The organism is Devosia riboflavina (assembly GCF_000743575.1).
Taxonomy (GTDB): Bacteria; Pseudomonadota; Alphaproteobacteria; order Rhizobiales; family Devosiaceae; genus Devosia; species Devosia riboflavina.
This window is the reverse complement of record NZ_JQGC01000035.1, coordinates 1-56,328: the sequence shown is the minus strand read 5'-3', so window position 1 is coordinate 56,328 and position 56,328 is coordinate 1. Positions and strand designations below refer to the sequence as shown.

The 56,328-nt window shown below is 61.8% G+C and carries 53 protein-coding genes (1 of these 53 only partly in view); 29 read left to right on the top strand and 24 right to left on the bottom strand.

All coding sequences use genetic code 11. The annotated features are described in order from the left end of the window. Positions 1 to 444 carry the 3' portion of a flagellar type III secretion system pore protein FliP gene (fliP, locus tag JP75_RS23855; RefSeq protein WP_051961313.1) on the top strand. It extends 240 nt beyond the left edge of the window, so only the last 444 of its 684 coding nucleotides appear in the window; its start codon lies beyond the left edge, outside the window; it ends in the stop codon at positions 442 to 444. A gap of 131 nt (positions 445 to 575) precedes the next feature. Here the strand turns inward: fliP and JP75_RS23850 are convergent, their stop codons facing one another. Further along, positions 576 to 824, bottom strand: coding sequence for a hypothetical protein (locus JP75_RS23850; RefSeq protein WP_035087511.1), 249 nt, complete (start codon positions 822 to 824; stop codon positions 576 to 578). A gap of 343 nt (positions 825 to 1,167) precedes the next feature. Between JP75_RS23850 and JP75_RS23845 the strand changes: the two genes are divergently transcribed. From JP75_RS23845 to JP75_RS26705, 3 genes are all read left to right on the top strand, one after another. Next, on the top strand, positions 1,168 to 1,422 hold the full coding sequence (locus JP75_RS23845; RefSeq protein ID WP_035087510.1) for a hypothetical protein: 255 nt from the start codon (positions 1,168 to 1,170) through the stop codon (positions 1,420 to 1,422). A 147-nt stretch (positions 1,423 to 1,569) separates the two neighbouring features. Further along, positions 1,570 to 1,836, top strand: a complete 267-nt coding sequence (locus JP75_RS23840; RefSeq protein ID WP_035087509.1) for a hypothetical protein — start codon at positions 1,570 to 1,572, stop codon at positions 1,834 to 1,836. 186 nt (positions 1,837 to 2,022) lie between these two features. After that, positions 2,023 to 2,160 (top strand): hypothetical protein, encoded by a 138-nt coding sequence (locus JP75_RS26705; RefSeq protein WP_160194777.1) that lies wholly within the window; start codon positions 2,023 to 2,025, stop codon positions 2,158 to 2,160. A 32-nt stretch (positions 2,161 to 2,192) separates the two neighbouring features. Here the strand turns inward: JP75_RS26705 and JP75_RS23835 are convergent, their stop codons facing one another. From JP75_RS23835 to JP75_RS23815, 5 genes are all read right to left on the bottom strand, one after another. Next, positions 2,193 to 5,540: a tetratricopeptide repeat protein gene (locus JP75_RS23835; RefSeq protein ID WP_035087508.1), complete on the bottom strand. Its 3,348-nt coding sequence runs from the start codon at positions 5,538 to 5,540 to the stop codon at positions 2,193 to 2,195. Between the two features lie 206 nt (positions 5,541 to 5,746). Beyond that, positions 5,747 to 6,799, bottom strand: a complete 1,053-nt coding sequence (locus JP75_RS25630; RefSeq protein WP_051961309.1) for a MotE family protein — start codon at positions 6,797 to 6,799, stop codon at positions 5,747 to 5,749. Further along, entirely contained in the window at positions 6,796 to 7,245 is a 450-nt protein-coding gene (locus tag JP75_RS23825) for a DUF6468 domain-containing protein (protein ID WP_152565972.1), read from the bottom strand. Before JP75_RS23825 ends, JP75_RS25630 begins: the two co-directional genes overlap by 4 nt. Before the next feature lie 14 nt (positions 7,246 to 7,259). After that, positions 7,260 to 8,426 carry a flagellar motor switch protein FliM gene (gene fliM, locus JP75_RS23820; protein ID WP_035087507.1) on the bottom strand — a complete coding sequence of 389 codons (1,167 nt, stop codon included), beginning with the start codon at positions 8,424 to 8,426 and terminating at the stop codon, positions 7,260 to 7,262. Beyond that, the gene (locus JP75_RS23815; RefSeq protein ID WP_035087506.1) at positions 8,426 to 8,947 is read right to left on the bottom strand and encodes a flagellar basal body-associated FliL family protein; all 522 of its coding nucleotides are present in this window, start codon (positions 8,945 to 8,947) and stop codon (positions 8,426 to 8,428) included. The genes fliM and JP75_RS23815 overlap by 1 nt, the downstream gene beginning before the upstream one ends. Before the next feature lie 287 nt (positions 8,948 to 9,234). On the opposite strand from JP75_RS23815, the gene flgF reads away from it, so the two are divergent. From flgF to JP75_RS23765, 10 genes are all read left to right on the top strand, one after another. After that, positions 9,235 to 9,975 (top strand): flagellar basal-body rod protein FlgF, encoded by a 741-nt coding sequence (gene flgF, locus JP75_RS23810; RefSeq protein WP_425277304.1) that lies wholly within the window; start codon positions 9,235 to 9,237, stop codon positions 9,973 to 9,975. 14 nt (positions 9,976 to 9,989) lie between these two features. Next, entirely contained in the window at positions 9,990 to 10,775 is a 786-nt protein-coding gene (gene flgG, locus JP75_RS23805) for a flagellar basal-body rod protein FlgG (RefSeq protein ID WP_035087503.1), read from the top strand. A gap of 12 nt (positions 10,776 to 10,787) precedes the next feature. After that, positions 10,788 to 11,735, top strand: coding sequence for a flagellar basal body P-ring formation chaperone FlgA (gene flgA, locus JP75_RS23800; RefSeq protein ID WP_035087501.1), 948 nt, complete (start codon positions 10,788 to 10,790; stop codon positions 11,733 to 11,735). Between the two features lie 15 nt (positions 11,736 to 11,750). Beyond that, positions 11,751 to 12,488: a flagellar basal body L-ring protein FlgH gene (gene flgH / locus JP75_RS23795; protein ID WP_051961304.1), complete on the top strand. Its 738-nt coding sequence runs from the start codon at positions 11,751 to 11,753 to the stop codon at positions 12,486 to 12,488. Positions 12,489 to 12,693: 205 nt separating this feature from the next. Continuing rightward, entirely contained in the window at positions 12,694 to 12,837 is a 144-nt protein-coding gene (locus JP75_RS26700) for a glycine zipper domain-containing protein (RefSeq protein WP_482764180.1), read from the top strand. A 325-nt stretch (positions 12,838 to 13,162) separates the two neighbouring features. Beyond that, positions 13,163 to 14,662: a carboxypeptidase M32 gene (locus tag JP75_RS23785; RefSeq protein WP_035087500.1), complete on the top strand. Its 1,500-nt coding sequence runs from the start codon at positions 13,163 to 13,165 to the stop codon at positions 14,660 to 14,662. Between the two features lie 322 nt (positions 14,663 to 14,984). Beyond that, a complete protein-coding gene (locus JP75_RS23780; RefSeq protein WP_035087498.1) occupies positions 14,985 to 15,419 on the top strand; it encodes a curlin in 435 nt (144 codons plus the stop codon). A 55-nt stretch (positions 15,420 to 15,474) separates the two neighbouring features. Then, positions 15,475 to 15,852 (top strand): curli-like amyloid fiber formation chaperone CsgH, encoded by a 378-nt coding sequence (gene csgH, locus JP75_RS23775; protein WP_035087496.1) that lies wholly within the window; start codon positions 15,475 to 15,477, stop codon positions 15,850 to 15,852. A gap of 228 nt (positions 15,853 to 16,080) precedes the next feature. Beyond that, positions 16,081 to 16,488: a hypothetical protein gene (locus JP75_RS23770; protein WP_035087494.1), complete on the top strand. Its 408-nt coding sequence runs from the start codon at positions 16,081 to 16,083 to the stop codon at positions 16,486 to 16,488. Positions 16,489 to 16,632: 144 nt separating this feature from the next. Next, entirely contained in the window at positions 16,633 to 17,052 is a 420-nt protein-coding gene (locus JP75_RS23765) for a YciI family protein (protein ID WP_035087493.1), read from the top strand. A gap of 45 nt (positions 17,053 to 17,097) precedes the next feature. On the opposite strand, the gene dksA is transcribed toward JP75_RS23765, so the two are convergent. Next, positions 17,098 to 17,514, bottom strand: a complete 417-nt coding sequence (gene dksA, locus JP75_RS23760) for an RNA polymerase-binding protein DksA (protein WP_035087491.1) — start codon at positions 17,512 to 17,514, stop codon at positions 17,098 to 17,100. 231 nt (positions 17,515 to 17,745) lie between these two features. Further along, positions 17,746 to 18,165: a flagellar assembly protein FliX gene (locus tag JP75_RS23755; protein ID WP_160194773.1), complete on the bottom strand. Its 420-nt coding sequence runs from the start codon at positions 18,163 to 18,165 to the stop codon at positions 17,746 to 17,748. Between the two features lie 246 nt (positions 18,166 to 18,411). Between JP75_RS23755 and JP75_RS23750 the strand changes: the two genes are divergently transcribed. The 4 genes from JP75_RS23750 (at position 18,412) to JP75_RS23735 (ending at position 20,905) form a co-directional block, all read left to right on the top strand. Continuing rightward, positions 18,412 to 19,536, top strand: coding sequence for a flagellar basal body P-ring protein FlgI (locus JP75_RS23750; RefSeq protein WP_051961299.1), 1,125 nt, complete (start codon positions 18,412 to 18,414; stop codon positions 19,534 to 19,536). Further along, a complete protein-coding gene (locus tag JP75_RS23745; RefSeq protein ID WP_051961297.1) occupies positions 19,536 to 19,862 on the top strand; it encodes a rod-binding protein in 327 nt (108 codons plus the stop codon). Before JP75_RS23750 ends, JP75_RS23745 begins: the two co-directional genes overlap by 1 nt. After that, positions 19,862 to 20,332: a flagellar protein FlgN gene (locus JP75_RS23740; RefSeq protein WP_035087489.1), complete on the top strand. Its 471-nt coding sequence runs from the start codon at positions 19,862 to 19,864 to the stop codon at positions 20,330 to 20,332. The genes JP75_RS23745 and JP75_RS23740 overlap by 1 nt, the downstream gene beginning before the upstream one ends. Positions 20,333 to 20,581: 249 nt before the next feature. Further along, on the top strand, positions 20,582 to 20,905 hold the full coding sequence (locus JP75_RS23735; protein WP_035087488.1) for a hypothetical protein: 324 nt from the start codon (positions 20,582 to 20,584) through the stop codon (positions 20,903 to 20,905). 122 nt (positions 20,906 to 21,027) lie between these two features. On the opposite strand, the gene JP75_RS23730 is transcribed toward JP75_RS23735, so the two are convergent. After that, positions 21,028 to 21,828 (bottom strand): flagellin, encoded by an 801-nt coding sequence (locus JP75_RS23730; RefSeq protein ID WP_035087486.1) that lies wholly within the window; start codon positions 21,826 to 21,828, stop codon positions 21,028 to 21,030. A gap of 241 nt (positions 21,829 to 22,069) precedes the next feature. Then, on the bottom strand, positions 22,070 to 22,870 hold the full coding sequence (locus tag JP75_RS23725; protein ID WP_084587903.1) for a flagellin: 801 nt from the start codon (positions 22,868 to 22,870) through the stop codon (positions 22,070 to 22,072). Positions 22,871 to 23,383: 513 nt separating this feature from the next. Between JP75_RS23725 and JP75_RS23720 the strand changes: the two genes are divergently transcribed. From JP75_RS23720 to flaF, 3 genes are all read left to right on the top strand, one after another. Beyond that, complete coding sequence (locus JP75_RS23720; RefSeq protein ID WP_035087483.1) at positions 23,384 to 26,140, top strand: flagellin N-terminal helical domain-containing protein; 2,757 nt, start codon at positions 23,384 to 23,386, stop codon at positions 26,138 to 26,140. 193 nt (positions 26,141 to 26,333) lie between these two features. Continuing rightward, complete coding sequence (gene flbT / locus JP75_RS23715) at positions 26,334 to 26,771, top strand: flagellar biosynthesis repressor FlbT (protein WP_035087480.1); 438 nt, start codon at positions 26,334 to 26,336, stop codon at positions 26,769 to 26,771. Next, entirely contained in the window at positions 26,743 to 27,084 is a 342-nt protein-coding gene (gene flaF / locus JP75_RS23710; RefSeq protein ID WP_244446395.1) for a flagellar biosynthesis regulator FlaF, read from the top strand. The genes flbT and flaF overlap by 29 nt, the downstream gene beginning before the upstream one ends. A 441-nt stretch (positions 27,085 to 27,525) precedes the next feature. Here the strand turns inward: flaF and JP75_RS23700 are convergent, their stop codons facing one another. The 3 genes from JP75_RS23700 to JP75_RS23690 form a co-directional block, all read right to left on the bottom strand. After that, positions 27,526 to 29,742 carry a hypothetical protein gene (locus tag JP75_RS23700; protein WP_035087471.1) on the bottom strand — a complete coding sequence of 739 codons (2,217 nt, stop codon included), beginning with the start codon at positions 29,740 to 29,742 and terminating at the stop codon, positions 27,526 to 27,528. Between the two features lie 11 nt (positions 29,743 to 29,753). Then, complete coding sequence (gene flgK / locus JP75_RS23695) at positions 29,754 to 31,616, bottom strand: flagellar hook-associated protein FlgK (RefSeq protein WP_035087469.1); 1,863 nt, start codon at positions 31,614 to 31,616, stop codon at positions 29,754 to 29,756. 215 nt (positions 31,617 to 31,831) lie between these two features. Then, positions 31,832 to 33,958 carry a flagellar hook-basal body complex protein gene (locus JP75_RS23690; RefSeq protein WP_035087468.1) on the bottom strand — a complete coding sequence of 709 codons (2,127 nt, stop codon included), beginning with the start codon at positions 33,956 to 33,958 and terminating at the stop codon, positions 31,832 to 31,834. Positions 33,959 to 34,361: 403 nt separating this feature from the next. Here JP75_RS23690 and JP75_RS23685 point away from each other — a divergent pair, with 403 nt between their 5' ends. The 4 genes from JP75_RS23685 to JP75_RS23670 all read left to right on the top strand — a co-directional run bounded on the left by JP75_RS23685 (position 34,362) and on the right by JP75_RS23670 (position 38,761). After that, positions 34,362 to 35,228: a hypothetical protein gene (locus JP75_RS23685; protein WP_035087467.1), complete on the top strand. Its 867-nt coding sequence runs from the start codon at positions 34,362 to 34,364 to the stop codon at positions 35,226 to 35,228. Between the two features lie 67 nt (positions 35,229 to 35,295). After that, positions 35,296 to 36,204, top strand: coding sequence for a homoserine O-succinyltransferase (locus JP75_RS23680; protein ID WP_035087465.1), 909 nt, complete (start codon positions 35,296 to 35,298; stop codon positions 36,202 to 36,204). Positions 36,205 to 36,296: 92 nt separating this feature from the next. Then, a complete protein-coding gene (locus JP75_RS23675; RefSeq protein WP_035087464.1) occupies positions 36,297 to 37,748 on the top strand; it encodes a YcjX family GTP-binding protein in 1,452 nt (483 codons plus the stop codon). Next, positions 37,745 to 38,761 (top strand): YcjF family protein, encoded by a 1,017-nt coding sequence (locus JP75_RS23670; protein WP_051961295.1) that lies wholly within the window; start codon positions 37,745 to 37,747, stop codon positions 38,759 to 38,761. Before JP75_RS23675 ends, JP75_RS23670 begins: the two co-directional genes overlap by 4 nt. 5 nt (positions 38,762 to 38,766) lie before the next feature. On the opposite strand, the gene JP75_RS23665 is transcribed toward JP75_RS23670, so the two are convergent. Then, the gene (locus JP75_RS23665; RefSeq protein ID WP_035087463.1) at positions 38,767 to 39,192 is read right to left on the bottom strand and encodes a winged helix-turn-helix transcriptional regulator; all 426 of its coding nucleotides are present in this window, start codon (positions 39,190 to 39,192) and stop codon (positions 38,767 to 38,769) included. 95 nt (positions 39,193 to 39,287) lie between these two features. On the opposite strand from JP75_RS23665, the gene JP75_RS23660 reads away from it, so the two are divergent. Continuing rightward, positions 39,288 to 39,863 (top strand): NADPH-dependent FMN reductase, encoded by a 576-nt coding sequence (locus tag JP75_RS23660; RefSeq protein WP_035087536.1) that lies wholly within the window; start codon positions 39,288 to 39,290, stop codon positions 39,861 to 39,863. Between the two features lie 29 nt (positions 39,864 to 39,892). Here JP75_RS23660 and JP75_RS23655 read toward each other — a convergent pair whose 3' ends face one another. From JP75_RS23655 to cysG, 6 genes are all read right to left on the bottom strand, one after another. Further along, positions 39,893 to 40,216 carry a 2Fe-2S iron-sulfur cluster-binding protein gene (locus JP75_RS23655; RefSeq protein WP_035087462.1) on the bottom strand — a complete coding sequence of 108 codons (324 nt, stop codon included), beginning with the start codon at positions 40,214 to 40,216 and terminating at the stop codon, positions 39,893 to 39,895. A 171-nt stretch (positions 40,217 to 40,387) separates the two neighbouring features. Beyond that, positions 40,388 to 41,413, bottom strand: a complete 1,026-nt coding sequence (locus tag JP75_RS23650) for an NAD(P)/FAD-dependent oxidoreductase (RefSeq protein ID WP_035087461.1) — start codon at positions 41,411 to 41,413, stop codon at positions 40,388 to 40,390. A gap of 151 nt (positions 41,414 to 41,564) precedes the next feature. Continuing rightward, positions 41,565 to 42,839, bottom strand: coding sequence for a phosphoadenylyl-sulfate reductase (locus JP75_RS26070; RefSeq protein ID WP_084587902.1), 1,275 nt, complete (start codon positions 42,837 to 42,839; stop codon positions 41,565 to 41,567). Then, complete coding sequence (locus tag JP75_RS23640; protein WP_035087460.1) at positions 42,826 to 44,484, bottom strand: nitrite/sulfite reductase; 1,659 nt, start codon at positions 44,482 to 44,484, stop codon at positions 42,826 to 42,828. Before JP75_RS23640 ends, JP75_RS26070 begins: the two co-directional genes overlap by 14 nt. Then, positions 44,471 to 44,800, bottom strand: a complete 330-nt coding sequence (locus tag JP75_RS23635) for a DUF2849 domain-containing protein (protein ID WP_051961293.1) — start codon at positions 44,798 to 44,800, stop codon at positions 44,471 to 44,473. Before JP75_RS23635 ends, JP75_RS23640 begins: the two co-directional genes overlap by 14 nt. Continuing rightward, the gene (gene cysG, locus JP75_RS23630) at positions 44,797 to 46,191 is read right to left on the bottom strand and encodes a siroheme synthase CysG (RefSeq protein ID WP_035087459.1); all 1,395 of its coding nucleotides are present in this window, start codon (positions 46,189 to 46,191) and stop codon (positions 44,797 to 44,799) included. The genes JP75_RS23635 and cysG overlap by 4 nt, the downstream gene beginning before the upstream one ends. A gap of 244 nt (positions 46,192 to 46,435) precedes the next feature. Between cysG and JP75_RS23625 the strand changes: the two genes are divergently transcribed. Further along, positions 46,436 to 46,870 carry a hypothetical protein gene (locus JP75_RS23625; RefSeq protein ID WP_152565971.1) on the top strand — a complete coding sequence of 145 codons (435 nt, stop codon included), beginning with the start codon at positions 46,436 to 46,438 and terminating at the stop codon, positions 46,868 to 46,870. Here JP75_RS23625 and JP75_RS23620 read toward each other — a convergent pair. Further along, entirely contained in the window at positions 46,867 to 47,187 is a 321-nt protein-coding gene (locus JP75_RS23620) for a 2Fe-2S iron-sulfur cluster-binding protein (protein ID WP_035087455.1), read from the bottom strand. The two genes, JP75_RS23625 and JP75_RS23620, sit on opposite strands and share 4 nt — an antisense overlap. Positions 47,188 to 47,316: 129 nt before the next feature. Here JP75_RS23620 and JP75_RS23615 point away from each other — a divergent pair, with 129 nt between their 5' ends. Beyond that, the gene (locus JP75_RS23615) at positions 47,317 to 47,706 is read left to right on the top strand and encodes a hypothetical protein (protein ID WP_051961311.1); all 390 of its coding nucleotides are present in this window, start codon (positions 47,317 to 47,319) and stop codon (positions 47,704 to 47,706) included. Here the strand turns inward: JP75_RS23615 and JP75_RS23610 are convergent. The 3 genes from JP75_RS23610 to JP75_RS23600 form a co-directional block, all read right to left on the bottom strand. Continuing rightward, positions 47,703 to 48,875 (bottom strand): class I SAM-dependent methyltransferase, encoded by a 1,173-nt coding sequence (locus tag JP75_RS23610; protein WP_035087454.1) that lies wholly within the window; start codon positions 48,873 to 48,875, stop codon positions 47,703 to 47,705. The two genes, JP75_RS23615 and JP75_RS23610, sit on opposite strands and share 4 nt — an antisense overlap. Beyond that, a complete protein-coding gene (locus tag JP75_RS23605; protein ID WP_051961290.1) occupies positions 48,872 to 50,473 on the bottom strand; it encodes a peptide chain release factor 3 in 1,602 nt (533 codons plus the stop codon). Before JP75_RS23605 ends, JP75_RS23610 begins: the two co-directional genes overlap by 4 nt. A 139-nt stretch (positions 50,474 to 50,612) precedes the next feature. Continuing rightward, a complete protein-coding gene (locus JP75_RS23600; RefSeq protein WP_051961287.1) occupies positions 50,613 to 51,008 on the bottom strand; it encodes an Hpt domain-containing protein in 396 nt (131 codons plus the stop codon). Between the two features lie 353 nt (positions 51,009 to 51,361). On the opposite strand from JP75_RS23600, the gene JP75_RS23595 reads away from it, so the two are divergent. After that, positions 51,362 to 56,328 (top strand): apolipoprotein A-IV repeat region-like domain-containing protein (locus JP75_RS23595; RefSeq protein ID WP_035087452.1); only part of this gene is annotated, 4,967 nt, incomplete at its 3' end.

Below are 56,328 nucleotides of genomic sequence, written 5' to 3'. Positions count from 1 at the left end.
TTCATCATGCAGCCGACGCTGGAGCAGAGCTACAACAACGGCATTGCGCCGCTGCTCGCCGGGGAAATCGAGATTTCCGAGGCCTTTGAGCCGACCGTGGCGCCGCTCCATGCCTTCATGCGCGCCAATGTGCGCGAGCAGGACCTGTCGCTGTTCTACGACCTGACCGAGGCGGAAATCCCGGCCGAACCGGAAGCCATTCCGCTGCAGCTTCTTGTTCCGGCCTTCCTGATCTCCGAACTGCGCCGCGCCTTCGAAATCGGATTTTTGTTATTTTTGCCGTTTGTCATCATCGACATGGTCGTCGCGTCGGTGCTCATGAGCATGGGTATGATGATGCTGCCGCCGGTGGTGATCTCCCTGCCCTTCAAGCTGATCTTCTTCGTGCTCGTGGACGGCTGGTATCTGGTCGTCGGCTCGCTGGTGCGAAGTTTTTCGAGCTAGAGCATGTCTCCCGAAAGTGGTCGCCGGTTTCGGGACAAAGACATGCGTAAAAACAAGGAACTAAAGCGCACGGAGCGAATCCGAAGGATCGCGACGCGCTTTAGGGCGACGAGGCGCGCTTGCAGAAACGCTCAGCTTCGCAGCCCCGACCGTGCGACCCGGACGTCATGGCCCGTCAGCCACTCCTCAACTTCCGCATCGGCGTCCGCAGGGGATAGACTCGTTCTCGCATGAACAATGGCGGCGAGTTGCTTCACCGTGTTGACCTCTCTCAGGTCGCGTTCGCTGAGAAATGGCCAACGCGCGCGCGCCAGCCGCCGCTCCTGCGCGAAATGAGCGATATTGTCCAAAGGATCATTGGCATTTCGATCGCCAAACATGAAATCACCTCGTCAGAGTTGCGGCATTCGAGACTGAGCATCGGACGACCCGCTGACCACCTCACTCATGCAAATGGCGCTTCCCGGACCGACAAAAAAAGGCAGGGCCATTGTCCTATGGCTGGAATGTCGCCCATGCGGCTCGATAAACGCTGCTGCTGCCTTGAATAGGGCGCATTAGAGGCCGTAGAGTGGACGGTACGTTTTCGGCGTCCAATGCTACCTGATCAATCCGGCGTAGCCGGTTGCTTGGCGATCCACTGAATTTTGCGAACGTTCCGACCCGGCCCCGAGCGCTGGGCGATGACCGCTATTCAATGCAATCAAATCGGAAGGCCGCACGATGACCAATGGGTTCGACTATTCTGCCGCCGCGGAGCTTTTCCCGAGCCGGGGCTACCGCGGTTCCGTGACCGTTGGCTATAGACGCTTCGGCAACGCCGCCGAGGCCGTGCGCTTCGCCATCGAAGACATGCCGTCGACGTTGCTGAAAGGTGCCATGCTGGAAGTGAACGAGCAACGCTTCAACGGCGGCGAAATTCTTGAACTCTATCAAGCGGAGAGCTATCCGCTCGGCCGCCCGGAGGCGGCGCTTTGATGGGTACCTTGCTCCCCTTCATACGACATGGCCGCGTGATTCTGGTGACATCGGCATCGAGCGAAGCGACATATCCGCGCTTTGCCCGCGAAGCCGCGCGACCAAGCCTGCCACTTCGGCCAACATTGCATGGCACGGAGACCGGCAATGATCACCCAGCCCGCTAAACGATTGGTGACGTATCGGTTTCCCTTCCAGTTGCCGGGCATGGACGAACCACATGCTCCCGGCACCTTCGAGGTGATGGTCGAGGAAGAGCAGATCGATGTGGTATGGGCGGCCAGCCGATCATCGCTGACCATCCTGCTGACCTATCCTGGGCGGATTGAAGCAATGCCGGTTAGCGCCGGAGCATTGGAAGCGTCCATCCTGCAGGATCGGCATAGCGCCGCCCGGGCGGACTCGCCCTTCTAGTCCGGCCCGGAACGGCTGACGCAAGTCATTCGCCGCGACAGGAATGCCAGTGTTGAATGGGCTCATCGAGGGTATGTCGTGATCGAGAACTACCCTGCAAATGCCTTCTGGGTCCATGCCTCACGCGGAGGCGGACGAGCAACGCTGCATCATCGGGACTGCATCTACTGCAATGGCGGAACCGGAATGAAGCGCAAACCCGCCGTTGCCGGTGGCGAAGCCGTCTGGTCCTCCTTCGGCACGATCATTGAGGCCCAGGCATTCCTGCTTCGGCTTCCTCAACTCGACAAGGCAAGCTGCAAGGTTTGCCTGCCGGCGGGCTGAAGCGGTTCGTGCGATCTTGGCGACGCCTTGCCCTATTCGCTGAGCGAAGCAACCGACCCGCCGTCTTCTTCGGTCGCCGAAATCGGCGTCAAGGCGCCCTGGCTTTCGTAGACGTCGCGATAGGCGGCGAGGAAGGTTTCGAGGCCATCGACGGCGGCGATCTGTTGGGCGACCTGGCGGAACTGGGTGCTGGTGACTTCGATCGGGCCGGTGACATAGTCGAACATCGGCCATTCAGGCGAATTGACCATGGCGTCGGAATATTTGGAGCGGAGGCGCGCCAGGCCCGCTGCGTCGTTGGACAGAGCGTAGCCGACGCCGGCTTGCAGGATGCCCATGCGGGCGGCCTTGGTGAGCGGCACGCCGGCCGGCGTTGCGCCATAAAGCTCTTCGATGAACTGGCCAGCCTGGGCGTAGCGCTTGGCCTGCCAATGGGCGTCGATGCGCATGAGCTCGACATCCTGGCCGGTGAGCTCGCGCACGAGGTCGAGCGCGAGCTGGTCGCGGCCACCGTCGAGGAGAGCCCGGGCTTCGAGAATACGGCGCTGGCGGGCGAGCGTGCCCGACAGATCAGGCAGGCGCGTGTCGTTGAGCACGCGCATGGCTTCGGCCGGCTTGTGCTCGGCAAGGTAGATGACCGCAAGGTCGGAGGCGACTTCGGTGCGGGCAACGCCGCGCAGGCGGTTGTCGAGCTGGTATTGCAAGAGTTCGGCCGCTTGCGGCAGCAGGTCGACGCGCACGAGGCGCCGCGCCAGGTTGCGGATCATTTCGTCGCCGCGAGCACCGGGCGGGGTCAACTGACGGAAATCGTAATAGATGCCGAGCGCGGCGATCGGATCGATGGAATCGGCGAGACCATTGAGGAAGAGATCGTTGAACATGCGCTGGGCGTGATCGCTCAGGGCCTGCACGTCGCGGCTTTCCGGATCGCTGGCGACGGCGGCCATGACCGATTCGAAACCCTGGCGATATTCGCCGGTGCGGAAATAGAGGTCGGCCAGCATGCCCTGCATATCGGCGCCGAGGGCGTCGCCGCGCCACAGCAGCGCTTCGGCGGCAAGGGTCTGGGCGCCGCGTACCACATCGAGCCGCTTCTGCTTATCGAGAATGCCGAGGGTGCGGTAGACCGCCTCGGCGCGGGCCGGACGGACTTCGGTGGCGATGGCCTGGCCATACATATCGATGGCGGCATCGAGACGGCCCTGCTCCTCGGCAATGCGGCCGGAGAGCAGGCTGAATTCGGCAACCTGATCGGGATTGAGCGCGGCAAAGACGACGTCGCCGATCATTTCCTGGGCCTGATCGGCATAGTGCTCCTCGACGGCCGCGCGGGTGGCGGCCAGCAGGAACTTTTCACGCGCCCAGGACGGGTAGCTGTCGATGATGGAATAGGCCTGGGTGGCGTCGGCGCGGGCGCCGGCATAGTCGCCATTCTGCGAGCGGGCAATGGCGCGCCAGAACATCGCGTCGATGTCCTGGTCCATGTCGGACCCATTAAGGCGCATCAGCGCATCCTTGGGGCGGCCGGCCATGATATTGGCGACGGCTTCGCTCATCTGGACCTTGTTGAGCACTTCTTCATTGCGCTGGGTTTCCCCGATCACCCGAAGAATACCGAGCGCTTCGTGGGAAAGACCGTTGGCGATGAAGAAATTGGCAAGGTCTAGGCGTGCCGTATCGCGGGCGCGGCCATCGCTGGCCGCGGCGGTCGCTTCCAGCTCGTCGCGCTGCTTGGCAAAGAGCGCGAAATCGGGCTGCTGCAAGGGATCGAAATCGATGAAGCTGGCGCGCTGGCTGGGGGCAGAGGACGGCAGGTCCTGTCGGAGCGTGTCGGTGGACGACACTTCCAGCCCCTCGTCCGCCGTGATGACGGCGAGGGCGTTTTCGAGAGCGACTTCGAGATTGTCGGCTTTGGGACGGATAACGAGACCGTGGACGCTCTGCAGGGCGGAGAAATCCACATAGTCGAGCGAACGGGTAATGCCGCGGGCCGGCGGATAGGCGGTGATGACGCTGAGATGGTCGCCGACCAGCGGATCCTGGAAATCATGGACGCGGCCGGGACGGACCATATTCGCGGTCATCTCGAAATCGCCGCGCATATCGCGGCGGCGGGTCAGTTCCATGGGTTCGGTCGGCGCCATCATGACGTCACCGAGCGAAAGAACCCAAGCCTGGCCTTCCGAACCGATGGTGGCGAGCCGATCCTGCGAGAGATCGATGCGGACGACCTGCGCATCGTCAATGGTGGTGACGACGAATTCGCTCGAAATGTCGGAGAGCTTTTCGAGCTCTTCGGGGAGCTGGATGGCGCTGTGCGTGTCAAAGACCAGCCAGACCGAGTCGCCGCGCCGGAAAATCGCCGAGGGCGTTTCCTGCACGAAGGGGAAGACGACGCGGACGGTGCTGCCCAGCGTCGTAACGAACGGGGTGATCTTTTCGGGATCGGTGGTGGTCAGATCGCTGCCTGCAACCACGACGCCCGGCTGCTGGCCTTCGGCGGCAGGGGCGCTGGCCGGTGCTTCGGACGCCAGTGCGGCGGCGGAAAATTCAGGGAGCCCCTCGCCCGCTATGTCGATATCGAGGACATATTGGTTGGGACCGGTCGAATAGAATCGCGGCACGACGCCGCGGCCGAACTTCATTTCGACGGCGCTGCCATCAAGGGTGACCGAATTTTTCGCCGAGACGATTTCGGACGGCAGATCGGTCAGCAATTCGCGCAGGTCGATATTGACTGGCCATTCGAAATCGATGCGTCCTTGCTCGCCAGAGAAGTCGAAGGTGCCGCCCGTTGGAATGGTCCAGTCGAACTGCAGGCGCATGAAGGTCGGATTGCGGCCGATGCGGAGGCTGGCGATCGGGTTCTGTTCGGCCACGACCTGCGCCTTGCGCCGCTGGTCGTCACGCAGCGCGATACGCTGGGCCTTCTCGGCCATTTCATCGAGCACGTCCTGCGGCAGCGGCGGCGGCGAACCCTGCCAATCGGGCGGCAGGAGATCGATGAAGAGTTTGGTGCCCGCTTCGGTGCGGTTGAAATTGAGCGTGGTGCGGAGGCCGATGCGGAGGCCGGTGCCGGCCGGATCGAGCCGCGCCACGGACAGATATTCGGGCATGATCGAGGCGACGTCAGGCAGGACGAGCGAGATCGGCTCCTGGAATTCGAGCGAGAGCACGCCATTGCTCATGCGCATGGCATAGGCAGGCATGGTGTCGCGATCCGGAAAACTGACGACGAGACGGCCGTAGCCTTCTTCCTGGGTGGCGAAGAACTGCGCCTGCTCCTGGGCCATGGCGAGCGAAACAGACATCAGGCTGACCGACAGCAAGGCCGCAGCAAGAATATTGCGTGGCCGTAGCCAACCCGGTTTGCTGGTCATTTTCACGACTTCCACCTGCCCGACGCAGTGCTGGCAACCCCGCGCACGCGGAAAAGACCAACGACATAAAGACTAGGCACAAACCTAATCGGGCATGCTTAACGTCCGATTACGCGGAGGGGGTGGAAGAGCCTCCGCGGCGACGAAAATTTGGCGTCAGGCAGGAAAAAAGCCCGCAATTTCAAGGTTGCGGGCTTCAGGGTTGCTTACTGGCCGACGATCTGCGGCAAGGCTGCGAGATCGGCCGCCTGCATCTCTTCGGGATTCTCCGAAGTCTCGGAGGCGAGTCGCACCGTCAGTTCCTGGGCCCGGACCGTGTCCATGGCGGCGAGAATCGGCGCCATCTTGCGCGGCGACATCATCTTGGCGACGCGCACCAGGATATCGATCTCGAGCTGGTTGAAGATGCCGGCCGCGTCCTTGGGCTTCATCGTCTGATACATGGAGACGATGGCGGTGAACTGCTCTTCTTCGAGCTTCTTGCGCTCTTCGACCAGGGTCGCGATCTGCGCTTCAAGGGCTTCCAGCGTCGCGGTGCGTTCATTGGCGCGCTTTTCAGCCGCATCGATGAGCGAGGCACGCAGGGCAAGTTCCTGCTCATAGGTTTCGAGCTCGGTGCGGCGTGCGGCGAGGCGATCGAGCAGAACCTGCTCGGTGAGCGTCGGGTCGGAGCCGCCGATATCGACATTGCCGGTGGGCGTCGACAATTGCGGCACGGCATCGGCCTGCGGCGGGCAATCGCCCGGCACGACCGTGAGCTGGCCACCTTCGACTTCACCGACGGGACGCGGTGCGCAGGCGTTGAAGTCGGCAACGCTATTGCTGCCGCCATGCTCGCCGCCGGCGGGAACGCCCTCGACATTGGCTTCGGCAACCTGCACCGTTTCGCCTTCGGTGGCCGGGGCGGCAGCATGCTCGCCTTCGGGCGCGGGAGGCGCCCCGTGACCCGCTTCGGCAGCGGGCGGAGCGCCGTGACCGCCAGCCTCGGCTGCGGCCTGCTCGCCGAGCGTGGGAGCGGTGTCACCCATGGTTGGAGCGGCATCCGAAAGCGTCGGTTGCTGCAGCGTTGTGATCGCGGCGGGCGCCGCGGCGCCGCCACCATGGCCGCCCGCAGCTTCGCCACCACCACCGCCGGCCGCCATGGCCGGCGTGACGCCCGAGAGAGCGTAGTGTCCCTGGGTGACCAGGCCCACCGTCTTGAGGACGAGCAGGGCTGCCACCATCAGGATAACGACAGGAAGCAGGCGGATCCGGTTCACGCGGCAACTCCACGATTACTGACGCGCGTCGTAAGCTGTTCGAGCGCGGCACGGACCTTGTTGGGCTGCTTGCCATCCATGCGGTCGGCCTGTTCGGCGGCCTGGGTGGGCGTTGCCAGCACGGGATGCTGGCGGGCAACATTGGTGAGGCGCACGATGCGCTGCATCATGGCAGCGCCGGCATTGACGTGGTTTGCCAGTTCGATGCCGAAACGCTCAGCTTCTTCGAGGCGCGAACTCAGGGTCATGTCCGCTTCGACGGCGGTGGCCTTGAGCTCCTTGATGGCCTGGTTGGCAAGGTTTGTCGCCGTCACCAGATCGCCGACCATCAGCTTGAGCGCCTCCCGGTCGGCATGCAGGTGTGCCAGGCGGCGGTTGAGAATAACGCAATAGCCCAGGGTAAGCGCCATGAGCACCGCAACCGCAGCTTCAATGAACAATCCCATCGACAAGCCCAACATCATCGACCTTCCATAGATTCATCAATCGCCTCGAATGCCGCCATTGTGACCTTGGGCGGATTGAGGGGGCGGGTGACCCGCACTGAAACGTAATTTCCGATATGGCCCATGACGGCCTCGGTCAGCTCGACATCGCCGCAGCGCAGCAGCACCGGATCGCTCGGCGAACGCTCGAACATCACAGTGTCACCGACATTGAGCGCCAGAAGGCGCGACAGCGGCAGTTCCTGTTCATGCAGGACCGCGTCGATCTCGACGTCGGCCTGGTAGATTTCCGTCGCCAGGTGCCCTTCCCAGATCGGGTCGCGGCCGAACTTTTCACCCATGAACATCTGCAGGAGCTGTTCGCGGATGGGTTCGATGGTGGCGTAGGGCAGAAGGATTTCGACCTTGCCGCCGCGATCGTCCATTTCGATGCGAAGTTCGATCAGGATCGCGGCATTGTTCGGCCGGGAGATGGCTGCGAAGCGCGGATTGGTTTCCATGCGCTCGAGCTTGAAATTGATCTGGGTGACCGGCTCGAAGGCACGCTTAGTGTCTTCGAGGATCACTTCGATGAGACGCTGGGCCAGCGCCTGCTCGATGGTCGTATAGGGACGGCCCTCGATGCGCACGGTAACGCCGCTGCGGCGACCACCCAGAAGCACGTCGATCATCGAATAGATGAGGTTGGAGTCGACGGTGAGGAGGCCGTAATTCTCCCATTCCTCGGCCTTGATGACCGAAAGAATGGCCGGCAGCGGGATGGAATTGAGATAGTCGCCGAAGCGCACCGACGAGATGGAGTCGAGCGAGACTTCCACGTTGTCGGAGGTAAAGTTGCGCAGCGAAGTCGTCGCCAGACGCACGAGGCGGTCGAAGACGATTTCGAGCATCGGCAGACGCTCGTAGCTGACGAGCGCATTGTTGATGAGCGCCTGGACGCCGCTCAGCTCGACATTGCTTGCCGTGGCCGCATCGAAGCCGAGGAGATTGTCGATCTCGTCCTGATTGAGCACACGATCCACGCCGCCATCGGCAGCAGCATCCTGGCTGGCCTTGAGCATGGCGGCCCAGTCTTCTTCGCCGCCATCCTCGCCCGGGATATCGAAGGAAGAGCTCGCGGCGTCGATGGTATCGAGGCCCCAGTCTTCCGAGAGTTTGTCTTGATCGGAAGGACCAGCCATCACTGCACCAGGATTTCCTTGAAGAGAATGCTTTCGATGCGCGCCGGGTAGACCGCGAGATTGACGCGGCGCAGCAGTTCTTCCTTGAGACGATAGACGCCGGCCGAGCCCTCGAGGTCGGACTTGCGCAATTCGCGCATATAGACCTGGAAGGCGTCGATGACCTTGGCAAGCCGCGGCTGGATCTCGGTCATCATGGCCTCATCGGCCACTTCGAGCGCCACCGTGAGCTTCATGTAGTTCTGGACGCCGTCGACGCTCTGCAGATTCACCATCATCGGTTCGAGATTGAAGATGAAGGTATCGGGAGCCCCTGCCCCGTGCTCGCCGGCTGCGCCGGCCTCGGCAGTCGCGCCATGCCCCTCCGTAGCCGCCGGAGCAGAGCTACCCGAGGACATGAAGAAGAATAGGCCGGCACCGGCCAAGAGGACTACGACAACCGCAGCACCAATGATGATGAAGAGCTTGTTTATGCCCTTCTTGGCTGGCGCTTCACCGCCAACTTCCGCTTCCGTCGCCATAATGCCCCCGCAAAGGATAGTCGTGAGACCAGACGATTCCGGCCGCACGTCCACCTAATGCCATCTTGGTTAATGACTGGTTACTTTTGGCTCCAACCCGGCAAGTTCTGCCGAGCAGTTATTGCCGCCAGCCCCAAAGCGTCCCCGGCAGAATTAACCCAGACCCCAAGATAAGATGTTGAAATTACACGTCTTGTTGATCTGGCATGGTTTCTGCAATTCGAGAAGCGAGGCGGCAGGCTTGGGGAAGCAGGCCATCTCGGGGACTTACGAAACCGGGGATCGAGATGATCGAGAACGCACAACTCATAAGCCTGTCGCGCCAGATGGCGCTGCAGCGCCACATGGACATGGTGGCGAACAATATCGCCAACGTTAACACGACGGGCTTCAAGGCCGAACAACTGCTGTTCGAAGAATACAAGATGCCAGTCGCGGCCCATGGCGACTTCTCGGGCGACGATCGTACTCTTTCCTATGTCCAGGACTGGGCAACCATCCAGGACTTCTCCGATGGCGCCATGGTTCAGACCGATGCGCCCCTCGACCTTGCCATCAGCGGCGAAGGCTTCTTCACGGTGCAGACGGCAGCGGGAGAACGCTGGACGCGCGGTGGCGCCTTCCAGATCAACAATGAAGGCACGCTGGTCGACCTTTCCGGCAATCCGGTCTTGGGCGATGGCGGCCAGATCCAGTTCGGCCCCGAAGAAACCGACATCCGCGTCGGTGCCGACGGCTCGATCTCTTCCAGCGCCGGCGCCAAGGGGCGCCTCCGCATCGTCGAATTCGAAGAAGTCCAGGCGCTGACCCGCGAGGGCAATAACCTGATGTCCGGTGGCACGCCGATCCCGGCCACCAATTCACGCGTGCTGCAGGGCTTTACCGAAAAGTCCAACGTCTCGGGCGTGGCGGAAATGGCGGAAATGATCCGCGTGACCCGCGCCTACGAATCCATCGCCTCGCTGGGCCAGAAGCAAGACGACATGCGTCGCGATGCCATCAAGCGCCTCGGCTCCGTTTCCGCCTGACATTAGGACCCGCCATGAAAGCTCTCTACATCGCATCGACCGGCATGAGCGCGCAGGAACGCAATGTCGAAGTCATTTCCAACAATATCGCCAACATGCGCACGCCGGGCTTCAAGCGCCAGCGCGCCGAGTTTGAAGACCTGCTCTACCAGCAGATTTCCCGCGCCGGGTCGCAGACCTCGGACCAGGGCACGTTGGTGCCGGCGGGCCTTGAAATCGGCTCGGGTGTGCGCACTGTCGCAACGCCGCGCGTGATGAGCCAGGGCAGCGTCAACCCGACCGAGCGCGAACTCGACGTCGCGGTGCGCGGCGAAGGCTTCTTCATGGTCGACCTGCCCGACGGCCGCACCGCCTATACCCGTGACGGCTCCTTCGAGCGCAATCAGGACGGCACGCTGGTCAATTCGAGCGGCTACGAAATCTCGGGCGGCATCACCATTCCGGGCGATGCAACCGGCGTTTCGATCTCGCCCGACGGCACCGTGGAAGCCTTTGTGGGCACGGGCGGCGATGCCGTCCAGCTCGGCCAGCTTCAGGTGGCCCGCTTCGTGAACAAGTCGGGCCTGGAATCGATGGGCGACAACCTGTTCCTCGAAACCGGCGCCAGCGGCCCGGCCCAGATCGGCCTGCCCAACGCCGATGGCAATGGCAGCCTGCTGCAGAACTATCTGGAAATGGCCAACGTCAATTCGGTGACCGAAATCGCCGACCTGATCGCCGCGCAGCGCGCTTACGAGATGAACGCTCGCGTCATCTCCGGCGCCGACCAGATGATGCAGGCCACGAGCCAGCTCCGGTAATAGGAGGCAGGATTGAGCCACTTTTCCAAACTGGCCCTGGTGAGCATGCTTTCGCTCACTGCCGCCACCGCCGAGGCAGCGCCCGCGCTGCGCGGCGACATTACGGTGACTACCCAGGTCGTCACCGTGGCCGACATGTTCGATGATGCCGGCCCGCTGGCCGAGACGGCGATCTTCAGCGCCCCGGCTCCGGGCACGACGGGCAAGGTGGATATTTCAGCCATCCGCGCCGCTGCCGCCCGTATCGGCATCAACAGCTTCGAGGCCAATGGCCTTTCGGCAGTGAATGTGACGCGTGCCGGCATGATCGTGGATGAAGCCCAGCTCAAGGACCTGGTGATGGCGGACCTTTCGGCCCGCGGCCTGCTGGGTCCCGGCGTCAACACCACGGTGCAGTTTTCGCGCTTCATCGACCCCATCCAGGTTTCGACCGGCGGTGTCGCCGTGCGGCTCGATGGCCTGCGCTATACCGCGGGCGGCCGGGAATTTTCGGCCCGCTTCCTGCTTGCGGACAATAGCCGCGTGCTCGACCTGACCGGCACGATCGACATGACGGTGGAAATGCCGCATCTGGCGGCCAATCTGCCGGCCGGCACGATCCTCCTGCCTGAGCACATCGTCATGAGCCCGGTGCCGGCAGGACAGGCCAATGCCTATGCTTTCGCTCCCATCGAGCAGCTTGTCGGCATGGCGCTCAACCGCCAGAGCCGCGAGGGCATGCTGCTGCGTCTTTCCGATGTCAGCGCGCCCCTCGCCGTCGCCAAGAACGACCTCGTGACCATCATGTATCGGCGTGGCCCCCTGACCCTGACGGTCAAAGGCCAGGCCATCACCGGCGCCAGCCGCGGCTCCAGCCTGCAGGTGCTCAATCTCATGTCCAAGCGCGTGATCAGCGCGACGGCCGTTGCGCCGGGTACGGTCGAAGTGACCGGTGCACCCGTGACGCTCGCCGGCCTCTAATCGGGATCGAAAGCTATGAAGACCTTCAAGATCGCCACTCTTCTTACCCTGACGGTAGCGCTGGCCGGCTGCAACACCATGGACCGCCTCGCCAATGTCGGGAACGCTCCGCCGCTGACGCAGATTCAGGACCCGACGACGCTCGCCGGCTACCAGCCGGTCCGCATGCCGATGCCGGAACCGATGGCCGACACTTATCAGTCGAACTCGCTCTACCGCACCTCTGCCCGCGGCTTCTTCAAGGACGAGCGCGCCCATCGCGTCGGCGACATCCTGACCGTCAAGGTCCTGGTCGACGACAGCGCCAAGATCAGCAACACGACCAACCGTAACCGGTCTTCGACCAATTCGGCCGGCATGGGCGGCATCTTCGGGGCGGCCGTGGACAACCTTTCGGGCGGCACCATCGACCCGTCGGCGGCCATCGACCTGACCTCGGGCATCAACGATGCCGGCGCCGGCTCGGTGAACCGCTCCGAAGCACTCGAAACCTCGATTGCCGCGGTGATCACCCAGGTTTTGCCCAACGGCAACCTCGTGATTGAAGGCCGGCAGGAAGTGCGCGTGAATTTTGAGGTTCGCGACCTGATCGTCTCGGGCATCGTGCGCCCGTCGGACATCCAGGCGAATAACACCATCGCCTCGACCAAGATCGCCGAAGCCCGCATTTCCTACGGCGGCCGCGGCCAGATCACCGACGTGCAGCAGCCGCGCTACGGCCAGCAGGTCCTCGACGCGATCCTGCCCTTCTAAGAATTACAGAATTCGGCGGCGCGTCGTCCCCATTGCGTGCCGCCGTTCCCCCGGGCCGATCCAGAAGGGTCGCCCGGCCGATCGGCAGAAGCCATACGGCCTATACGAGGCGCAGCTCCCCGGCTGCGCCTCTGCCCTTTTTGGGGAACCGCATGTGATCCAAGGGGTTCGGCTTTTGGGGACCAGCAAGGATAGCGACATGAGCATGGCTATGGGCATTGCAATCGGGGTGGGCATCGGCGCTGCGATTGGCGCGGCAATCGACAATCTGGCACTGGGGGTTGGAATCGGGATTGCGATTGGTGCGGGGATGGGCGCGGCGTTTGGAAAGCGGGACGAGGAGAAGTAGTTCCCCTTTTGGACGATTTGCCCTCACGCGCCGGCCCCAACCGAATTCGCCATAGCGAATTCGGTGGCACCTCCCCCTTGACGGGGGAGGTTGGGAGGGGGTGCGGGAGCCACAAAAGTCGAATGCGTGAACACCCCTCCCCAACCCTCCCCGTCAAGGGGAGGGTGTCCATCGAGTGCTTGGCAGCTTCGTTCCCTGTCGGCTCACCGTGTCAATTCTACGAAAACCGGAAGCTCTGTTTTCGTCGGAATGAGATCGAGCGCAGCAACCTTGATCCCCTGCCCCGCCTATGGAAAACATCTCCCGACCTTTAGGAGACTGATCCATGTCCTTCCAGAAACTCGATTCCCTCGGCCGCAAGCTGGAGGCGCTCGAGCACGCGCTGTCCATTCTCGGGGCCGACGAGGCGACGCATATGGCGGTGGGGGGTGGCGACAAGCGCGCCGAGGCCATGGCGAATCTGGCCGGCATGTACCACGCACAGGCAACGGCGCCTGAGATCGGCGAGTGGATTGCCAAGGCCAAGAGCGAAGATCTCGATGCGGACCAGAAACTGGCCGTGGGCGAGTTCGAGCGCAGCTATATCAATGCGACGTGCCTGCCCACTGAGTTCGTCGAGCGGCGGACGGCGGCGACCATGCGTTCGGAGCAGCTCTGGCGTGACCTGCGGGCCAAGGGCGATTGGGACACGTTTCTGCCGGCGCTCGAAGGGGTCGTGGCGCTGGTGCGCGAAGAGGCACAGTTGCGGGCCGATGTGCTCAAGCTAGAACCCTATGATGCCCTTATGGATCAATATGATCCGGGCAATCGCGTAACCGGGATCGATCCGATTTTTGCGGATTTGAAGAGCTTCTTGAAGGATTTTGTGCCCGAGGCTTTGGCGGTGCAGGAGGAGCGGTTGGCCAAGCGCCCTCGCAAGGCGTTGAACGGCCCCTACCCGATCGAAAAGCAGCGCGAACTCGGGCTCGCCGCCATGCGGGCGGTGGGCTTTGATTTCACTCATGGCTCGCTGGCCGTATCGCATCACCCCTTCTGTGGCGGCGTGCCGACCGACGTGCGCATGACCACGCGCTATCGGACGGACGAATTTTTGTCCTCGCTGATGGGCGTGCTGCATGAGACCGGTCATGCGCTTTATGAGCAGGGCCTGCCCAAGGACTGGTCGCACTGGCCGCTGGGCAAGGCGCGCGGCATGGGCATGCATGAAAGCCAGAGCCTGTTCGTGGAAATGCAGCTCTCGCGTAGCCCCGAATTCTGGGAATACCTGCTGCCACTGGTCGGTCAGCATCTTGGCGAGGATGCGATTCCCGGCTGGGAGATCGCTGACATTCTTAATGAGGTGAACCATGTCGAGCGCGGCTATATTCGCGTCGACGCCGACGAGGTCACCTATCCGCTACACGTTATCCTGCGCTACGAGCTGGAACAGGAGCTGGTGTCGGGCAAGCTGGAAGCGAGCCAGATTCCGGAGGCCTGGGACGCCAAGATGACGGAATATCTCGGGATTTCGACCGTCAACGATCCCAAGGACGGGCCGATGCAGGATGTGCATTGGCCGGGTGGCGCCTTTGGATATTTCCCGAGCTATACGCTGGGCGCCATGATCGCGGCGCAGCAATGGGCGGCGATGGAAAAGGCCGTGCCCGATGCGCGGGCGCAGATGCGCCAGGGCGAGTTTGGGGCGATCAATCAGTGGCGCTCGGACAATATCTGGCAGGCCGCATCGCGCTATTCGACGCCGGACCTGATTACGCGGGCGACGGGCGAGCCGCTCAATGCCGATTTCTTCAAGGCGCATTTGAAGCGCCGGTATGGTCGGGTTTGAGGTTTCTTAATTCTTGCCACACCCACCGGATCGGCACCTCCCCCTTGACGGGGGAGGATGGGAGGGGGTGCGGGAGCCACGATTTCTGAGCGTGTGAACACCCCTCCCCAGCCCTCCCCGTCAAGGGGGAGGGTGTCGCACCGAGCTATCTAAAACCTCGTGCGAACAACCACTTAGACCCGTCCTCAGAATCATTTCCGCATTTTCCAGACGATGAACGAATTCTGAATCCCGGCTTCAGATGCCGTTCCGGATCGCTCCCCTAAAACAGTCTCCATCAACGACGCGGTCGGAGGGACCGCAGCAAACCAGGAGACTTCAAATGATCCGTAAGTTCATCATCACCGCCGTTGCTGCCACCGTTATCGCCGCTTCGGCAGCCCCCGCCATGGCCGGCGGCATCTTTATCGACCAGACCGGTTTCGGTAACTCGGTCGGCGGCGGCCAGTCCGGCTGGAACAACACTTTTGGCGCCAAGCAGACCGGCTGGTGGAACAGCGCCGTGAGCCAGCAGTATGGCGGCAACAATGTCTCGGCCATCGGCCAGCAGGGCAATAACAACTACGGCGACGTCTATCAGAACGGCTGGAACAACCAGGGTGGCGTCGGCCAGTTCGGCAACAACCACACCGCGGTCGTCACCCAGGACGGCAATGGCAATGTCGCCGCCGGCGTACAGGTCGGCAACAATTGCAACGCCAATGTCACCCAGCATGGCTCGGGCAATGTGACGGCCTTCGTGCAGGCCTGCCCGTAACCTCTGCGAAGCGGGGCCGGCGCCGCCGGCCCCTTCCATTCATCAGGAGGACGACATGCTTCACCCATTCATCCAGACCACGATCGCGGCCGCCGCGGCCATTGCTGCCGTCGGTTTTGCCGCCAATGCCAATGCAGCAGGCGGCGATTTTGCCTGTGGCGTCATCAGCAAGACCCAGGGCGGCATGCTCGCCCTTGAGGGAACACTGGTGAGCCCCACTGCCCTGACGGGCGAATATCGCTTTGCGCTCAAGAGCGCCGGCGGTGGCGGTTCGACCAATATCAGCCAGGGCGGCCAGTTTTCCGCCGCGCCCAATGCCGAAATCTCGCTCGGCCAGGTGATGATCAACGCCAATTCCAATGTGAGCGTGGATTTCACCGTGACCGCCAATGGCAAGACGTTCGACTGCTCGCAGACCGCGACGCGGACGTGAGCGCATTCCAGTTCGTTGCGTGCCCCGCGACGAAGCGGGTCGGGATGACCTTCCCCTGACCCAAGACCTGCCCCGGCTTCGGCCGGGGCTCTTTTTTTGCCGCTCAGGATTGCGTGAACGAAGTCTGAATGCGCCGCTCCGGATGGGTTCAGTCGAGGCTGGCTAATCTCGTTTCATGAGCTGGAAGACCAGCACCGGGAACGCACAAACGCTTTGGAGAATTTTGAAATGACCGCCACCTTCACCAAGACTGTCGCCGCCGCCGTCACCGCCCTCATCATCGGCATTTCGCCCGCCATGGCCGGCGGCCAGATTTCGATCGGCTTTTCGCCCACCGACCCCGACCAGGCCCAGGCGCTTGGTCTTGGCCTGCGCATGTTCTCCGTTGTCCAGGGCATGTCGGCCAATGGCGGCAATGCCTTCCAGAACGGCAATTTCAACTCTGCCGGCTTCAACCAGAACGGTTCGAACAATTCTGGCGTGATTTTCCAGGACGGCAATGGCCATAACGGCACCATCAGCCAGAACGGCAACGACAATACCTGCGGCCTCTTCCAGTTCGGCGAGGCAACCAATGCCCAGTGCCAGCAGAACGGCAATGGCCAGAGCGGCATCACCACCGTCTTCGGCTTCTGAGCCAGACAATTTCATCTCATGCTGACGGGGCCGGAAGGCCCCGTTGTCATTTTTGCATTTTCGTCTCTGAATTGTCGAAGCGGCAAAGTTAGGATCGTCGCCAAGGCAAGCAGGCAATTGAGCGCTGCCGACAAGGAGAGACAAATGCGTGTCGTCGTTTTTGTGAAAGCCACGGGCGATAGCGAAGCTGAAATCATGCCCGAAGCCCAGATGCTGGAGGAAATGGGCCGCTACAACGAGCAACTGGTCGATGCCGGGATCATGCTCGGCGGCGACGGGCTGAAGCCCAGCAAATATGGCAAGCGCGTCGCGTTCAGCGGCGTCGGCCGGTCCGTGATCGACGGTCCCTTCGCCGAAACCAAGGAACTGGTCGCCGGCTACTGGATCTGGGAAGTGCGCGACATGGAGGAAGCCGTCGAATGGGTGAAGCGCTGCCCCAATCCCATGCTGGGCGATAGCGAGATCGAAATCCGCCCGGTCTATGAAATGGCAGATTTTGCCGAGCAGATGTCACCGGAAGCCGAGGTCATCCACGAACGGACGCGGCAGAAGCTCGAGGGCTGAAACACCGAGGCAACAAAAAAGCCCGCTTCGCAGCGGGCTTTTAATTTATTCGTCGCGATAAACCTTTTCGCGCCGCTCGTGCAATTCCTGCGCCTCAAGGCTGAGCGTGGCGGTCGGGCGGGCATCGAGCCGGGCGACACCGATGGGATCGCCGGTTTCTTCGCAATAGCCGTAAGTGCCGTCGTCGATGCGCTTGAGCGCCGAGTCGATCTTGCCGATCAACTTGCGCTGGCGATCGCGCGTCCTCAACTCCAGTGCCCTGTCGCTTTCCGAGCTCGCCCGGTCGGCCATATCAGGATGGTTCTGGCTTTCTTCCTGGAGGTTTTCCAGAGTTCCGCGACTTTCGCGCAGGATCTCGTCCTTCCAGGCCAGAAGCTTGTTTCGGAAATAGTCCCGCATGCGCGGGTTCATGAACGGCTCGTCTTCACTCGGCCGGTAGTCCATAACTTCAACCGAAGACATCAGCAGACTCAACTCCAATGCACCCCACGGCGGCCTATATATGCCGCAGGTCAACCCCGGGCAAGCGAAGTTCTTAAAGAGCCTTAACTATGAAAAGGCTCTTCGGATCAACCGCATAGCGCGAGTCTGACAACATTTTGATGAAGGCGGGAGCCGTCTTTGTCCACAATTTGAGGGCGAGCACGGTCTTTTCGGAAAAATGGCACGCGTTTTTCCGGATCGTGCCTCGGCTCAAAAGTCGGGGAAACGCCCCTGTTTTGCGAGCTCGACACGGACGCGCAATTCGATGTCATCGAGGACGGCATCGAGGCCCGGCTCGGTGCGGTCGCGGTAGACACTGAGCTCTTCGATGAGGGCGTCCATACGCTCGGGCGTGATGATCCCGACCAGTAGATCGGCCTTGATGCCATCGAGAATGTCGAGCAGGTTCGTGCCGCGCTTGACCGCCTTGCGCTTGCCGCCCATGGCATCGCCCACGGACTGGATGGCGAGGATGGCATCGAGCGGGGCAACCTGTGCGACGGGAGCCGCCCGCGCCACCCGGGCCGGAGCAGAAACGTCGGACATGGTGAAAGACTGGCCCGGCGCGTATTTCCCGACGGAAGCGCGCGACGCTACACTGCTCGTCCGATTGGCGGATTCTATACGCACTGAGTGACTCGCCCCCGAGATTCCTGTTGCAGGCAAAATCTGCCCTACATGGTTAATGACGACTTAATGACCCCGGCAAGATTTGCATACCGGCGCATTTAGCCGCCTGCCTCGCCTCAATGCCGAGGCACATTATCTCTTCATATCAGACACTTACGCAGATTTTCGCGATTTGGCACGCTTCTCGCATTACCGAAAGCGACCGCGGCGCCATGGGGATGGTGCAGCTTCGTACCGGGGATAGACATGCCGAACAAATTCTTCCGCATAGGCCTTGCTGCAGCGCTCAGCGCAGCACTGTCTTTAGCGCCTCTGGCCCAGGTTGCCGCCGCTCCTGCCCGCATCAAGGACATCGTCGATGTCGAAGGCGTGCGCGAGAATCAGCTTGTGGGCTACGGTCTCGTCGTCGGTCTCAACGGTACGGGCGACAGCCTCAACAATTCGCCCTTCACCAAGCAGTCGCTGCAATCCATGCTCGAACGGCTCGGGGTGAATACCCAGGGCGAGAACGTGCGTACGGCCAATGTGGCGGCGGTGATGGTGACGGCAAGCCTGCCGCCCTTCGCCGCGCAGGGTTCGCGCATGGACGTTTCCATCGCCTCGCTCGGCAATGCCAAGAGCCTTCAGGGCGGCACGCTGCTGGTGACCCCGCTGCTCGGCGCTGATGGCGAAGTCTACGCCATCGCGCAGGGCCCGGTCGCCATCAACGGTTTCAGGGCCGAAGGCGAATCCGCCAGTATCGTTTCGGGCGTACCGACCACTGGCCGCATCTCCTCGGGCGCCCTGATCGAACGCGAAATCGACTTTGAACTCGGCTCCCAGCACTCGCTGCGCCTGACCCTGCGCAATTCCGACCTGACCACGGCCCGTCGTATCGCCATGGCGATCAACGATTTCATCGGCGCTCCGACCGCGGTCCCGGAAGACCCGGCCACCGTGCGCCTGACCCTGCCGGTCAATTTCAACGGCAATATCGTCGATCTCCTCACCGATATCGAACAGCTCATCATCCAGACCGACCAGTCGGCAAAGATCGTCATCGACGAGAACAGCGGCATCATCGTCATGGGCAAGGATGTGCGCGTGTCGAGCGTGGCCGTGGCGCAATCGAACCTGACGGTTAGCATCGCGGAAAATCCGGAAGTGGTGCAGCCCCTCCCCTTCAGCCAGGGCCAGACCGCGGTTGAACCCAATACCGATCTCAACGTGACCCAGACCGACACGGCGCTGCAGGTGATCAAGGAATCCGTGACGCTGCAGGAACTGGTCGATGGACTCAATGCGCTGGGGATTTCGCCCCGCGACCTCATCGCCATCCTTCAGGCCATAAAGGCGACCGGCGCCCTCCAGGCCGAGATCGAGGTGCTGTGATGGAAACCATCGTCAACGGCGTCAAAACCCAGACCAGCCTCAACAATCACCAGCTCGACAAACTCAAGAAGCAGGCGGAGGACCTCGAAGGCGTGTTCCTCAATCTGCTCACCAAGGAAATGTTCGCCACGGCCAAATCGGAAAACGGGTTTGGCGGCGGCTTTGGTGAAGAGACCTGGCGATCCATGCAGTCCGAACAGCTCGCCAATACCATGGCGCAGAATGGCGGCCTCGGCATCGCCGACCAGATCCTGGGCGACATGATCGCCCTGCAGGAAGCCAACCAAAACAACAATAGTTCGCGTATATCGGGAGTGTATCGTTAATGTCCGCAGCAGCAGATCGTATTGCGTTGCTCGACAGCCTGCCGGCTGAAGAGCTCTGTGCCCAGGCAGAATCCGCCCTTCAGGCCCTCGTCACCATGATGAACGAGGAAACCACCCTGCTCCGCGCCGGCCGTTTCCGCGATGCGGCAGGCCTGACCGCCCAGAAAACCCAGCTCGCGCAGGATTATGTGGTGTTCGCTCGCGCGGTGCAGCGCCAGACCGAACGCCTCGTGGCCGAAGCGCCGACCTCGCTCGACCGCCTGCACAAGAACCACGACGCCCTCGCCACTCAGATGGCCGAGAATCTGCGCGTCATCGCCACGGCGAAGAACCTTGCCGAAGACCTGATCGGCGATGTCGCCGACACGGTGGGTGCCAAGGACCACACCCGCACCTATGACCGCAGCGGCGAAGTGAAGATTCCGCGCGCTGCCTCGGCCCGTGGCATCACGGTCAACCGCGCGCTCTAGCCGCAGAAATCGCCGCAGCGCTCCGCCCGATCCAAAGTAAGGGCGAGCTCTCCAGAAGGGGCGCTGGCATCGCTACCGGCCACAGGGTCTCCGCAGAAGCGGAGGCCCTTTTTGTTTGCGATCGCGCATGGTTACCCAATCCCTCCGAATTGGTGACGTGTGTCTTAAAATCGTCCCGTCCGGGAAAAGGGAGAGATAGGAAAGGGTTCATAGCCTGCCCTTGGCCAATTGTGGCTCCAGGACAGGAACATGAGCGCCAGAATCGCGCCGAGGGCGAATACCATGGGTATCGCCTTCTCGCCGCATCTTCCGAGGTTCCTTCGCCAAGACAAGCGCGAGGACCAGAGTGGCTCGAACAAGGGCCGAAAAAACGAAGCCGAACCGCAGGCGCTGCCCGCGGGATCTGGCGGCGTTGCCGAGGGCAGTCTGCCGCCCCAGACGATTTTCGAAGCAGCCCTTCTGGGCAATCAACAGGCGATCGATCCACCCAACCTGTATGAAGTGGCGCGGCGCCTGCGCAACGAATGGTCGCCGCCGACCTACGGCTTTCATTTGACTGACAAGATTATCTGAACCCCAAGAAAAACGTGACCCGGGCCGATCCTCTCGACCCGGGTCTTTCTTTGCGCCGGCTGACGTTCCAAACGAAAAGGCCCGCCACGAGGGCGGGCCAAAATTCGCAGTGAAGCTTGCGATTAGCGGAGCAGACGCAGAGCGGTCGACTCGGTGGACTGCATGATCGAGAGGGCGGTGGACGCCATCTGCTGGCGGGTCTGGAGCGCCATCAGGTTGGCGGCTTCCGCATCCATGTCGGCGGCGGTCAGTTCCGAGGCACCGGTCTTGAGAATGTTCGACAGCGCGCTGTTGAAATCCTTGCGGACACTGATCAGGGCCTGGCTGGTGCCGAACGAGGTCGCCGAAGCTTCAAGAGCGGTGCTGAAGGTGTTCAGCGCATCGACTGATGCCTTGATGTCCGCTTCCGCCGCCCAGTCGTTTGCCGTAGCAGCGATGGTACCGACAGTGACACCGGCGATCGTGGTCTTGCTGGTGCCGTCTTCATTCAGCGTCACGGTGATGCTCTCGTTATTGAGAAGGTTCGTGCCGTTGATCTTGGAGTCGGTGACGACCTTGGCGATTTCCGCGGTCAGCGTTTCAAACTGGGTCGACAGTGCCAGGCGGCTGGCGGTATCGGAGGTGGCAAGAGCCTGGCCAGTCAGGGCGCGGGCCTGCTTGACGATGCCCTGGATACCCTTGATGCCTTCGCTTGCAGCCTTCAGCGAGGTCTGCGCATTGTTGACGCTGTCAAGAAGCGTGTCGATCGAGGCGGCGCGGCCGTCCATCTTGGACGCAGTAAAAAACTTCGAAACGTTATCGAGAGCGGTATTCACGGCCTTGCCGGTGGCCAGACGCTTCTGAGAGACTTCCATCTGCTCTGCAACGTTGCGGAGAGCGGTAAGACCGAAGCGGGTGGAGGAGGCGAGATTTACTGCGGACATTGTTTGGACTTCCTGTGCCAGATTTTGTTTTCTTCCGGCGTTTCTTGCCGGCGAAATCAGGTTTAGTGTCCAAAAGCTGCGGGCCTCTCTCGGCAAAACGCGCAATTTAGTTCAAGTTTTATCTAATTTCCGCGGGGCTTAATGAGCCCCTGTCCTGCACCCATTTTTGACGAGAACTGCGAGCTGAAAACGAAAAGGGCCCGCCATAAGGCGGGCCAAGTTCTTGCAGTAAGGCTTGAGATTAGCGGAGCAGGCGCAGAGCGGTGCTTTCCGTGGACTGCATGATCGAGAGGGCGGTAGACGCCATCTGCTGGCGGGTCTGGAGCGCCATGAGGTTGGCCGCTTCAGCATCCATGTCGGCGGCGGTCAGCTCCGATGCGCCGGTCTTGAGAATGTTCGACAGCGCGCTGTTGAAGTCCTTGCGGACGCTGATCAGGGCCTGGCTGGTACCGAAGGAGGACGCCCCCGTTTCAAGAGTGGTGCTGAAGGTGTTCAGGGCATCGACCGACGTCTTGATATTCGCTTCCGTCGCCCAAGTACCGGCCGGCGCAGCGATGGTACCAACAGTGATACCGGCGATCGTGGTCTTGCTGGTACCGTCCTCGTTGAGGGTCACGGTGATGCTCTCGTTGTTGAGAAGGTTCGTGCCGTTGATCTTGGAGTCAGTGACGACCTTGGCGATTTCGTCGGTCAACGCGGTAAACTGGGTCGCCAGTGCGGCGCGGGTGGCAGTGTCGGACGTGGCGAGAGCCTGGCCAGTCAGGGCACGGGCCTGCTTGACGATGCCCTGGATACCCTTGATGCCTTCGCTGGCGGCCTTCAGCGAGGTCTGCGCATTGTTGACGCTGTCAAGAAGCGTGTCGATGGAGGCAGCACGCCCATCCATCTTGGACGCAGTAAAAAACTTCGAGACGTTATCCAGAGCGGTATTCACGGCCTTGCCGGTGGCCAGACGCTTCTGAGATACTTCCATCTGCTCTGCAACGTTACGGAGAGCGGTAAGACCGAAGCGGGTGGACGATGCGAGATTTACTGCGGACATTGTTTGGACTTCCTGTACCAGATTTTGTTTTCTTCCGGCGTTTCTTGCCGGCGAGATCAGGTTTAGTGTCCAAAAGCTGCGGGCCTCTCTCGGCAAAACGCGCAATTTAGTTCAAATTTTATCTAGTTTCCGCGGGGTCCGATTTGGTCCCTCAGCGGGCCCTTCCCGTGATGTGTCGAATCGCGCGCGTACATGTGAGCGCGCATTGGCCAGTGTTTTTGGCAGCCGAGGGGCGAATCCGGAGGAGTCGCCCTTTTGGAGGGCTCTTGCTCGACCATCCTTCCCTAACGGACGCGGTTAACCCGAACTTTCGATGCCGAAAATTTAGTCCGGCACGCCGCGGCGGGATTCACGAAAAGCCCAGCAAAACCGGGAAAAACCGTGGTGAAATAAGCCTTTACGGGAAACGTAAAGATGTTCCGAATTTAAGAAGTTTTTAGCAAGTGAGGGCCATTCTGATCACGTCTCAAGGATTGAGGCGTAAGCACCACACGTCCAGAAGGAAAACCTAGTATGGGTTCCGATGTTTCTCTCTCAAAGGCCGTTCGCGCGAACCTTTTGAGCCTCCAGAATACCGCCACCATGATGGACAAGACGCAGAACCGTCTTGCCACTGGTAACAAGGTGAATTCTGCCCTCGACAATCCGTCGAACTTTTTCACGGCATCGGCTCTGAACAGCCGCGCCGCTGACATGAGCAACCTGCTCGACTCGATGGCCTCGGGTATCAAGGTCATCGAAGCTGCCAACAACGGCATCACCGCCCTGACGAAGAACCTGGAATCCATGCAGTCCACGCTGCGCCAGGCTCGCCAGGATAAGTCCTTCCAGACCAAGTCGTTCGAAGTCAATGACAACACCAAGATCAAGCTTGGTGGTGGTCAGTTCGGCGATCTGGACGTTGATGTTAGCCTCGCAACCGCTACGGTGCCGGGCGTCAAGGCCCAGCTCGAAACGTCGGCTGTCAGCTATCTCGGCCCGCAGTCGACGACTGCCAGCGAGACCGGCGCAGGCGCTCGCTCGGTAATTAGCCTGGGCGGCGGCTTCACCAACGGTGACCAGCTGAGCGTTGCCGGCGTTAACGTGGCGCTCACCGGCGCTCCGCCGACTGCAGCGAACATTGTTAGCGACATCCAGACTGCTCTGAACAGCAGCCCGCAGGCCGGCAAGTACACGGTCTCCGTGGGTGCTGTGGGCTCGCCGAACGACGGCAAGATCGTCATCGAAACCGTCGACACCAGTGCTGCTGCCGCCACCGTTACCTTTGGTACCGGTTCGGTTGCCGCCACCAAGGGTTCGACCACGTTCAACTTCTCGGCCATCACCTCCGGTATCACCGCTGGCGGCCAGACGATCCCGACGGGCGCAACGTTCGAAGACTTCGTTGCCAACCTCGAAGCCGGTGCTGAAGCCGGTGGCTACACCGTCGTTGCCGACGATACGACTGAGCAGATCACGCTCACCAGCACGCAGTGGGGCGGTGCCGCTCCGACAGTGACCGGCGTGCCGATCGCTGCCGGCGTTGTGACCGGTAGCGCTGCCGAAACCGAGTTCACGCTGACTAGCTACAACGATGCTGGTACGCAGAAGCTCACCTCGGACCAGGATCTGACAATTGCCGGTGCAACCGGTGCAATCAGCCTGACCGCCGGCATGACCGCTGCTCAGATCAAGACGGCGATCGAAGGCGACACCAACATCAACGCTGCTTTCAACGTTGCTGTTAACGCTGCTACCCTTGAAGTCACCCTGACTGAAAAGACCAATGGCGGCCTGGCTGCTCCGACCGTAACGTCGAGCCTTGCTGCAACCACTCCGACGGCCGCTTCGGTCACCGGTGTTGGTGGTAGCGACTTGACGGCGGACGCCAACGTTGCGGCGCTTGCAGGTTCGACGATCACCCTGGATGATGGTTTCGGCACGCCCGTTACCTACAACATCCCGCCAGCGACCGGTACTGACTCTGCTGACCTCGTGGCAGCTTTGTCCACCGGCGGCTTCACCGCAACTGCTACCGCCAACGGCTTGAACATCAGCCGTGCTGACGGTCGCAACTTCAGCATCCAGTTCAGCGGCGCTCCGTCGAGTGCAATTGGTCTGCCGAGCTCGACCTACACCACCACGAACGGTGTTGAAGCTGGCCTCACTGCCGCTGCCACCACCACCAATGGTGTCGCCGACACCGCTGCTGTCGATGGCCAGACCATCACCAACCCCGTTGCTGGTGCTTCGGTTGAAACCGTCGCTGCCGAAAAGGCAACCTTCACCGTTTCGTATGATGGCAAGACTGCCGAAATCGAAATCGGTGGCGTGAAGGGTGGCATCGGTTCGGCCGTGAACGCCCTCGACATCAAGAACTGGCAGGATGCGACCGTTGAGGCCGTGAATGCTGATCTTGAAGCCGCTGGCATCACCGGCGTCGAAGCCAAGTTCGACGAAGACGGCAAGTTCCAGCTCGTTGCCAAGACTGCTGAAGCCAAGACCCTGGCTGTCTCGGGTGACGATGCTGTGGCCCTCTTCGGTACCAACGGTGTGAACACCGGCGTTGCCGAAAAGAGCCAGCTGAACGCAACCAAGACCGTCGACAAGTTCGTCGAACTGATCAACCGCGACCATGCGGGCAAGGTCCGTGCTTCGAACGACAACGGCAAGCTGCGTATCGAAAACCTGTCGACCCAGGAACTCGATATCGGTGTCGATCTCAACGGCAATGACGCAATCACTGCCCTCAAGATCGATGGCAACACGGTCCGCGCGAACCTGTCCAAGCAGTTCAACGAACTGCGTGACCAGCTCGACAAGCTGTCGGACGACTCGTCCTTCAACGGTATCAATCTCCTCCGTGGCGATAAGCTGAAGATCACCTTCAACGAATCCGGCACCTCGGCGATCGATATCCAGGCCAAGGACGCGAACGGCAACGTTCGTTCGATCAACGCCTCGAACCTGGGCGTCGAAAGCCTGATCGCTGAAGACCTCGACACCGACGAAGCAATCGACGCTTTCCTCGGCAAGCTGTCTTCGGCCCTGACGGAGCTTCGCTCGCAGGCTTCGGCCTTCGGCTCGAACCTGTCGTCGGTCGAAAACCGTCAGACCTTCACCAAGAACATGATCAACACGCTGGAAACCGGCGCTGCGAACCTGACCTTGGCTGATACCAACGAAGAAGCTGCCAACCTCCTGGCTCTCCAGACCCGCCAGCAGCTCTCCTCGTCGGCTCTGTCCATGGCCTCGCAGCAGGACCAGGCTGTTCTGCAGCTCCTGCGTTAATCGCAAGCCACATAGTGGTAAACGGAAGGCGGGCCACAAGCCCGCCTTCTTCTTTTGGCGAGATACCTAACGCGCGGCTGATTCCCCTGCCCGCTCCGCCGTTTAGTCGCTGGCGTCCATCTGCCGCGACTGCTATCCATCCCTAAGCCCGCCAGACGAACGGCGGCATTCCCAGAATAGGAAACCAGAGCCAATGTCCCTCAAGGTCGAACTCAAGCCCGGCGAGCGTCTCATCATCGGGCAGTGCATCATTACCAATTCCGACCAGCGGACCCGGCTCTTCATCGACGGCAAGGCGCCCATCCTGCGCGAAAAGGACATCCTGACCATCACGACCGCCGACACGCCCGCAAAGCGCATCTACCTGGCCGTGCAACTGATGTATCTGGAGGACGATACGGCGCGGCTCCGCGACGAATACTTCCGTCTTGTCAATGAGATAATCCAGGCCGCCCCCTCAATGATCACGCTGATAAACGGGATCAACAACGAGATTTTAACCGGCGCGCTGTACAAAGCTCTCAAGGCAGCCCGCAAGTTAATTCAGTACGAACAGGACCTTCTTGCAAATGTACCATCAGGGAGCGCAGGCATACCAACAGGTGGCCCGCAAAACGGAAGCCCCGCGTGATCGCGAAGCCAATCTGCTGTCGCGGGCGGCTGCCAATCTCCAGCTTATCCACGACGCTTGGGACCTGAAGCAGGACAGCCTTCAAGAGGCTCTGCTCTTCAACCGCCGCATCTGGAATATCTTCCTCACCTCGGTGACCCGCGAGGACAACCCGCTTCCCGCCCAGGTTCGCCAGAATATCGCGAATCTCGGCCTGTTCGTGATGAACGAAACCCGCGAACTGCATATCGAGCCGATCAAGGCCAAGCTGCTGCCGCTGATCAATATCAATCGCCAGCTTGCCGCCGGCCTGCGTGGTGCAGAAGAAGCCTGATAGGGCCAGCACCGACAAGTTCGCCTAGATGCGATGACAAGAGCCTCCGGATTTAACCGGGGGCCTTTTTGTTTGTGGTGTTCGACCCCACGGTTTGGGGGCTCTTCGGGGGTAGCGAGGCCGCCCATATGGCGGATTTTCCAGCGAGGGGCATCGGCCGTTGGGAACACGTCTTGAGTGTGGTAGGGCTCTGCTGGCCCGCCGTGGCGGCAGCGAAGAGAGCCATAGGCGGTTCGCTTCGCGCCAATCAGCGGATGCCACTCGCCAGACGGCCACAGCCGCTGCCGCGCGTCTCCAATGCACAGATCCGCTTGGCTGGTCGGGTACTGATGGCGCGCTCCAACGGCCCAGGCAACTACGCCTACCACTAAAACAAAACGGGGCGCTTGCGCGCCCCGTATTCGTTTCGGCCTTCTGGCCTCCTGTGGCGCCTTCTGGCGCCTATTTGAGGTAGTTGACGAGGCTGAGGTTCGCGACCGTTGCCGTCGTCTGGTAGCTGGCTTCGAGGCGCGTCTTGAGCGCCAGGAGCTGCATGACCGTTTCTTCCATGCTGACCGTTTCGACCTGGCTCAGCAGCGTTTCAAGCTGGCCTGACGCCGCGGTATTGCGCTCGGAGGCGCCGCCGGTCGTGGCGCGAACCACGCCCAATTCGAGGCCGATCTGTTCGATCGAACCCTTTGCGGTCGCCGTGGAGCTCGAGGTCGTCGCCATCTGCCGCTCGACCATGGCGCTGAAGCGCGCCTTGGAGGTCGTATCGTTGATGTCGTATTCCTGCGAGCTCATGGCTGCGAGCGTCTTTACGAGCTCGCGGAGGCCTGTTTCATTGGCGCGGACGCCATAGCCGACCTTGGTCGAGTCATCCACCTGGGCGGTCGCCGACAAGCGCGGATTGTCGCCGGCGGTGCCGATTTCGCCCACGTACCACTTCACCGTCTCGCGGGTGTTCGGAGCCGCGAAAACCGTTGCGGTTTCCGGGTCACCGCCCGAGAGATCGAGACGGCGCGCCACGCCATCGGTGGTGAAGAAGTCGTCCGCCGCGGCATAGCTCGAGGCCGAAACCAGTTCGGTCTTGCTGGTCTGGTCGAGCTTGAGTTTTAGGGCCGCTTCGAAATTGGCTGTGGTCTCTTCGGGCGTCGCGCCGATGACGAACTGGCCGGTAACCGGTTCGCGGTCGACAGCCTGCAGCACGATCGGGGTGCTGGTGCCGTCGGGCATCTTGAGGTTGATGGTCACGGACTCACCGGCGCGCGGATTGCCCATGAACTCAACGCTCATATTGGCCGGATTGCCGGCCACGGCGCTGACATTGATCTTGCTGCTGGTGGTCGAGGCGGAGGCGAGCTTGTAGCCAAAAATGGTCGGCGGGGACTGCTCTTCCAGACGCACCGTGGTGTCGTTCGGAGCCGCCATGGTGCCGGCCGTGAGACGGCCCGTCTTGAGGGGTGCGTCGAGCCCGCCGACGCTGGTCTCGATGGCGCCCTTGAGGTTCTTGAGCGTCTCCTCGCGATTGACGCCGATCTGGTATTCGCGCGGATTGGTCGCCAAGGGATCCGGCGTGCCGGTGACCGCCTTGAACTGGAAGTCCGTGGTTACGCCATTGCGATCCTTGATGCCGATCGTCAGCGTTTCGCCATCGGCCGGCTGCTTGTCGAACTTGATCGAAACCGAGTCCATGCCGTCCGAATAGGAGATGACCTTCACATCCGCATCCGAGGAGGTGAAGATCTTGAAATTCTCGAGATTGCCGAGCTTCTGGCCCATCAGGTTTTCGAGATTGCCGGCCGTATCCTCGAGCGTGGCGCCGATGGAATATTCCGGCGGCGTGGCCGAAGTGTCAGGCACGGCCGGCGGCGCCACGGCCTTGGCCGTAAAAGTCTGCGTCGTGCCGTCGCGGCGGGTCATATTGAAGGTGACGACGTCGCCATCGGCCGGCTGGGTCGAGACCTGCACGGTCGGTGCCAGCGGCTCGGCCGTCGGGCCGGATGTCTGGGTCGTCGCCGAATTGCCCGAGATCGAGGTGATCTTGTAGCCAAAGCGTTCGAATTCGGCCGAGGAGATGACGAGCTTGTTCTTCCACGGGCCGAGGACCGTGGTGCGCGGCAGGCCGACATTGTCGAGCGTATCGCTGGAATCGGCACCGAGATCGGCCTTGCGGCGTTCTTCGGCGACCTTGAGATAGCCGTCGGCCGTGCCTTCGCCATACATGATCTGGTCATAGGTGGCGACCGGGGCCTTGTCGGTCTGATTGCCGCCCATGAGATAGCGGCCCGCGACGCTGAGGTTCAGCGTTTCGAGCAATTGCGACAGGCGGTTCTGCGAGTCCTTCTGCAGGCTCACCATGGTGAGATTGTTCTCGCCATAGCTCGTCGGCGTCGCCGAGGTCCGGGTCTCGGACTTGAGCTTGGCGAGGGATGTAAAGCCCTGGTCGAGGAAGTTGAGCCGGAGATTGACCGTGTCGATATTGGCGGCGAAGGAATCGAGCTTGGTCAGCCGATTGCGCGTCGCCAGCGACACGGTGCGGTCGAAGCCCATTTCGGCGAGGGTCTGCGCCTTGTCTCCAGACCCGAGTTGGGTCTGGAGCTTGCCGAGCTGGCCCTGCATGGTCGAGATGGCGCTATAGCCTGCCTTGACCGGATACATGGATTTATTGATCAGCATGACGAACGCCTTTACGTGAACGACTGCATGAGTGTGTCGAGCAGTTCCTGCACGACCGAGGCAACGCGGGCATTGGCGGCATAGGCGTTTTGCAACTCCATCAGCCGGGCCACTTCCTCGTTGATGTCGACGCCGTAGCTCTCTTCCATGCGCGAAGTGATGGCATCGAGTGTCTGGCTATTGGTCTCGCTGGCAGACAGGGCGGTCTGGATAGAGCTGCCCTGATATTCCATCACCTGCGAGACCATGTCGGTCAGTGAGCCGGAGAGGCGGAAGCCGCCATTCTTGGCACCAACCTGCGAGTTCGACCCGAACCGCATGTTGTTGAACTGCTCGGCGATATAGTCGACGCGCTTGTTGTCGCCCGAAGCCGTGGTCGCGTTGTAGTTGACCAGCAGCGTGTTGTCGGCAACGACAGCAGGATTGATGGTGATGCGACCGGCAAAGCCGAGACGCTGCCCCTGCCCCGCCAGTGAATTGGTGAAGGGCTTGCCCTCGGCATCGAGGAAGAGCGGCATGGCGAGCTGGCCGCCCTGCAGGTCCGTGGCCGTCCAGCGGGTCGAGGCGTTGATCGGCGTGCCATTGCCGTTGGCGCGCACTTCCAGCGTCGAACCGGTACCCGAGAAGGTCGGGCCGACGGTCAGCGAGGAATTGAGCACGCTCGTGATGTAGGACATGTCGACGCTGCCGGCGGGACCATTGCCGGCAAAGCGTACGCCGACGACCTGATTGCCGAAACTGTCGGGGCTGGTCAGCGGCAGCTTTGCCGGATCGTCGACGCGGACGACCTTGGCCGTGCGTTCGACGCCGTCATTGCCGCGGTACTTGATGGTGAAATCGTCGCCATCCTGGAGCTTGCTGAGATCCATATCGAAGCCCGACGGCGGACCGGCAACAGCCGTGCCGGGCTCCTGCACCGACGAGAAGACCTGCGCGAGGCTCGCCGCGATATCGTCGAGCTGGCGCTGGGCGTCCTGCAGGGTCGTATCGCGCAGTTCGATAAGGGCGCCGAGCGAACCCGAACGGATCGCGCCGTCCTTGACGAGGTCAATGCGGGTGCCGTTCGGCGTCTCGATGATGAGCTTGCCGACGCCGTTCTTGCTGTCGTCTATGTTGAATTCGGTGGTCGGGGTGAGCGAACCAGCCTGTTCGAAGACGAGCAGCGAGGGCTTTACGTCGAGAAGGGCAGCGCCGGAGCGCGTCGCGAGGCGAACGGTGCCGTCGGGATTGTAGTCGACCCGCAGGTCCATGGTTTCCGACAGGCCCGACACCAGGCGGTCGCGCTGGTCGAGGAGACTATTGCGGGTGTTCTGGTCCACGCCATAGTCGGCCAGCACCAGGTTCACATCGCGCAGCGAGGTGAGCATGGAATTGACCTGGTCGACCGTGGAAGCCATGCGCGTCTCGGTCTCGCGGCGCATTGCCTGCACTTCTTGCGAGAGACGGTTCAGCGTATTGGCCATGTCGGTGGCCTTGGTCACCACATCGGCGCGCGTCGCATAATTGTCCGGGCTCGTGCCGAGGGCATCGAGCGAGGTCTGCAACTTGCCCAGCATGGTGTCGAGCGAACCGGCACTGCCAGGCTTGCCGAGCGCGGTCTGCATGCGATCGAGGAAGGTGCCGCGCGTCACCGAGTAAGCGGTCTCCGGCACCTGCTTGGTGTAGTAATTCTGCAGGATGGAGTCGAAGGCGCGGTCGACATTGCCGGCGCGGACGTAGGAATTGTCACCGCGACCGACTTCGACGACGTTGAGCGTCTGCTTGTGATAGCCGGGGGTACCGGCATTCGAGATATTGCGGGAAATGACTTCCAGCGCCGTTTGGCTGGCCTTGAGGCCGGAAAGCGCATTCCCGATTGCAACCGTCAAACCCATAGCGGGTCTCCTTTGGCGCCGAACCTCTGCAAGGCACTAGTGGCCAGGCCGAAGACACGGCGAATCTGAGAAATGGCGAGTCCCGGCGCATGCGCGGGGACCATGGATAAAAAGGGAATGCTGCGGTTCTCCCCGCCCGGGCAGGGCATTAACCGGCCAGACAGCCCGAAAGGCCGGTAGGAAGATGTGCCGCATTCCAAAAGCATTGGCAGACCTCAGCGGATCATGTTGAGAGCTTCCTGAAGCATCTCGTCGGCTGCGGTCACGATCTTGGTATTGGCCGAGTAGGCCTGCTGGGTGACGATCAGCTTGGTGAATTCTTCCGAGATGTCAGTGTTGGAGGCTTCGGTGGAAGAGCCCACGATGCCTTCGCCCGACTGGTTGATGATGGCTTCGCCGGATTCGGTGGTGGCCGTGTAGGCACCGCCGTCGCCGCGCTTGAGGGCATTGGGATTGGAGAAGCTGGCGGTGATGATCTGAGCCACGGCGCGGGTTTCGCCATTGGTGTAGGAGGCGATCACCTGGCCTTCGTCGGAAATACCAACCGAGATGAACTCACCGGCGCCATAACCATCCTGCTTGAGCTGGGTGGTGGTGGCCATGCCGGAATTGTCGGCAAACTGGGTCATGCCCTTGAGGCCGTGATCGACGGTGATGGAGCCGAAGCTGCGACCGTTGATCGAGAGGTTCGCGATGTTGAGGCGCTCGGTGCCGCTGACGGTGACACCCGACCCGCCGGCGATGCCCGAGAGCACGCCCTGGTCGAAGGTGTAATCGGCCATCTTCGTCCAGGCATTGGCCGAACCGGGTGCGGAGTCCGAAGCGTAGAAGAGGCTCCAGGTCGCGATGCCGGCATCGTCGGAAACCTTGGCCCAACGCATCTGCACGTTCACCGGCTCGCCAGTCTGCGAGTAGACGGTGATGCCGCCGCCGGAGATGGATTCCTTGACGAAGAGTTCTGCGTTGGCGGCTGAGACGGTGGAGAGCGTACCGGTCGAAGCCGTTACGGTCTGGTTGAGGCCGACGGTGTTGGCTGCTGAACCGGCAATCGTCACGTCCGAGCGGTAGTTGCCTGGGAAGTCGACGACGAGATCGTTGGTGGCATCCCAGGAAACGGTGGCGCCGCTGGCACCAGCGCCGCCGTTGGCGCGCAGGTCAGCCTGAATGACGTCGAGCATTTCCTTGAGGGAGCCAGTGCCATCCACCTTCACGACACCGGAACCGGCAGTCAGCGTACCCTTCGTATCGATGAGATACTTGCGGGTGACGCTGCCGACGGTGATTTCAAGCTGCTGACCATTGGTGGTGAACAGCAAGTCTGCCGGCATGTTGGCCGACGTGACGTTGCCCGCGGTGACCGGCGTCGTAGCGGAGGCGAGCCCGAGGAGACCTGCCGGGGCAGAGCCAAGGGTCAGCGAGTCGGTGCTCGCAGCGCCAAGCTGCACGAACACTCGGCCGTCCTTGATACCGACAACGGCGCCAGCACCACCGGGGGAGGCCTGAATCGCCGCCTGCATGTTGGCGAGGGTCGTTGCAATATCGCCGGTCGCATCGACGTTGGCACCACCAACGGTACCATCGGTATCGAAGACCAGATTGAACGGCGGGTTGGCGCCAATGGTGACGGTGACGGTATTGTTGTCACCCAGGATGGTGGACGCCAAAGCTGTGCCATCGACAATATTGCCGTAGCCATAGGCCGGGATCGTCGTCGGGGCACCCGCGGCCGGGCCAATCACCTTCGGAGCAACCGGCGAGCCCTGTACGTCGCCCGAATAGCTCCAGGGCTTCAGCAGTTCGCTGCCCGGAGTGGTCGAGACGTAGGAGGCCGTCTTCGGGCTCTGCGGCAGGTTGAGCTGGTAGTTGATGGTGGTCGAGCGCTTGGCCGGCAGGAACGAATTGTCGATCTTGACGGCTTCAGCGACCGAACCGGTCACCACGCCGTTGCTCATGCCAAGGCCGGTCAGGCGGTAACCTGCGCCATTGACGAGATAGCCATTGCGGTCGATGTCGAAGTCACCGCGGCGGGTGTAGAAGGTGCCGCCCGAGCCATCGCCCTTTTCCGTCACGAAGAAACCATTGCCGTTGAGGGCCATGTAGGTTTCAGTGTCGGCATTCTGGATGTCGCCGCGCAGCGTGTTCATCGAGCGCGAATAGGAGGAGACCGCGCCAGCAATCTGCTGCTTGACGGGCGCGTCGGGGATCATGTCGACGAAGCTGGTGTCGATACGCTTGTAGCCAATCGTCTGCGAATTGGCGATATTGCCCGAAATGTTCTCCATGGCATGCGACTGAGCCTTGAGGCCAGAAACCGCACTTTGAAGAGCGCCAAAAATACCCATTTAAAACTCCAGTTCCCCAAAAGACGAGGCAAGCGCCTGTTTGCTCCAGGCAATGCAAGGGCAATGCCAACTTGTTAACCATATGAATTAACTTGTCTTTTTGACTCTGTAGCGTCTGCTCCACCCTGCCGACCGGCAGAAAAGGATGGGGCGTATGGCAAAAAATGCCGCCTTGGGCCCGGTTATCGCAAATTCCACCGTGCTGCCCTCGGGCTCGACCCGAGGGCCTCTAGGGGAGCCACTCAGCATTGTGCCACTGGGAAGTGGCCCTCGGGTCGAGCCCGAGGGCAGCGCAGTGCGGGGCCGAGAGCAAGGAAGGGTCTGGAAAGGCCGTAAATACCTGCACAACCTTGTGCAATAACGGGTATTGCTCTAAAGCCTGCCCGACTTGAGAAGCCAAAAAATGCTGTTTGAAACGCCCGACCAGTTCATCAAAGCGCCGCGCCGTGCCGTGACGGTTTTTGGCATGGCTGGCGTGGGCAAGACGCGGCTGTCGAACCTTTTACGCAAAAACCGCTGGTTTCACTATTCGGTCGACTATCGCATCGGCACGCGCCACATGGGCGAGTACATCGTCGACAATTTCAAAGCCGAGGCCATGAAGGTGCCATTCCTGGCGCAACTGTTGCGCTCGGACTCCATCTACATCTCGTCCAACATCACGTTTGACAATCTCGACCCGCTATCGAGCTATCTCGGCACGCCAGGCGACCCGCAAAAGGGCGGCCTGCCGCTTGCCGAATATCAGCGCCGGCAAGAGCAGCATCGCGTGGCGGAAATTTCTGCCCTGCTCGATGTGCCGCACTTCGTCGACCGCGCCAAGGCGCTCTATGGCTATGATGATTTCATCGCTGACACGGGTGGTTCGCTGATCGAAGTCATCGACCACGACGATGCCAATGATCCGGTGGTGAAGACCCTCGCTGAAAACACGCTGCTGCTCTATATTCGCGGCACCGACAAGGACGCCGCCGAATTGGTGCGCCGGTTCAAGGAGAGCCCCAAGCCGATGTATTACCGGCCGGCCTTCCTCGTCGAAAAGTGGGCCGAATTCAAAGCGATGAACAATATCAGCCAAGACAACGACATCGACCCGGCACAGTTTGGCGCTTGGGGTTTTGAGGCGCTGCTGCACAATCGCCTGCCGCGCTATCAGGCGCTGGCCGACAATTTTGGCTACACCGTCGAGGCTTCGGACCTGGCCATGGTGCGCGATGGCGACGAATTCGTCGATCTCGTCGCCGCAGCCATCGAAAAGCGAATGCGTTAGCGCGTGCCCCGCGGGGACGCGCCAGACGCCTAAAAATTCCGCTTTTCCTGACCGTTCAGAGGCTCATATGCCTATTCGTATTCCCGACAATCTGCCTGCCCGCAAAACCCTCGAAGACGAGGGCGTCAATGTCATGGATTCTAGCCGCGCCGCGCGGCAGGACATCCGTCCGCTCGAGTTTGGCCTTCTCAACCTGATGCCGAACAAGGAGCGCACCGAGACGCAGTTTTCGCGGCTGATCGGCGCCACCCCGCTGCAGATCAATCTCTCCCTCGTGCGTATCACCGAGCACCAGTCCAAGCACACATCCGAAGACTATTTGAAAACCTTCTACCAGACCTGGGAAGAGGTGAAGGAGCGCAAGTTCGACGGCTTTATCGTCACTGGCGCGCCCATTGCCCATATCCCGTTCGAGGACGTGCGCTACTGGAACGAAATGCTGGAGATCATGGCGTGGACCCGCACCAATGTGCACCACACCATGTTCATCTGCTGGGGCGCGCAGGCAGCTCTGCACCATTTCCACGGCGTAAAGCGCTACCGGATGGATGAGAAGGCGTTTGGCGTCTATCGCCATCGCATCGTCAATCCGCGCTCGCCTTTCCTGCGCGGCATGTCCGATAGCCCGATGATCCCGGTCTCGCGCTACAACGACATCGATCGCGCCAGCGTCGGTGACGACCTGGAGGTGTTGATGGACAGCGATATCGGTCTCTGCATGCTGGGCGAAAAGGCCGGAAAATCGGTCTATTTCCTCAACCATCTGGAATATGACAACCGCTCGCTGGCCGATGAATATGAGCGCGACGTCAAGGCCGGGCTCGACACCACGCCGCCGGTCAATCTCTTCCCGAATGGGGATACGAGCGTCGAGCCGGAGAACCGTTGGCGCAGCCATGCCCATCTGCTGTTCCAGAACTGGATCAACGAGATCTACCAGACGACGCCGTACGATCTCAGCGAGATTGGTAAGTAATAGAGTTTGCGGGGCGGCGTTTGGACGCCGCCTCCACCCTTGCAAAAGGCACCCCAGTCCCTAACTTGCAGGGACGCATGGGGAATTGAGTTTTGCCGCAACCGCCCACCACCATCACCGACGAGCTGGGCATTGCCCTCTCGAACCTTGCCGACAGCGCCACGGGCATTCTCACGCCGACCCTGCGGCTGGGTGTGACCGGGCTGAGCCGGGCGGGCAAGACCATGTTCATCACGTCGCTGATCCACAATCTGCTTACGCAAGGCCGCCTGCCCGGATTCTCGCCGCTGGCCGAGGGACGGTTCATTGGCGCGAAGCTGGCCGACTATCCCGACGCGACCATTCCGCGCTTTGCCTATGAGCAGCATATGGCGGCGCTGACCGGCAGGCCGGCGACCTGGCCGGAAAGCACGCGGCGCATTTCCCAACTGCGCATCGTGCTGAAATTCCAGTCGGCGAAATGGTGGGCCGGATTTTCGGGCCCCGCTACGCTCAATCTCGATATCGTCGATTATCCCGGCGAGTGGCTGCTCGACCTGCCGCTGCTCGGCAAGAGCTTTGCCGAATGGAGCGCCGAAGCGTTGGAGCGGGCGCGGCAGCCGGGCCATGCCGACGAGGCAGCAACTTTCCTTACCGAGCTCGACAGCACGGACGTTCTCAAGGACGCCAGTGACCTCAGTGCCGAGCACCTGGCTTCGGCCTTCACGACCTATCTCCGTCGCAGCCGCGAGCATGGCGCGCTTTCCACCCTGCCACCCGGCCGCTTCCTGCTCCCCGGCGACCTCGAAGGCTCGCCCGCACTCACTTTCGCGCCGCTACCGCGCCCGAACCAACCAATCCGCGGCAACAGCCTCTATGCCATGCTGGAAAACCGCTACGAGGCCTACAAGGCCCAGGTGATCCGTCCCTTCTTTCGAGATCACTTCGCTCGGTTGGATCGGCAAGTTGTGCTAGTGGATACTTTGCGCGCATTGAACACCGGGCCCGCGGCCGTCGCCGATCTTGAAACGGCGCTGACATCCGTCCTCGCTTGTTTCCGTCAGGGCGAAGCCAATCCCCTACTTCGCCCCTTCAGCCGGCGCATTGATCGCATCCTCTTCGCCGCGACCAAGGCGGACCATGTGCACCACACAAGCCACGATCGTTTGGAAGCCATCCTCAATCGCCTCGTCGGCAATGCCAGCAAGCGGGCACGTTTTGCCGGGGCCGAGACCAAGTCGCTTGCCATCGCCGCCATCCGCGCCACCAGCGAAGGCACGATCCGCGAGCAGGGCGAAACCCTGCCCACGCTGATCGGCACGCCGCAGGCAGGCGAGGAACTGGACGGCACGACCTATGACGGCAAAACCGAAATCGCCTTGTTTCCCGGTGACTTACCGGAACGTCCGGATTCATTGTTCGAGAATGGCCAGCCCGTGGCGCTGAATTTCCTGCGCTTCACCCCGCCGCAAAAGCTCGAAACCAATGCCGACGGCGAAGTGGTCCTGCCCCATATCCGTTTCGACCGCGCGCTCGACTATCTCATCGGAGACTGGATGGCATGAAGCGTCCCATCGCCCGCCCCACCCAGACGCAGACCGAGACCGCGACGCCTGTCCGCATTCCCCGCGCGTTTGCGCCTGCTGAAGCCGAAATCGTCGAAACCTCGTTCGAGCCCGAACTGGAACCCGACTTGGTCGGCCCGCCGCCACGGCGCATGGGCTGGATAGGGCGGATCGCCTGGGCGGCGGGCGGAATTCTGGTTTCTGCTGGATTGGCACTCGCCGCCGACCGGCTGATCCGTGATCTCTTTGCGCGCTATGAGTGGCTCGGCTGGGCTGGCCTCGGTGTGCTCGGCGCCTTTGTCGTCGCCGCTCTGGCGCTGGTGGCCCGAGAAATCTTCGCCTTGCGCCGCCTGCGGACACTTGATGCGCTCAAGGCCGATGCGGCGCGGGCCCGCAGCGAGGACGATCAGAAGCTGGCTCGACACGTCGTCGAACGCCTCGAAGGCATCTATGCCGATCGCCCCGACATGGCGCGGAGCCGTGAGGTGGTGAAAACCAATCTGCCGCATCTCTTCGATGGCACCGAAATCGTCACCCTCGCCGAACGCAGCCTGATGGCCCCGCTCGACGCGCGTGCCAAAGCGCTGACGGCGTCGTCGGCTCGGCGCGTGGCGCTGGTGACGGCGGTATCGCCGCGGGCGTTGATCGATGTGGCCTTCGTGATCTATGAAAGCGTCCGGCTCGCCGGCGCTATTGCAGCTCTATACGGCGCCCGCCCAGGCTTCTTCGGCTTCTGGCGGCTGGCAGGCGCGATCCTGTCTCATCTGGCCGTCACCGGCGGTCTGGTGCTGACCGACGGCATTGTCGAGCAGTTGGTCGGCCAAGGGCTCGCTGCAAAGCTCTCGGCCCGGCTGGGCGAAGGTGTGGTCAATGGGTTGATGACCGTTCGGGTCGGCATTGCCGCCATGCGAGTAGTACGCCCCCTGCCCTTCGACACCCAGCCGCAACCCATGGTTCGGGATTTTATTCCCGAACTGGTCAAGGTCACGCAGGACGCCGGCAAGACCGCCTAAAAGCGCTATTCGGCGGCGGCACGAGGTGACGGCGCGAGCCGTGGCTTGCGCTGCGGCACTGCGTCGGGGTGCGCGGCAAAATACCGGCCACGGGCTTCCAGAACCTTGGGACGATTGTTGAGGGCCCATTGCCCCAGCACGTGCAGAGGTCCCTGCAGATCTTGCCCCAGTTCGGTCAGCTCATAGTCGACATGCGGCGGAATCGACGGCGTCACCGTGCGCGTCAGAAAACCATCCATTTCGAGATCGCGCAGTGTCGCCGTCAGCACCTTCTGGCTGATGCCGCCGATCTGCCGCTTGATCTCGGAAAACCGCATCGGCCCGCCGCTCAGCACATTGATGATGAGCACAGTCCACTTGCCGCCGATCTGGTTGAGGATTTCGCCCACCGGCCTGCAATCATTGGTGATTTCGTGGTGGATCGGTTTCATTTTGGTGCCTCAGGTATCAAAAAAGTGCGGTCTTGCGCTGGAAAAGACAGTCACTCATATAGCGTCAGTTACCAATGGATACCACGGTTCTTCCAATGAAAAATGTCGCTGTTCTCGTCGCCAGCCTGAGCGCCAATTCGGTCAATCGCAAGCTTGCCCACACGCTGGAAAAGCTTGCCGAGGACAAACTGAAGTTTGACTATCTCGATATCGCCGGCCTGCCCTATTACAACAACGACCTCTGGGCCAACCCGCCGACCGTCGTGACCGAGCTGAAGCGTCGCGTCGAAGCTGCCGATGCCGCGCTGATCGTGACGCCGGAATACAATCGCTCGTTTCCCGGCGTGCTGAAGAATGCGCTCGACTGGGCCTCGCGTCCCTATGCGCAAAGTTCCTGGAAAGACATGCCGACCGCCATTGTCGGCGCGACGCCGGGCGCCACTGGCACCGCCGCTGGACAGGGTCACCTTCGCTCGGTCCTGCCGGTCTATGGCATGCTGGTGATGGGCCAGCCCGAAGTCTACTTCAATATGAAGCCGGGCCTGATCACCGACGATCTCGAAGTGACGGATGACACGACCCTCGCCTTCCTCAATGGCTGGGTGCAGTCTTTCGGCGCATTCATCGAGCGCCATGGCCTCGAAAAGGCTCCTGCAATCGCGGCAGAATGAATGGGTGCCGGGCTTCGGCCCGGCCTTCCCTAGAAGTCCTTGGAAGCGCTCGGGGCCAGGGTCAGCTTGAGGCCGTCGAGATCATCGGAACAGAGTATCTGGCAGGAGAGGCGCGAGTTCGACTTCACGTCGCCGACGGAGTCCAGCATGTCCTCTTCTTCGTCGCTCGGCGCGCCGACGGTGTCGAGCCAATCGCTATCCACATAGACATGGCAGGTGGCGCAGCTCAGCGCGCCGCCGCATTCGGCCTTGATGTTGAGGCCCCAGTCGCGAATGACTTCCATTACACGCCAGCCTTCGAGCCCTTCGAGCTCGTGCACTTCGCCTGCCTGGTCGGTAACGGTGATCTTCATTGGGCGCTCCTCAACAGCGGGGCGTGCTTAGCGCCCAACGGGCATACGGCGCAAGGGCGCTGCGCTTCAACCCATCCACCGGGTCATTCCCGCGAAAGCGGGAACCCCTGTTTTCTTGCGGAAACGGAGGTCCCCGCTTTCGCGGGGATGACACCGTGTTTGTGATGGCCCCTAAGCCACACCCAGCTTCTTCTGCAGCTTCGTGGAACTGGTCGTGTACTGGAACACAACGCGCTCACCCGGCGAGACGATCGCCTTGGCGGCCTGAGCCATCAGCGCGGCCTCGTGAAAACCCGAGAGGATCAGCTTGAGCTTGCCGGGGTAGTAGTTGATGTCACCGATGGCAAAGATGCCAGGGACCGAGGTCTGGAACTTTTCGGTGTCGACGACGATGGTGTTGTCATTCAGCTCAAGGCCCCAATCGGCCACCGGGCCGAGCTTCATGGTGAGGCCGAAGAACGGCAGCAGGCGCGTAGCGGGGATCGAGAGATCGCCAGCATCGGTCGTCAGGTGAACGTGGTTGATCTGGCCGTTTTCGCCATCGAGCTTGGCGATCTGGCCGAGTTGGAAGTTGACCTTACCCTCGGCCACCAGTTCCTTCATCTTGTTAACCGAAGCGGGAGCCGCCTTGAAGGCGTCGCGACGGTGAACGAGGGTGAGGGTCCGCACGATCGGCTGCAGGTTCAGCGTCCAGTCGAGCGCCGAGTCACCGCCGCCGACGATGACCACGTCCTGCCCGCGGAAATCTTCCATTTTGCGGACGGCATAGAAGACCGACTTGTTTTCGAACTGCTCGATCTCAGGCACCGGTGGGCGCTTGGGCTGGAACGAGCCGCCACCGGCCGCGATCACCACGACCTTGGTGAAGAAGGTCTCGTCGGCATCGGTCTGCAGCTTGAACGAGCCGTCTTCGAGCTTCTCGATGGAATTGACCATGCGCGAGAAGTGGAATTCGGGCGAGAACGGCGCGATCTGAGCCATCAGGTTATCGGTCAACTGCTGGCCGGTGACCATGGGGAAAGCCGGAATGTCGTAGATCGGCTTTTCCGGATAAAGCTCGGCGCACTGGCCGCCGGGACGATCCAGAATGTCGATGAAGTGGCATTTGATGTCGAGGAGCCCGAGTTCGAAAGCCGCGAACAGGCCGCAGGGGCCAGCGCCGATGACGACAACGTCGGTGGTGATCTCAGTGCTCATTTTCAAAGTCCGTTCGACACCGGAGCCGCTGCGGCTCCGGAAAAGTTGGTCCCATCGGGGCCCCATTGCCCCGCTCGATGAATGGGAACTGCCGCTGTCACCAGCGCCCCCGGCTTTGCCCATTAAAGGCGACTAACGCGCTCCACTTATCCTAGGAGACGCGGCGAAGGAAGGGGCGAGTACCAAGCGGTACTTCGGTGACGCCCACAGGCTGATAGAACAGTGCCATTTCCGGCAGGCGGTTTTCGATCAGCGCCTGGCGGCTCGGCTCGTGGGTCACGACGAGGGCATTGAAGCCGCAGCGGCGCATATGCGGAATCTGATCCTGCAGAACGTCGCCTACAGCCCTGATTTCACCCGTATATTTGAACCGCTCGACCAGCAGACGCGCCGTCGAATAGCCGCGACCATCCGAGAAGGCAGGGAATTTGATGGCGATCGAGGCAAACCGCGAGAGATCATCGACGACATCCTCGATCTTCTCGCCGGGCGATACCAGCAGGCCAAACGGATGCTGGCTCGCGAGATAGTCTGCGCGATTGGCCAGAAATTCCGGCAATGGCACGTGCGTATAGCGAGCCTCGGATGGCGCGGTGCCTTCGACCCATTCCTTGAAGGGGTCGGCAATAAAGGCGCCGTCTTTCCAGAGCGTATGGCGGGCTGCGGCAGTCATCGGATTGGCGATCGCTCCACTGAAGTCATAATGGATGCCGCATTCCTTCTTGTTGAGGCCGCGCCACCGTCCGGCACGCGGATCCTCACCCTCGGCAACCACCGAGGTGCAGGGCGCGCAACCAATGGACTTGTAGCCTTTGGCATAGAGCGGATGCTCGGGCAAGTTGTGCTTCTGGCGATATTCGACGACGTCGGCATCGGAGAAATAGGCCAGCGGATTGACCTTGATGCGATCGTCGCTCGTCAGCTCGAAATGCGGCAGCACGCCGCGTTCCGTCGTCTGGTAGCGCTTGCGGCCGGTCACCCAGCCGCCATATTGCTCCGTCACGGGCTCAAGCGGCTCGGTCTTGCGGATATGGCAGCAGGAATCGGGGTCGGTTTCCCAGAGATCGCCATTGGGATCGAAGCGTTTTACGTCGTCCGCATTGGGGTGGATGGCGTGCACATTGATCAGGCCAAGCTGCTTCTTCAGCGTCTCGACGTAATCAAGCGTTTCCCGGAAATGCTTGCCCGTTTCGAGGAAATAGACCGGCATGCTGGGATCGACCTGCGCCACCATATGCAGCAGCACGGCCGAGTCCGCCCCGAAGGACGAAACGATGGCGAGATCGCCCGGCAGCACGTCACTGACGGCATAACGGAGCACGCTCAGCGCGTCCATTTCGTCGAACATGCCGTTGAGCGCCAGGATGCCCAGCGCCTTCAGCTTGTCGTGCGCCGCCTGCGCGGGAGCGAGTTTAGGCAGTCCCATAGAGGGCCTCCTTGAAGGGCGCTTCCCCAAGACGCCGATAGGCTTGAATGAAAGTCTCTTCGGTGCCCTGACGCTGGGCGATGTAGAAATCGACCAACTTTTCGATGGCACCCGGCACGTTCTCGGCCTCAAAACCCGGCCCGATTATCTTGCCGACCGAGGCATGCTCGGTCGCGTCGCCGCCCAGCGTGATCTGATAGAGCTCGCCGCCCTTCTTCTCGACGCCCAGAATGCCGATGTGGCCGACATGGTGATGCCCGCAGGCATTGATGCAGCCGGAAATCTTGATCTTCAGCTCGCCGATTTCCTTCTGGCGCGCCGGCTCGGCAAACTTCTTGGAAATTTCTTGGGCGATCGGGATCGAGCGAGCATTGGCCAGAGCGCAGAAATCGAGGCCCGGGCAGCAGATCATGTCGGTGATGAGGTTGTTGTTACCTTCGGCAAGCTCGGCGGCCACCAGTGCATCGAAAACGGCGCGAAGATCGGCCAGCGCGACGTGGGGCAGAACGAGGTTCTGCTCATGCGTGACGCGCAGTTCGTCATGGGAGTATTTCTCAGCGAGGTCGGCAACGACCTCCATCTGCGTATCCGTCGCATCGCCCGGTGCACCGCCGACTGGCTTGAGCGACACCGTCACCGATGCATAGCCCGGCTGGGCATGGGCATTGATGTTGTTGTCAAGCCAGCGGCCATAGGCAGCATCGACAATGGACTCATAGGCCACGTCGATCTTGGTCAGGCTCTGCGGGGCAAAATCGGGCAGCGCGAAATAAGCGCTGATGCGGTCGACTTCCTCGCTCGGCAGGGTGAGCACGCCGCCACGGACTTCGGCAAATTCGGCTTCGACCTGGCCCTTGATGGTCTCAAGACCTTCTTCGTGCACCAGGATCTTGATGCGCGCCTTGTACTTGTTATCCCGGCGACCATAGCGGTTGTAAACGCGCATGATGCTTTCGAGATAAGCCAGCAGGTGCTCATTGGGCACGAAACTGTTGATCAGCTTGGCGATCATCGGCGTACGGCCAAGGCCGCCGCCAACCCAGACTTCCCAGCCAACATCGCCCGCAGCGTTCACCGCGGCCTGCAACCCGATATCGTGGAAGCGGATGGCCGCGCGGTCATGTGGTGCGCCGGTAATGGCGATCTTGAATTTTCGCGGCAGGTACGAGAACTCCGGATGCAGGCTCGACCACTGGCGCAGGATTTCGGCGACCGGACGCGGATCGATGATCTCGTCGGCGGCAGCGCCGGCAAACTGGTCCGTCGTGACATTGCGGATGCAATTGCCCGAGGTCTGGATCGCGTGCATTTCGACCGAGGCTAGCTCGTCGAGAATGACCGGAATATCCTTCAGCTTGGGCCAGTTGTACTGGATGTTCTGGCGCGTCGTGAAATGGCCATAGCCGCGGTCGTACACGCGGGCGATATGGGCCAGCTTGCGCATCTGGCGGCTCGACAGCGTGCCATAGGGCACGGCGACGCGCAGCATATAGGCGTGGAGCTGCAGGTAGAGCCCGTTCATCAGCCGTAGCGGACGGAACTGGTCTTCGGTCAATTCGCCCGAAAGGCGGCGTTTCACCTGATCGGCGAACTGCGCCGTGCGACCCGCGACAAACGCGGCGTCAAATTCGTCATATCGATACATGACCGTCCTCACCCAGATGCTGGCGGTCGTAAGCCTGCCCATTGAGAGTAAGCGGCGCGGTGGGGCCTGCCGCACGAATACGTTCGCGAAGACGCTTGGGCACTATCTGGCCGTCCACCTCGTCGACTTCTTCGATTTCAAGGCTGATGACACGGCCGCCGGCCTTGGTCGCGGCCAGCGCAGCATCGCGCTCGGCAACCTCTTCCTTGGAGAAGAGACGCGCCGACTGCAGCGGCTCCACCCACTCGCCTGACGCCGACAGATAGACCGCCGCCCCCGAGGTGAGCTCGTTGCCGGTGAGAATTTCCTTGCTCATGCTACCTTGAAACTTTCTGCATTCCTGGCGACGGCCTCAACCCAATCGCCATGCGCCACAGCCCGACCGATCAGGATAACGGCCGGACCGTCATCGAACTCGACCGCGCCACGCGCAAGATCACCCAAATTACCCGCATAGGACCGGCTTTCCGGCCGTCCTGCATTTACGACAATGCCCACCGGCAGATCGGCCGCAGCGCCCAGCGCAACGAGCCGTTCCGCCGTTTCGGCAGCAATCGATTTGCCCATGTAGAGCGCTAGCGTCAGGCCAGTTTCGGCGAGAGACGCCCAATGGGCCAGTTCGCTGTCATCTGCGCCATGCGCCGTCGCGACCACGAGCCCGCTCGACACTTTGCGCAGCGTCACCGGCGTCGCCGTATCGGCCGCCGCAGCCAGCGCGGCACTTACGCCGGACACGATCTGATACTCGATCCCCGCCTTGCGCAGAGCGGCGATTTCCTCGCCGGCGCGCCCAAAGATCATCGGATCGCCTGACTTCAGCCGGGCGACCTTCTTGCCCTCGCTCGCCAGTCGCACGATCAACGTATTGATCTGCGCCTGGTTGAAGGAATGATGGCCCTTGGCCTTGCCGACGCAAATCTGCTCGGCATCGCGGCGGCCCATTTCGACCACTTCGGCGGGCACGAGCTGGTCATGCACGATAACATCGGCCTGCTGCAGCAAACGCTGGGCGCGAAGAGTAAGAAGATCGGCAGCGCCTGGACCGGCACCGATCAGCCAGACAACACCCTGCCCCACGCCATTCTCGGCATGGCTCGCCAGCAGTTTTTCGGCCTCAGCCTCGCCGCGCCCCTCTTCCAGAGCCTGCTCCACGGCGGTGGAGGTGACCAAATCCTCATAATAGCGCCGACGGGCAGCGCCATCGTGGATCAGGCTCTCAACCTTGTGGCGCATCCTGCCGGCGAGACCAGCGATCTTGCCAAGCCCCGGCGCCAGCAGCGCCTCGATCTGTGCCCGCACAAGCCGCGCCAGAACCGGTGCATCACCCTCGGTCGAAATCGCCACGGTCAGCGGCGCACGATCGACGATGGACGGCGTGTAGAAATCGCATTCGGCGGGGACGTCGACGACATTGAGCGGAATGTTCAGCCGGCGAGCCTCGGCCATGGCAAGTTGCCCGTCCGGCCCCTCATCGGCCACGAAAACCAGCGCCACACCGGCCACATCCTCAGCGGTCAGTGGACGTTCGAACACGGTCACGTCGAACCCGGAAAAATCCGTCTCAACCTGCCTTGTGTAAATCTCTATTGAAGCAGTCGTCTTTGCGACCAACCGGACTTTGTTCAGGGCCTCGTCGGTGCCGCCGACGATCATAATGCGCTTGCCCTTGACCTTGAAACTCAACGGGAATGTGTTGAGGCGAGTCATAACAGTCCTATTCCAACGATGAGGCAAAATATTCCAATGCCGGGGATTGGAGCAAGGCGTTGAAATTCAATCGCTTTTATATTTCCCTAGCAGGGGCCACCTTAGAATGACGCCAGACTGGCAAAGCAAAGACGGGCAAAAAAATCCTGACACCCGCCGTTCGGCGCAAAGTGTCACAGGAAATCTGCCTGATCGGCCAGAATTTGCCGTGCGGAATTCGGCCGGAGCGCAGAATTTTTTGCGGATGTTCCTGCTGCTCGTAGTTGTGGCCACAGGCCTCGGCGCGACGGCCACATTTGCCCTGACACCTCTGCCCAGACCGGTGGCATCAGCCGCAGTCGAAGCCGGCAAATCAGCGCCATTCGTCGGCGCCTGGTCGGTGAGCATGCCCACCATGGAAGTGGGCACACCCGATACCGACTACGCCATCTGCGCCCTACCCGTCCGCATTGAGGCCGCGAACGAGACGCATATCTTCTATCTCGGTCCGCGCGAAAAGGAGGCCGACGCCGCTATGGCACTCATCCCAGATCAAGATGGCGCGCGATGGGAGCCGATTGCTGGCGGCCCCGTCTTCTTCGCCATCTGGATCAACACAGACACGTTTTATCTCTACGACATAGTGCCGGAGACGAACGCCGACTGGGGCATGCCCTTCATCTATCGGCGCTGCCCTTAGCCCTGGCGCGTCGGCACGTGCAGCACGAGCCCATCGAGATTGTCCCGCACCTTGATCTGGCACGAGAGACGGCTCGAATCCTTCACGTCGAAGGCGAAGTCGAGCATGTCTTCTTCCATCATCGACGGACCGCCGACGGTCTCGCGCCAATCTTCTTCCACATAGACGTGGCAGGTGGCGCAGGTACAGGCGCCGCCGCATTCGGCGACAATGCCCGGAATGCCATTGATGATGGCCGTTTCCATCACAGTGGCACCGTTTTCCGCTTCGGTTTCAATGCGTTCGCCGCTGGGCGTGACAAAAGTGATTTTGGTCATAGGTCTTTTTTGGCTTGCTGTACCAATGGGATATAGACCTCCACTGCCCCATTAGGAAGTCGCGCTTGGGCATGGACGCTTGCGCATGAGGGCATGGCTCGCCACGATGCGCCCAAAGAGGAAAACCGCATGACCGCCGCCGAACCACACCTGCAATTCATCACCCAGCGTCCACGGGAGGACGGTTGCGGCGTCGTAACCCTGCAAATGCTGACGGGGCAGTCCTACGACGAGATCGCTGCTCTCTTCGACTGGAGCGGCAAAACTCATCACCAGACCAATTGGAGCGATCTTCGGCCCGTGCTGGCCTCGCTAGGCTGGCAGCTCGGCGAAATCAAAGCGGTAGCCGGCTGGGACGACATCCGTGATCTGGCGATCGTCCACGTCATGGACGACCACTTTATGCTCTACAACGGGCGGAGCGGCGTTTTCTACGATCCCTGGGAATGGGAGGGTCCGCAGCAGACGTCAAACCGCGTGCAGCTATCCTTCGTGACGGTCACGCCGCCCAAGGACTAGTTCAGCCGCAGCAGACCCTCGAGATAGTGCTTCTCGATGCCGAACATGGCCTTCACCTCGGCGATCCGCTTCAGCGCTGCCTCGCGCGAACCGGCTTTGCCCTTCTGCGCGACAATGAGATTGTTCTTGGGCGTGTGCGCGTCCGAGACGAACTCGAAAACTTTCGTCCGATAGCCCGAGGCTTCGAGCAGCAGCGCCCGCAGCCCATCGGTGACCATCTCGGCCTGCTTCTCCATGAATGTGCCATGGCGCAGCAGGAAATCGAGCCGATTGTCCGAAGACCCCGCCTCCATCTGCCGCCGCACCTGCTTGTGGCAGCACGGCGCCACGGCGATCAGTTCAGCGCCAGAGGAAATGCCCTTGAAGATCGCGTCATCGGTCGCCGTATCGCAGGCGTGAAGCGCGATGACGGCATCGGCGCCGCTAGCGTCGTAATCAAGGATCGAGGCCGGTACGAAACGCAGCGCCTCGAACCCGCTCTTGCCGGCCAGCCGATTGCCATCCTCGACCAGCTTCGGCCGCATCTCGACGCCGATCACCTCGGCCTCTTTGCCCTCAGATTTCAGATAGTCGAACAGCGCAAAATCGAGATAGCCCTTGCCTGCACCCATATCGACGATCCGCGGCTTCTTGGCCGAGAGTTCCTGAATCAAAGGCGCAAAAATCTCGACCATCTTGTTGATTTGTCGAAACTTATCCTGCGACGCAGCAAGCACCTTGCCATCGGCGCCGGAAATCCCCAGCGCCTGCATCCAGACCTTGTCGCCCGATGCCAGCGGCCGGTTCTTGGCGCGGTCGTGCCCACCCTGAACAGCCTCGCGCCCGGCGACTTCAGTCTTCTTCAACCTGATCTTGTCGCCCTGCCGCTCAAACTGCAGATCGAAATCTGTCGTCTCCAGCCGCGCGCTACGGAACTCATTGAGAAGGCCATCGCGCACGAAGCTCATGGCTTCGTCGATCACCAGATTCTTGGTGATGTCCCGCGTCTTGTAGCGAAACACAAAGCTCATCCGCTCGCCGGCCTTGATCGCCACTTTTCGCGCCTCGATGCTCTTCAAGTCGGCCTCGGCGCCATGATAGCCGCCGAGTTTGAGCTTGGTGATCGACCCGTCGATAAAGCCGGTCTGCAGGGCGAGAACAAATTCCTCTATGCGGTCGGGCGCGCTCAATGCCGTTCCTTCGTGGTGAGGAACTTGATCTTCGGCCAATCCTGCTTGGCCCGATCCGCCCACCACGCATTCTGCGCCAGGAACACCGGCGCATCGGCACGGTCTTCGGCCATGTTCGTCTTCTGCGCCGTGATAAACCGCTTCAGTTCATCGGGGTCATCGCTTTCGACCCAGCGCGCCACCTCAAAGCCCATGGGCTCAAAGGTGATCGGCACGCCATATTCCTTGGCAACGCGGCTCGCTAGCACTTCAAGCTGCAGTTGACCCACAACACCGACTATCCAGTCCGCGCCAACCATGCGGCGGAACACCTGGGTAACGCCCTCTTCGGCAAGGTCGGACAATGCCTTGGACATCTGCTTGGTCTTCATCGCATCGGTCAGGCGCACGCGGCGGATGATTTCCGGCGCAAAGTTCGGAATGCCGGTGACATTGATCGTGGCGCCCTCGGTCAGCGTATCGCCCACCGACAACGTGCCGTGGTTGGGAATACCGACGATATCGCCCGCGACAGCCTCCTCAGCCAGCTCGCGATTATTACCGAAGAAGAACATCGGATTGGCCACAGCCATATCCTTGCCCGAGCGTACGTTCTTGAGGCGCATGCCGCGCGTAAACGTGCCCGAGCAGAGGCGCACGAAGGCAATACGGTCACGGTGATTGGCGTCCATGTTCGCCTGCACTTTGAACACGAAGCCCGAGACCTTCTTTTCGTCCGGCGAAATCGGCGCCGGTAATGCTGGCTGCGGCCGCGGCTCCGGACCCCAATCGCCCAGCGTGCGCAGCAGTTCGGCGACGCCAATGCCCTTCAGCGCGGAGCCAAAGAGTACCGGGCTCATATGGCCCTCGTGAAAAACCTTGAGGTCAAAGTCCGGCAACATGGCCCGCGCCAGTTCCAGCGTTTCGAGCGCCGTCATGAACACCGGATCATCCACGAGGCTTTCCACCTCAAGCAGATCATCGATGGCGTCGAATTCCGCCAGCGTCTTGCCCTGCGGCGTCACCACGCGCTTTTCGAGGAGATCGATATAGCCCTTGAAATCCACGCCCTGCCCGATCGGCCAAAGCACCGGCGTCAGATCGAGCGCCAGCTTGCCCTGGATTTCGTCGATCAGATCGAGCGGTGCGAGACCCTCGCGGTCCACCTTGTTGATGAAGGTGATGATCGGAATATCGCGCAGCCGGCAAACCTCGAACAGTTTTAGCGTCTGGCTTTCGATACCCTTGGCGGCGTCGATCACCATGATAGCCGCGTCCACGGCCGTCAGCGTGCGATAGGTATCTTCGGAGAAGTCCGAGTGGCCCGGCGTATCGAGCAGGTTCATGGTGAGCCCGTCGAATTCGAAGGTCATCACCGAGGACGAAATGGAAATGCCGCGTTGCTGCTCCATTTCCATCCAGTCCGACCGCGTCGACCGCTGCCCCGCTTTGCCGCGCACGGCACCGGCCTGCTGGATAGCGCCGGCCGCCGAAAGCAACCGCTCGGTCAGCGTCGTCTTACCGGCGTCCGGGTGCGAAATGATCGCAAAGGTACGACGGGTGCGGAACGGTTCAAGATGAGCCCGAGGAGAAACCTCGGCGGCGGAAGACAGGGACATGGAAACTGCTGAATGCTGTGTCGCCGACGCATTGGCGCCGCGAGGACCGACTTCATATGGGGCGCTCTATAGAATCTGACAACCGCGCGGTCAAACCGCGCGTTGCCCCCTGAGCGCTGGTCGCTGCATTCAGTTGCGGCTAAACCGCCTCGTTCGCCACCATGCGGCCGATAAACTCGCGTACGTCTTCGACCACGAGGCCGAGGTCGTCGATGCGTTCTTGCGTCAGCGGGCGGCCATTGCGGATTTCGTGTTCCATGGCCTTGGCCATATCGGCCACGGCCCAGGCACCAACGCCGCCGGCGGCGCCCTTGATCGAATGGAGAACCAGTGCCAGGTCGTCGAAGCCGGCGGCAAGTTTCAGTCGAGCGTAATAATCCCGCAGCGTCGTATCGAAGAGCCGCAGCACTTCCAGTTCCAGCCCCTCGTCGCCCAGGCACTGCTTGGCGAGGTGGACGAGGTCGACCGGCCGCATGGTCCGGGTTCGGATATCGGAAGGGGATTCCGCATGCAGAGCGGTGCCGCCGGGGGCCATGACGAATACTCCGTACACATCCGCTCGCATTGGCGAGAGGACAATTCGCATTGTACAACCCTAGAGCGGCGGCATGAACGGGCCGTTAAGCCCCAACTTTGCCTTGGTTTGCGGTTTCATGTCCCCGTTTCCACGCGAAAATTAACCTTTCGCTAGGAAATCGTTCGGATTGCATCAAATTGAATGTAATAGTGAACGGTGAGCCAGCGCGCGGCGGCGAGGGGTCAGGAACGGGCGAGGCATTTGCATCGAATTGTTCCGATTTGACCACGGCCCCTTAAAGGGGTCGGGAGCTAATCTCTTCCTGAAGCCCGCTTTGTCGCTAGAGTGCGGACGCGAGAGTTGTAGAGAGTATGGCCAACAATCAGAACACCCAGAACGATCCGGCCGCGTTGGCTTTTTCAGCGGTAGAAGACGCGCTCAAGGAATCGGTGTTCAGCCTCGATCCGACGACCCGACCGAAGGCCGAAAAGAAGCCTGAGCCGGCCCAGCCGCGTTCGGAACGGCTCCGTGCTGCCGACAAGATCGCGCAACAGGCCGGCGCCGTCGCCAATGACGATCGTGCCTCCGCAGCGCGCCTGCTCTACGGCCTGCAGAACCGCTCGTCTGCGACCCCGACCTGGCTTGCCACTGTTCTCTCTATTCTATGGGTTGCCGTTGCCGGCACCGCCGCCGTGCTGCGCTATGGGCCGGAAATGGCCAATTTCGCCCAGTTTGCCGGCAGCATCGAATTCGTCGCCGTGGTGGCGATCGTCGTCCTGCCCGTTCTCGGCTTCTTTGCCGTCGCAACGCTGATCCGCCGCGCGCAGGACCTGCGCAATGCCGCCTCCTCGATCACCCAGGCCGCCATTCGCCTTGCAGAGCCGGAAGTCACCGCATCAGACAAGGTCGCTTCGGTGGGCCAGGCCGTGCGCCGCGAAGTCAATGCGCTCGGCGATGGCCTCGAACGCGCCCTCTCCCGCGCCGGCGAACTCGAAGTGATGATCCACAACGAGGTCACCGCGCTCGAACGCACCTATTCGGACAATGAATCGCGCATGCGCGCGCTGATCGCCGAACTCGCGAGCCAGCGCGAAAGCGTGCTCACCAATACCGAGCGCGTGCGCGAAGCGATCACCGAGAGCCATACCGGCCTCGTCTTCGATCTCGACATGATCAGCCAGCGCATCGCCGGCACCATCACCGAAAGCGGCGGCAGCCTCTCCCGTGCGCTCGAAAGCGGTGGCGAAGCCCTCAACGCCGCCTTCTCCGAACGCTCGGAGAATTTCGCGCAGTTGATGGACAATCGCACCACCGATTTCCTCGCCGCGCTCGACAGCACCGCCGAACGCACCGCCGGTGTCGTCGAAGATAGCGCTGCCCGCGTCACCAACAATTTTGATAGCCGCACGGCTGCATTCACCGCGGCCATCGAGCGCCATATCGACACCCTCACCGAAGCGCTGGATAGCCGCGCCGGCTCCATCGGCAATACGCTCGATAGCCAGACCGTCATGCTGACCGCCTCGATTGAGGACAAGACGGACGCCCTGGCTAACCTCCTCGCCATCAGCGGCACCAAGCTCGTCGACCAGCTCGGCGAGCGCGGCGATATTGTTACCAAGGCGCTCGAATATCTCGGCACCCGCATCGGCGAAGACGTTTCGGGCCGCGCCCGCGATGCCGAAGCCATGCTCGGCACCCTGTCGCGCCAGCTCGATGAATCGGTGTCGATCCAGCTCAATTCGCTCGAAAGCCGCCTGCAGTCGGCCCTTATCGAGATCAACGGCGCCCTCGACGATACCGCCGAACGCGCCCGCATCACCGTTTCGACCGCCGGCCAGGATTCTCTCGGCCAGTTCGATGCGCGCCTCGGCGAAATCACCGGTCTTCTCGACCAGCGTCTGTCGGCGCTCGACAATGTCATCGGCGACAAGGGCGATAGCCTGCTCTCCCGCCTCGACCAGCACGGCACGAGCTTTGCGACCCGCGCCAATGTGCTCGAAATGGCGCTCAACGAAGAATCCGGCCGCTTCAACGACATCGTCAGCGATCGCACCCGCGAGATGAACGAAGTGATCGGCGCCAAGGCCGCCGCCATCACCGAAAGCCTCTCCAACCGCACCCGCGAAATCTCCGAGCGCCTCGACACCTATGCCGAAACGCTCACCGAGACGCTCGACACCCAGACCGGCCGCATCGACAGCGTTCTTTCGGGCCGTTCCGAGCAGCTCGCGAGCCGCCTCGACTCCTACGCCCAGACACTCAATGTCGATCTCGACAGCCGCACCGGCCGCATCGACGACGTGCTGAACAATCGCGCCGAACAATTGTCCGGCCGTCTCGACAGCTATGCCCAGACGCTCAATGCCGACCTCGACAGCCGCACCGGCCGCATTGACGACGTGCTGAACAGCCGTTCGCACGAACTGGCGAACCGTCTCGATTCCTATGCGCAGACGATCGACCTCAACCTCGAGGGTCGCGTCGGCGAAATCAGCCAGGCCATTGCCTCTGGCGCCGAAGCCATCGAGCAGACGCTTGCCGGCCGCAGCACCGAGCTCAGCGAAGCCATTCGCACCCGCTCGCAGGAGCTGGGCCAGACGCTCACGACCAGCACCCAGGCCTTCGATCAGGCCATTGCCGGCCGCACCCAGCGCCTTGCCGACACGCTTTCCGAACGCACCAATACGCTGTCGCTCGAAATCGAAAGCCGCACTGGCGCCCTCTCCGGCCAGCTCGAAGAGCGCACGCAGACCCTCGCCTCGACCCTCGACGAGAAGCAGACCCAGTTTGCTGCCGCCATCGAGGAACGCGCAGGCCGCTTCGTAGGCGATCTCGACGCTCGCACCGCGGCCATGACCGGCGCCCTCGAAGCGCGCACGGCTGCCATGGCCGGCGCCCTCGACACGCGCACCAGCGAACTCAACGCCTCTTTCGATCGTCGCACCAGCGAGCTCACCGAAGTGCTCGACAGCCGCACGCAGGAACTGGCCGCCGCCGTCGGCACCCGCACCATCCAGCTTTCGAACGCGCTTACCGCGCGCACCGAAGCCCTGTCCGACATGCTGTCGACCCAGACCAGCTCCATGGGCGAAACCGTCGGCCTGCACACGGCCGAACTCGCCCAGACGCTCGACCAGCACAGCGCCGCCGCGCGCGAATCCATCGACGCCTCGCTGCGCACGGTTTCCGAAACCATGGCAGGCCGCCTCGGCGACATGTCGACGACGGTTGCCGGCAAGGTTGCCGAAATCGGCATGGCGATGACCGAAAAGCTGAACTCGGCGCTGTCGCGCGTCGACGAAGCCCAGACCGGCGTCACCTCGCGCATCGATGCCGCGAGCGCCAGCTTCGACGAAAACGTGCGCAAAGCCACCCAGATCGTGGAAGCCGGCGTCGAAGCTGCCCGCAATTCCATGGTCGATCTCGTCGACAAGCGCCTCGGCAGCCTGCCCGAAGCCATTACCGCCCGCGCCGACATCACGGCGGAACGCCTCGCCGCGCTCAACGCCTCCATCAACACCTCGATCACCCAGTCCATGGCCGATCTCGAAGCCGGGGCCGACCGCATCGAGGAAACAATCTCGACGCGTATCACTGCCGCGACCCACGCGATCTCCGCCGACGTGGCCGCCACGGCCGACCGCATGGACTCGGCCGTCCGCACCGCGCTCGACCAGATCCGCATTGCTGCCGGCTCGATCGACCAGATAGTTTCGGTCAAGGCCGTGCAGACCGTCGACTCGATCGAACAGCGCCTCAGCGAGATCAATCAGTCGGTCGAAGGCCACACCTCGCAGTTCGCCGCCCTCGTCGACCAGAAGTCGGACGAGCTGCAAATGGCCCTGCGCAGCCATGGCAACCTGCTGCGCGAAGCCCTCGCCGGCAATGCCCGCGACGCCGAGGAAATCATGTCCGTCTCCTCGAGCCGGATCCTCACCGACGTCACCTCGGCCCTCAACAAGCTCAACGACTCCAACCTGCTGCTGCAGCGCGTGCTCGACGCGTCGACCACGAACCTTGCCACGCTCGAAACCTCGATCGCCCAGCAGACGGCCAACTATGCCGGCACCATGCGCGATGCCATGGGCCAGACCGAAGAAGCCGGCCAGATGGTCAGCCGTCACGTTGGTGCGCTTCAGCACACCATCCAGGCCATGGTTGGCGAATTCGCCGAAATCCTCGGCAAGCTCGACGTCGAAGTCGTCAGCATGTCCCAGGCCTCGCGCGCCCTCGAAGCCACCAGCTCCAATGCGCTGGACTCGCTCGAAGAACGGCGCGGCGCCATGGATGCCCTGGCGGCCAGCTTCACCACCCGCGCCGACGATATCGACGGCCGCATGCGCATGTTCGCCCAGTCGATTGCCGATACGGTCAACGATACCGAACGCCGCATGATTGCCGCCCGCCGCGCCATGGACGAAGCGCTGTCTTCGACCAGCAACACCGTTGCCGAAGCGCTCAACAATGCGACGACCAGCGTCAACGACGCGCTCTATGTCACCAATGAGCGCTTCACTACGACGCTCAACGAACGCACGTCGCAGGTGGACAATGCCGTCCAGCGCGCCGCCGAGGCCGCTGCCGCTGCCCTCAGCCAGACCTCGTCTTCGGTCCGCGCCGCCCTCGCCGCCCAGGCCGAACAGGTCAATGCCAATCTCGAGGACAATGCCAGCCGCGTCAGCGACCTGCTCGCCTCGACCGCTGGCAGCGTGACCGATGTCCTGACCTCGACCACGAGCTCGCTGGCCGACACGATCACGGACACGACCAGCTCGGTGCGCAACACCATCGCTGCCAATACCAGCCAGTTGCGCCAGGCCATCGACCAGTCGACCTCGACCTTCCGCCAGACGCTCGACCAGACGACGGAAGAAGTCTCCACCCGCCTCAGCGATTTCCGCGAAACGGCCGATGGCGAAAGCCGCCGCACCAATGCCGCCCTGCAGGAAGCCCAGCGTCGTCTTGCGAGCGAAATGCAGCAGGCGATCGAGGAAGCCACCCAGCGCTTTGCCGAGACCGCTCGTGCCATGCGCGAAACGGCTCGCGAAGTCGGCCACGAACTGGAATCCACACGCGCTGAACTCGCCCGTGGCGTCAACGAGCTGCCCGAGGAAACCCGCGCCAGCGCCGCCGCCATGCGCCGCGTCGTTGCCGAGCAGATCGAGGCTCTTTCCGAACTCAACGCGATCGTCCGCGGCCAGCCGGCTACGCATGACCTCACCGATCGCCGTGGCAGCCAGCCGCGCGCCTCGGCGCCACGTCAGCCCGAACCCGCTCCCTATCAGCCGCCGCGCCAGCTGGAACCGGAAGCCTATCGCCCTGAGCCTGCCGCGCA

Bases quoted from the DNA above. Each gene is read 5' to 3' on its own strand.
- csgH (WP_035087496.1), top strand. From the start codon at position 15,475: ATGCTTCACCCATTCATCCAGACCACGATCGCGGCCGCCGCGGCCATT.
- JP75_RS23680 (WP_035087465.1), top strand. From the start codon at position 35,296: ATGCCTATTCGTATTCCCGACAATCTGCCTGCCCGCAAAACCCTCGAA.
- JP75_RS23685 (WP_035087467.1), top strand. From the start codon at position 34,362: ATGCTGTTTGAAACGCCCGACCAGTTCATCAAAGCGCCGCGCCGTGCC.
- dksA (WP_035087491.1), bottom strand. From the start codon at position 17,514: ATGTCTTCGGTTGAAGTTATGGACTACCGGCCGAGTGAAGACGAGCCG.
- JP75_RS23720 (WP_035087483.1), top strand. From the start codon at position 23,384: ATGGGTTCCGATGTTTCTCTCTCAAAGGCCGTTCGCGCGAACCTTTTG.
- JP75_RS23725 (WP_084587903.1), bottom strand. From the start codon at position 22,870: ATGTCCGCAGTAAATCTCGCATCGTCCACCCGCTTCGGTCTTACCGCT.
- JP75_RS23650 (WP_035087461.1), bottom strand. From the start codon at position 41,413: ATGAGCACTGAGATCACCACCGACGTTGTCGTCATCGGCGCTGGCCCC.
- flbT (WP_035087480.1), top strand. From the start codon at position 26,334: ATGTCCCTCAAGGTCGAACTCAAGCCCGGCGAGCGTCTCATCATCGGG.
- JP75_RS23690 (WP_035087468.1), bottom strand. From the start codon at position 33,958: ATGGGTATTTTTGGCGCTCTTCAAAGTGCGGTTTCTGGCCTCAAGGCT.
- JP75_RS23785 (WP_035087500.1), top strand. From the start codon at position 13,163: ATGTCCTTCCAGAAACTCGATTCCCTCGGCCGCAAGCTGGAGGCGCTC.
- JP75_RS23840 (WP_035087509.1), top strand. From the start codon at position 1,570: ATGATCACCCAGCCCGCTAAACGATTGGTGACGTATCGGTTTCCCTTC.
- JP75_RS23780 (WP_035087498.1), top strand. From the start codon at position 14,985: ATGATCCGTAAGTTCATCATCACCGCCGTTGCTGCCACCGTTATCGCC.
- JP75_RS23815 (WP_035087506.1), bottom strand. From the start codon at position 8,947: ATGGCGACGGAAGCGGAAGTTGGCGGTGAAGCGCCAGCCAAGAAGGGC.
- JP75_RS23655 (WP_035087462.1), bottom strand. From the start codon at position 40,216: ATGAAGATCACCGTTACCGACCAGGCAGGCGAAGTGCACGAGCTCGAA.
- JP75_RS23700 (WP_035087471.1), bottom strand. From the start codon at position 29,742: ATGCTGATCAATAAATCCATGTATCCGGTCAAGGCAGGCTATAGCGCC.
- JP75_RS23660 (WP_035087536.1), top strand. From the start codon at position 39,288: ATGAAAAATGTCGCTGTTCTCGTCGCCAGCCTGAGCGCCAATTCGGTC.
- JP75_RS23845 (WP_035087510.1), top strand. From the start codon at position 1,168: ATGACCAATGGGTTCGACTATTCTGCCGCCGCGGAGCTTTTCCCGAGC.
- JP75_RS23600 (WP_051961287.1), bottom strand. From the start codon at position 51,008: ATGGCCCCCGGCGGCACCGCTCTGCATGCGGAATCCCCTTCCGATATC.
- JP75_RS23850 (WP_035087511.1), bottom strand. From the start codon at position 824: ATGTTTGGCGATCGAAATGCCAATGATCCTTTGGACAATATCGCTCAT.
- JP75_RS23640 (WP_035087460.1), bottom strand. From the start codon at position 44,484: ATGTATCGATATGACGAATTTGACGCCGCGTTTGTCGCGGGTCGCACG.
- JP75_RS23730 (WP_035087486.1), bottom strand. From the start codon at position 21,828: ATGTCCGCAGTAAATCTCGCCTCCTCCACCCGCTTCGGTCTTACCGCT.
- JP75_RS23750 (WP_051961299.1), top strand. From the start codon at position 18,412: ATGCCGAACAAATTCTTCCGCATAGGCCTTGCTGCAGCGCTCAGCGCA.
- JP75_RS23745 (WP_051961297.1), top strand. From the start codon at position 19,536: ATGGAAACCATCGTCAACGGCGTCAAAACCCAGACCAGCCTCAACAAT.
- JP75_RS23625 (WP_152565971.1), top strand. From the start codon at position 46,436: ATGTTCCTGCTGCTCGTAGTTGTGGCCACAGGCCTCGGCGCGACGGCC.
- JP75_RS23740 (WP_035087489.1), top strand. From the start codon at position 19,862: ATGTCCGCAGCAGCAGATCGTATTGCGTTGCTCGACAGCCTGCCGGCT.
- JP75_RS23825 (WP_152565972.1), bottom strand. From the start codon at position 7,245: ATGGGATTGTTCATTGAAGCTGCGGTTGCGGTGCTCATGGCGCTTACC.
- JP75_RS23835 (WP_035087508.1), bottom strand. From the start codon at position 5,540: ATGACCAGCAAACCGGGTTGGCTACGGCCACGCAATATTCTTGCTGCG.
- JP75_RS26705 (WP_160194777.1), top strand. From the start codon at position 2,023: ATGAAGCGCAAACCCGCCGTTGCCGGTGGCGAAGCCGTCTGGTCCTCC.
- JP75_RS23615 (WP_051961311.1), top strand. From the start codon at position 47,317: ATGACCGCCGCCGAACCACACCTGCAATTCATCACCCAGCGTCCACGG.
- JP75_RS23670 (WP_051961295.1), top strand. From the start codon at position 37,745: ATGAAGCGTCCCATCGCCCGCCCCACCCAGACGCAGACCGAGACCGCG.
- JP75_RS26700 (WP_482764180.1), top strand. From the start codon at position 12,694: ATGGCTATGGGCATTGCAATCGGGGTGGGCATCGGCGCTGCGATTGGC.
- JP75_RS26070 (WP_084587902.1), bottom strand. From the start codon at position 42,839: ATGGGACTGCCTAAACTCGCTCCCGCGCAGGCGGCGCACGACAAGCTG.
- flgG (WP_035087503.1), top strand. From the start codon at position 9,990: ATGAAAGCTCTCTACATCGCATCGACCGGCATGAGCGCGCAGGAACGC.
- cysG (WP_035087459.1), bottom strand. From the start codon at position 46,191: ATGACTCGCCTCAACACATTCCCGTTGAGTTTCAAGGTCAAGGGCAAG.
- flgH (WP_051961304.1), top strand. From the start codon at position 11,751: ATGAAGACCTTCAAGATCGCCACTCTTCTTACCCTGACGGTAGCGCTG.
- JP75_RS23605 (WP_051961290.1), bottom strand. From the start codon at position 50,473: ATGTCCCTGTCTTCCGCCGCCGAGGTTTCTCCTCGGGCTCATCTTGAA.
- JP75_RS23770 (WP_035087494.1), top strand. From the start codon at position 16,081: ATGACCGCCACCTTCACCAAGACTGTCGCCGCCGCCGTCACCGCCCTC.
- JP75_RS23735 (WP_035087488.1), top strand. From the start codon at position 20,582: ATGAGCGCCAGAATCGCGCCGAGGGCGAATACCATGGGTATCGCCTTC.
- JP75_RS23665 (WP_035087463.1), bottom strand. From the start codon at position 39,192: ATGAAACCGATCCACCACGAAATCACCAATGATTGCAGGCCGGTGGGC.
- fliM (WP_035087507.1), bottom strand. From the start codon at position 8,426: ATGGCTGGTCCTTCCGATCAAGACAAACTCTCGGAAGACTGGGGCCTC.
- flgK (WP_035087469.1), bottom strand. From the start codon at position 31,616: ATGGGTTTGACGGTTGCAATCGGGAATGCGCTTTCCGGCCTCAAGGCC.
- JP75_RS23765 (WP_035087493.1), top strand. From the start codon at position 16,633: ATGCGTGTCGTCGTTTTTGTGAAAGCCACGGGCGATAGCGAAGCTGAA.
- JP75_RS23635 (WP_051961293.1), bottom strand. From the start codon at position 44,800: ATGAGCAAGGAAATTCTCACCGGCAACGAGCTCACCTCGGGGGCGGCG.
- JP75_RS23620 (WP_035087455.1), bottom strand. From the start codon at position 47,187: ATGACCAAAATCACTTTTGTCACGCCCAGCGGCGAACGCATTGAAACC.
- flgF (WP_425277304.1), top strand. From the start codon at position 9,235: ATGATCGAGAACGCACAACTCATAAGCCTGTCGCGCCAGATGGCGCTG.